The following is a 57,671-nucleotide window of genomic DNA, read 5'->3' as shown; positions in this document are numbered from 1 at the left end:
AACTAGGTGAGCAAGACTCCATGCCTTGATATCAGCCAGCGCCACAAGCGGCTGTGTTCGGAACCGGAACCCAGCCTTTCGGTAGACGTTGGTGTCCACTGCAATTCCGCCGATGCTTTCTAGAACAATCGTCGGGGATTCGCGTGAAGGTTGACTCGGCGGAGCGGACGCTGTTTTCTTGGCCATCCACTAATGATGCATCTAGTGGGCGTGCTGTTCGCGGTGCGGTTCAAAGCATCACCTGAAATCCCTGCTGCTCGTCGCCAGCCCGCCCCAACATCGGGGTCAGGTCTTCCAGATGGCCCGCGATGACGTTGCACACGCCGTCCTCGCGCTGCCACCGCCCTTTCACCGCCAGCAGTCTCGAATGCAGCACGACGGGCCGCTGATGTGGCTTCTCCCAGATGCCCTTGTAGACGATCACCTGGATCTCGCCCTCTTCGTCCTCAAGCGAGATGAAGATGACGCCGTTCGCTGTTTCCGGCTGCTGCTTGGTCGTCACCACGCCACACGTATGGATCTCCTTGCGGTCGGGTACGTCCTGCAGTTCCTTCGACGTCAGCAGCTTGAGATGCTGCAACGCCTTCAACTGCGGCCGCAGCAGCGCAAGCGGATGCCGATTTGCCGGCTATTCATGCCGTTGGTCACTGGCCAAGCTGTCTGAGCTGACGATTGCGCAGATCCAGACTCCGCTCTCCAGCATCCTGCGGTCTGCGCTGGGCACCCGAAACACCACCCTATTTTGAAAGACCCGCCAGACCACCTCTGGCCATGCCGTGCTCATGCATCCAGCCAACCGGCGGACCACTACGTTGAAGCGGCCGCAGGAGCTTTTGCACGAATACGCGTCCACGCGTAATTGGCTAGGCGCGAACCACGCGCCCGAGTCACCACGATCCGCCGCCCAAGAGGTTGTGGAAGCCGGCGTCGGCGCTCCTGGATCATTTCCCAGCTGCTGCTGCAGCGCGCGCCGCGTCTTCGCTGAGCCTATGGGCATCGTGCCACTGCGCCATTCGCCGCCGCGGTGCCGGCGCGTTGTCCAAGTCGATGCGCCGGGTGCACTGCAGCTCGTGCCGCGAACTCGGGTTGTTGAGGCCAGAGCGATGAGCGCGCAATCCAGTCACTATGAGCACCGGCGGCAGCAAGGATGTGAACGTAGCGGTGAGCCGGCTATGCGGCGGTTGCTGACGGCCGGGGCCGGCGCCCCTGCGACAGCAAAGTACCCGAAGCGGGCGCTCACCGAGGTCTGCTTTGCGGAAAGCTCCGCGCTGCGCCATCACTATCGAGGGTCATCGCCAATGTCGGCGGCCCAGCGCTGTACTCATCTCGCGCTGCAAGGCCCGCCAATCAACCCGGAATGATGTGCAACGTGCGGCTGGCGTCCAGCAGGGCGAGCATGTTGGGATCGCGCTCGCGTGTACGAAGAAAGCTCAGCGAGATGGTCTGGCGGATCCTGAAACGCGGCTCGAGGGGGATCAGCCGCACCGTCGGCGGTAGCGAGGCTCGGACTCGTCCTGGCAACAAGGAACAGCCCATCCCTCCGCCTACCAAGTGCATCAGCGAAAAGATGTCGTTTGTGGTCATCACCACATGCGGCTCGAAGCCTGCAACGGCGAACGCATCTGCGAATCTGCTCTGGGTGACGAACCCCGGCTTCAGGCTGACGAACCGCTCGTTGACGCAGCTTGCGAGGTCTACGGATGCCTGCTGTGCATACGGCGAGTCCGCCGGCGCGGCGAAGTACAGGTTGTCCTCGAAAAGGGGTTCCGACCTGAGATCCTCGGCGCCTTCTGGCAGGCCAAACACGGCTGCATCGATGAAGCCATTGCGCAGCTTCTGCACCAGGTCCGCGTTGGAGCCGAGGATGAGCTCTGCCTGGAGGTCTGGCTGGCGCGTGTTGAGCGCCATGATGAGTGAAGGCACCGTGCCACTGGTCAGCGAATACAGCGAGCCAATGCGGATGCTCTGGGCCGCGCCGGTTGCACGAGCGTGCGTCTCGAGAGCACCTGGCTCCTTGGACGGGAGCACGGCGGCGCGATCGCGTCCGCCTTGCTTGGCTCTGTAGAGCGCTTGGTCGGCCCTCTGGAGCAAAGACCTCGGATCCTGACCGACGACCGGGTGAGCCTCGGCAATGCCGATGCTGCAGGTCAGTGAATGAGTGTCTTCACCTCTGTCGACGTGCATCGCCCTGATTTGAGCCAGCAGTCGCTCGGCCATCACCTGCGCGCCATGCAGGTTCGTCCTCGGCAGCAGGACGGCAAACTCCTCACCGCCGTACCGGAAAACCGCGTCGCCAGACGTCCGCATGGAGCCGTTCAAGGTCTGCGCCACCGCCTTAAGGCACTGGTCTCCAAAGGGATGCCCGTGGGTGTCGTTGATCGATTTGAAATGGTCGATATCAACCATCAGCAGCGACAACGCGCTGCCAGCGCTGGCAGCCTGTTCCCATTCGCTGACGAGGCGCCATTCGAAACTCCGCCTGTTCTGCACCTGGGTCAGTGCATCGGTCTTGCTCACCGCCTCCATCGCCTGGGCCTTTTCCTCTGCGCCGACACGACTCATCACAGTCGCCCAGTAGTCATTGCTGACGACCGCGGAGGAGCGCACGAGGTAGAGGTAGACGATGGGAGCTAGACCCACCATCAACTGATGGTGGAGCTGGTCGCCCAAGAATCCCGCAACAAACATGGGCAGCAGGGCGATCGCCGGGTAGGTCAGGCGAAGTGCTGGATTGATCGCCATCACCATGGCTCCGGTGGTCGCAGCGGCAACCGCAGCCGTGACCAGTACCCACCAGACTTGGCCGCCCCAGTCTGCGAGCACACCATGCGCGCCGATGCTGCCCCAGTAGCCACCGTTCAACAGAATGGCGAGCACCAGATACACATTGGCCTTGATGGGGTCGTCAGCCATCAATCGGGGAAGTCGGCGCACCAGCACCACCCGCATCGCCGCGATGGCTGAAAGCAGCAGCGTGTGTCCAAGCACAACGGTTGTGGCTTTGGGCCATAGGCCGCCAATGAGGCAGATCACCAGCCACACCGCGACAAAGATCACGATGCCGGCATTGGTCCGGCTGCACGTGTCTTGCACGCACTGAACAGCCAGTGCTCGGTGGAGCGCGGCGCTCTTCAACACATGGTCGCGAGGTACCGGATCGAACATCCGCGAGCACGCCGCAGAAATCTTCAAGCCAACTCCTCCGCTAGGCATACCAACACGCTGCGCTGCTGATTCTGCGACGGTAACCGCTGCGCGACATGGCGATAGACGCCCTTCTCGTGCATTCCGGTACGCGTAGGGAGCGCCTCGCGCCCTTAGCGCACCCCCAAGCCTCGGCGCAGGTGGTAACCCTATCTCGCCACGCACAAAGTTGCGCAACAATCCAATCGTTTATTAAACGCAATGCGCGTTTGAAATCTTGCTGAGCCCCTGCAGCACCAGTTCAGGTGCAGCACCGGCGCGAAACGAAACAACTAGAGGAGCAACGATGCAGCTGTCCGCCATCGATCTCACCATCATTTTTGGCTACATCGTGCTGACCATCGTCCTCGGCATGTGGGTTTCCAAGCTCGCCTCCAAGAGCCTGCGCAGCTACTTCCTGGCCGGCAATACGCTGCCCTGGTGGGTGTTGGGACTGTCGAACGCTTCGGGCATGTTCGATGTCGCCGGCACCATGTGGATGGTTGGCCTGATGGTGGTCTATGGGGTCAAGAGCCTGTTCATCCCTTGGGTCTGGCCCGTGTTCAATCAGATCTTCCTGATGATGTTTCTGGCCGTCTGGCTGCGGCGTTCCGCCAAGCTCACCGGGGCCGAATGGATCAACTTTAGATTCGGCGAAGACGGCGGCGCAAAGGCATCCCATTTCGTGAACGTCGCCTTTGCGCTGATTGCCGTGGTCGGCATGATTGCCTACGGCTTTCTCGGCATCGGCAAGCTGGCCGCGGAGTTCATTCCCTATCAGTTCAGCGCCGATCCGCTGCTGAACGACAAGATCTATGGCGTCATCATCGTGGCGCTGACGACCCTCTATTCGGTCAAGGGCGGCATGTATGCCGTTGTGGTCACGGAGATCCTGCAGTTCTTCGTCAAGTTCGTGGTTTGTATCGGCGTCGCCATCCTCGCCATGCAACTGGTCACACCGGACATGCTCAAGGCGGTGGTACCGGACGGGTGGCACAGCCTCGCGTTCGGTACACACCTGAATCTGGACTGGGTCGGCCAGGCGAACTCCGGCGCCGCGGCCAACCAGGTCGTCGCGCAGTCGGCGGCCAAGGCGGTCGAAACCGAGGGCTACGCCCTCTTCGCGGCCTTCCTGGGCCTGGTTTTCTTCCAGGGCTTCTTCAAGTCGCTGGCCGGCCCGGTGCCCAACTACGACATGCAGCGGCTGCTGTCGGCCAAGTCGCCGTCGGATGCAGCCAAGATCAGCGCCTTCGTCAATGTCACGTTGCTCTTCCCGCGCTACCTGATGATTGCAGGCCTGGCGGTACTGGCCCTCGTCTTCATCGGCCCCGAGTGGACGCGCCTGAAGGCCGAAGCCGCAGCGCAAGGCGTGGCCTTTAAGGGCGACTTCGACACCATCCTGCCCTTTGTCATCAGCCACCTGATGCCACCGGGCTTCCTCGGGCTGGTGCTGGCCGGCATGCTGTCCGCCTTCATGGCGAGCTATTCCGCCTCGCTGAATGCCGCACCGGCCTATATCGTCAACGACATCTACAAAAAGTATCTGAGGCCGGACGCCGAACAGAAGGTCTATGTGCGCCTCAGCTACGTCGTGTCGACCGCATTCGCGGTGATCGGCACGGCCATCGGCTGGCAGCTGACCTCCATCAACGAGATCGTGGCCTGGATCGCCACCGGGCTGTTCGGCGGCTACACGGCGGCCAACGTCATCAAGTGGTACTGGTGGCGGTTCAACGGCACCGGCTACTTCGTCAGCATGGCCCTGGGTGTCGGTATCGCGCTGCTGCTGCCTGTCTTCAAGATCAACGAGCTGCAGGCCTTCCCGATCGCATTCGCGCTGTGCTGCGCCGCGGCCATTGGTGCCTCGCTGCTGACACCGGCCACGCCCATGCCGGTGCTGAAGGAGTTCTATCTCAAGACCAGGCCCTGGGGCTTCTGGGGGCCGGTCCATGAAGCGCTGAAGGCCGACCAACCCGATGTCCAGGCCAACCGCGACTTCAAGCGCGACATGCTGAACGTCGCCATCGGCCTGGTTTGGCAATCGGCCATCACCGCTGCGGGCATGTTCGTGATCTTGCGCGAGTGGACGCCGCTGGCGGTTGCCACCGCGATCACCCTGGTGGCCTCCATCGTCCTGAAGTTCACCTGGTGGGACAGGCTCCGTGACGAGCCCTGACATCCAGCCGCCGCCACCCGTATTCGCCGCACCATGAAGCAGACCTTTCTCCGCCTACTTCCCTTGTTCCTGCTGAGCGCCGCCCTGAGCGGCCATGTCCAGGCCGCCACCGCGACGCTGTCCTCCCAGGAGGTCAAGCAATATCAGCGGCTGGATTTCTCGTTCGAGCTGGTCGCCGAATGGCGCAGTCCCTACGCGTCGGACGACATCAGCGTCGACCTGGCGATCACGACGCCGAGCGGCCGCCAGCTCGTGCTGCCGGCCTATTTCGTCGCCGGCGCCAGCCATCAGAAGTCGACGTGGCGTGCCACGCTGGCACCGAAGGAGGCCGGGGACTATCGCTACAAGGTCGTCGTGCAGGACGACGGCAAGGCGCGTCGTGCCGACATCGCGGGCCGCTTCACCGTCGGCAAGGGTCCGGGCAAGGGCTTCCTGCGCGTGCGCGACCCCTGGCTGCTGCAGTTCGACAATGGTGAGCTGTTCCGCGGTGTCGGCGAGAACCTCGCCTGGGAGAACCGCGATACCGACGATTCGAAGTTCTTCAAATCACTGCACGAGGATCGCCGCTTCAGCTACGACCAGATGCTGGAGAAGCTCGCGAGGCATGGCGGCAACTTCGCGCGAGTCTGGATGATCTACTGGAACCTGCCGCTGGACTGGCAATGGGTGGACAACAACGCCCGCTATCAGCCGAGTTCATCGCGCTTCAACGAAAGCGGCATCCGGCGCATGGACGAACTGCTGCGCATTGCCGAGGCTCAGGGCGTCTATCTGATGGTGGCCATGGACAGCCATGTGGGCCTGATGGAGACCGGCTGGGAGCGCAGCAGCTACAACCGCAAGAACGGTGGCGCGGCCGCGACCCCGGCTGAGTTCTTCAGCTCTCCAGAGGCGAAGAAGCGCTACAAGGACAAGTTGCGATTCCTGGTGGCCAAGTGGAGCCACAGCCCACACATCGCCGCCTGGGAGTTCTTCAACGAGGTCGACAACGCGATATATGCCGACAAGGCAAACCCCATCCCAGATCGGCTCGTCACGGAGTGGCACCGCGAGATGAGCGACTACCTCGCCAAGATCGACCCGCACGGCCACATCATCACCACCAGCATCTCGCACCGCGAGGTGGTGGGCCTGAACGACCTGCCGCACGTCGACATCAACCAGAAGCATATCTACAAAGGCCTGGAGTCCATTCCAGCCACGTTGCAGCAGCTCAGCGCCCGCCACGGCAAGCCATTCGTCATCGGCGAGGCGGGCTATGAATGGGACTGGAAGAAGAACTTCGACGACTTCGCCGACGGCATGAAGGGCGACTTCAAGCGCCAGCTCTGGTATGGCCTGTTCAATCCGACCCCCATCCTGCCGATGACCTGGTGGTGGGAGTATTTCGACGAGAGAGGCCTGGTGCCTTACTTCCGAGGCGTGCAGGAGATCAACCAGCTCATGCTGAAGGCGAGCGGCGGCACGCTGAAATCCGTCGCCATGACCGCGAGCGGCGCCGGCGTTAGGCACTTCGCCGTCGCCGCCGGCAAATCGACCTTCGTCTATCTCTACAACCCAGGCCACACTGCGGTGACGACTGCGCTGACCTTTACCGGCCACATGCCCGCAAAGGGGCCGGTGACGGCCTACGACCCGGAGCGCCAAATCGCGCGACTTTTCGCGGGCAACCTCGACGCCGTCGAACTGCAGGCTCACCAAGACCTGATCCTGATCCTCGATGCACAGCCCTGACGCCGACAGCGCTCGGCGATTGCTGCTGGCGGGCCTTTGGATCTATCCCGTCAAATCCTGCGGCGGCTACGACGTGTCGTCGGCGCAGGTGTCGCCACGAACAGGGCTGATTGGCGACAGAGAGTGGGTCATGCTCACCCCGGACGGGCGTCAAGCCTGGATGGGGGAGTTCCATCGCATGGCACTCATCCGAGTTCGCAACGACTGCGATGGCCTGGTGCTCAGCGCCCGAAGCATGGAAGACTTTCTAGTGCCCTTCGACAGTCCCAGACAGGCCTGCACGGTCAAGATGTGGAACGACATCGACAAGCGGACCGAAACGTTTGCCGCCGACGACGCTGGTACGGCAGTCAGCGAGTGGATTCAGACTGCCATCGGTCAGCCTTTCCGCCTGGCCCGACTCGGCCGCGAGGCTCTCGAGCGGCAAGCTCTGCTGCCTTTGCACGTCGTCTCGATGGCGTCATGGCGCGAGTTGAACCGGCGCCTGGCGTTGATCGGGCAGCCGCCGGTGGAGATCGAAAGGTTTCGCGCCAACCTCATCGTCGATGAGGTTGGCGAGCAATTGCCGCCGTTCGCTGAAGAGGCATTTGAAAGCATCCGCTGGCAGCGCAGCCAGTTGGGCCAGCCGGTGGTGACGACGCATGAAAGCCTATGCGTCCGCTGCGTCATACCCAATATCGAGCTGACTACCGCCAATGTGGAGAGGGAACCGCTGGCGCTGATTGCTGCCATGAGTCGTGAACGCGGCCTGCGCGAACCGACCTTCGGCTTCAACGGCGCCGCGCGAGCAGCCGGGCAGCTTGAGCGCGGGATGCTCGGCTTCGCGACCTTCTAGGACCGGCGAAGCGGCCGGTGGGAGTGGACCGCGCTCGGCCACCACCCGGTGGTCGGGGCCTTAGCCGACGCCACGGAGCTTCAGTACGCGAATGACGGCACTCGGCAAGATCAGTGAGTCGCGCTATCCAGGCGGAACTGCTCCACCGCCCCCGTCAGCAACTGCAGCTGCTCGCGCAGGCTGTCGGCCGCGGCGGCGGACTCTTCCACCAGGGCGGCGTTCTGCTGCGTCATGTGGTCCAACTGCGTGACGGCCCCGTTGATTTGGCCAATGCGCGCGCTCTGGTCGGAAGCGCCAGCGGCAACCTCGCCGATCATGTCGCTGACCTTCTGCACCTGCTGGACGATCTCCTGCATGGTTGCGCCGGCATGCTGCACGAGGCGGGAACCGGCTTCGGCGCGTTCCGTGCTGGCGCCAATCAGAGACTTGATCTCGCGCGCCGCGCCAGCAGAACGCTGTGCAAGGGCCCGCACCTCGCTGGCGACGACGGCGAAGCCGCGGCCCTGCTCACCGGCACGCGCAGCCTCGACAGCCGCATTCAGCGCCAGGATATTGGTCTGGAAGGCGATGCTGTCGATGAGGCCAACGATGTCGCCAATGCGGCGTGAGCTGTCGTTGATCTGATCCATGGTTGCGACGACCTCGGACACTTCTTGACCACCGCGGCGGGCCACTTCGGCGGCGCCCTCGGCCAACTGGCGAGCCTTGCCGGCCGCATCGGCGCCCAGTCGCACCCCGTTGGTCAGGTCCTCCATCGAACTCGTTGTCTCCTCCAGGCTGGCCGCGGCCTGCTCCGTGCGGTGGCTCAAGTCCTGATTGCCCGAGGCCACCTCGCTGCTTGCCGTCTCGATGCTCTGGGCCGAGGTCTTCACCTGGCGCACGAGTTCGCGTAGGCTGGTCTGCATTGCGTCGAGCCCCCGCAACAGCTCCGAGGCCTCGTCGGCGCCCTCGACACGGATGGCGTTGTTCAGGTCGCCACTGGCAATGGACTGGGCCACCGTGCCGGCATAGCGCATGGGGCTGATGATGGTGGACGAGTTGATGAAGGTCAGCGGCACGACCAGCAGGATGATGATGACAAGCACCGCCAGCGAGCGCCAAGCGATGCGGCCCATCTCCGCGGCGAACTCGGCCTCGCTGGCCTTGGCCTGCTGTTCGATCAGACCGGCGATGGTCTCGACGCGCTCCTCCATCTCACGCATTGCGGCCTTGGGCCGGTTGAGCATGCGGTCGGCCACGCGGGCCGTGTCGAAGCCGCCGCCCTCGATCTGTTTGAGCACGGGCTCGGCACCCGTACGGTAGTCCTGCAGGAACTTGGTCGCCTCCATGGCCGCGGCCTTGTTGTCCTCCTTGGCCTGCTGCAGTCCTTGCAACGCAGTGGCCAGGCGCTGAGCCGCGGCATCCCAGCCCTGGCGGCGCTGCTTGACCTGATCGGACTCCTCGTAGGCGATGACCATCTCTTTCTCGAGCAGCCGCACCTCGGCAAGGGCCTGGCGGATGGTGCTGAGGAGTTGCAGATCGTGCATCGCATGAGTCGTCACGTCGGTGTTCAACGCCATCAACTGGCGTCCGCCGAGCAGGCCCATCAGGCCGATGGCTACGAACGCAAGCAGAACCAGCACGATCGTGCCGTGCATACGCGCGCGGATCGTGAAGCCACGCATCCAGGTCGTTAGGATCATGCTGTTTTCTCCGGGCCGTGTCCGAAAACCATGCTAATTGAGCGCTCGCCAATGGCACGAGACCTCTATCACAGCGAAGCTGAATTGGAGGGACTCTTCAGGGCACGGACACCTTTTGCCTGCAAGCCGGTGCGCGCGCGTCATCCTTCGGTCGTAGCGACCACCTGGCCCGCATCGCCTTTTCACGTGCCGCTCAACACGCGCTTCGTCTCGCTGGAACGCTGAAAGAAGCTTGGCGCCGCATTGGAGCAGCCAAGCGAAAACCACTCCGGCAGTCAGCCGGCGGCGACGGCCTCAGACGGCTTCACCGAGTCACGCACTGCACGCGACTGCTCAGGCGCCGAACTGCTGCGCACCACTAGCTCCACCGGCAGCAGCGTGTCGCCGGGTTCCGTGTCACCTTCAATCAAGGCCATCGCGGCGGTATAACCCAGCGCTTCCTTGTCCAGCTTGACCGTCGTGAGGCTGGGCTCGCTGTGGGAAGCGGCCTCGATATCGTCGTAACCAACGAAACGGATGTCTTCCGGCACGCAAATGCCGGCCTCGCGGCACGTTTCCATCGCGTGCAGAGCCGTCAAGTCGTTGTAGCAAAAGACTGCGTCAGGGCGCTCAGGCAAGGCCAGCAGACGACGCATCGCGTCGCGCGCGGCTTCGTCATACGGCAACTCGGGGTCGAGCGTGATCTCGAGCTCGGGATCCGCCAGGATGCGGGCTTCAAACAAGGCGCGTCGGAATCCCTTGGCTCGCAGTGCGATGGAGTGGTGCACCGGCGGACCGAAGATGGCGGCCACGCGCTTGGCGCCGCCGTCGATCAGGTGGCGCGTCGCTTGCAGCGCACCCTGGAGGTTATCGTCGTTGACGCACCGCAGCCCTGGCACGAAATGATCGGCCAACACCAAAGGAAGCTCGCAGGCTCGCAGTGCGTCCAGGCAGTCCGTGTCGAAGTAGCCCAAGCTGAGCAGTCCGTCAGGTTCGTGGCGCTTGATGCGAGTCACGATGTCATCGCTTGGCGCCACCGAAAGCACGCTCAACACCACCTCATCGCCTTCACGGCAGGCCGTTTCGATGCCGTGCAACACATAGGAATAAAAGAGATTGGCGGCCAGCGAGCCCAGCAGGCTGCGGTTGTAGACCAGCACGATGCGGCGCGGCCGGCCGCTGCGCAGCCGACCGAGGTCGTATCCATGCTCCTCGGCCATCCGCAGGACCTCGGCCCGCGTGCTGGCCGATGGCCCCGGCTGCCCTTTGAGTGCCCGCGACACCGTGCCAATCGAGACGCCCACAAGACGCGCCAATTCGCGGATCGTCAAATTGGGCTTCACAGTCATGCCTACATCCCTGCTTGTTTGATAAACATCAGACAAGCATTGTGACATCGCAGAGTACCTTCATGGGGGAAAGCTCCAGATCATTTGCGGGATGTTTATATGATTACTAAAACAATTGCCGCCGACTGTCAGCTCAACGCAGCGTCCAATTCGGCACGGGTGGGGGCTGCGGCCCCCGCGCGGCTGCACGCCAGACTGGCCGCAGCGAGAGCGTGGGCGAGTTGCTGCGCTGGAGGCAGCTGCAGATCCAGCGCCAGCAATAAGCCCGCCATGCTGGCATCGCCTGCACCCACGGTGTCGACCAAATGGACCGGCAGCGGCGGGCGGCTGATGGGCTCCTGCCCGGGAGCTAAGAGAGTCATGCCGCCGGCGCCCTGGGTGTAGAGCCAGGTGGCGTGCGGATTGGCCTCGCGCAGCAAGGTCAGCGACGCTTGCGGCGGTCGCCCAGGGAAGTAGCCGGACAGGTCCTCATCGCTGAGCTTGACCACCGAGGCGCGTCGCACGAAGCGCTCAAGGCGTGGCAGGTCCTGAGGCTTCATGAGCACCCGGTGATTGGGGTCGAAGGCCAGGCGCACAGAAGGTGGCAAGGACTTTGCGACATCTTCCAGCAACCCACCCAACGGCTCGCGCACCAGGCTGATGCCGCCAAACAAAGCCCAGCGCGCCTGCGCCGCCCAGTCGAGCGGCAGCAGAGCCGGATCGAAAGCAAGGTCGGCGCTGCGCTCGCCGATGAAGAAGTAGTTTGGCGGATCGATCCGGTCGACGACGGCCAGCAGCGGCGGGAGGCCCGTAATGCGCTGGATGAACCGGGTATCGAGACCCGCGGCTCGGCTCGCCTCATAAAGGGCATCGCCAAAGCTGTCCGAGCTGATCGCGCCCGCCCAAGCGGAAGGTAGCCCCAAGGCGCTGCAGGCCCGCGCGACATTCCACGGTGCTCCTCCACACAGTGCGCGGAAGCGGCCCGCACCGTCGGTCACGAGGTCGGTCAGCGCCTCGCCAAAGCTGATGAGGACAGGGGCCGTCATGCGGCAACTCGCAAGATGGTGTCGGGCGACACGCCGAGGGCGGCCAGCACATCCTGGCAGGCACCCATGGTGTGATAGTCGGTCTTGCCGGCCGGGCTCTTCTCGTCGGTGACCTTGGCGTTGTCAGGCGCGAGGATGCGGTACCAGGCGCCGTGCTCGTGGTCGACGAAGTGCTGCCAGGCATAGGCCCAGAGTCGGTCGTACCACTGCCAATAGGTGTTGTCGTGCGTGCGCACGGCCAACCAGGCCGCCGCAGCAAGGCTTTCGGCCTGGACCCAGAAGTACTTATCGCCGTCACAGACCTCTCCACCGGGAGCGAAGCCGTAGACCAGGCCGCCATGCGCCGCGTCCCAACCGTGTCGCATGGCCGTATCGAAGAAGTGCCGAGCCGTGGAGACGAGCCATGCCGGCGCCGAATCGCCGAGGCGCCGCTCCAGCATCAGCAGCAGCTTGGCCCATTCGGTCAGGTGGCCGGTCTGGAAGCCCCAGGGGCGAAAGATGTTGGTCTTGTCGTCGCGGTTGTAGTCCCAGTCGGGCGACCAGTCGACTTTGTAGTGCTCCCAGACCAGGCCGCCGGCGAGCGACGCCTGGCGCTGCGCGATGGAGGTCGCGAGTGTCAACGCACGGTTGAGGTAGCGTGCTTCGCCCGTAGCGGCATGGGCGGCCAGCATGGCTTCGCAGGCGTGCATGTTGGCGTTCTGGCCGCGGTAAGTGCCAACCTGCCAATCGGGAGTCGCTTCGTCTGCATAGAGCCCGTGGGCCGGCTCCCAAAAGCGTCGCTCCATCAGGTCGAACGTCGTGGCGATGCCGTCCAGAGCGCCGGCCGCGCCGGCCTCCGCAGCATGGGCGTTGGAAAGCAACACGAACGCCAGGCCATAGCAGTGGTGAGTACCGTCGGTCACCGTGGCCTGGCCGTCATGCCAGTCCAGCGTCCAGGCATAGCCCCCGTGCGGTTGGGCATGGGCGGCGTTGACGAAGGCCAATGCATGGGCCACGTCTGTCCGCAAGCCGCCGAACCAACGCCAAGCCAGCGCATGGTTGAAAACAAAACGCGTGCTGCTGACGAGGTGGCGGGTGCGCCGGTCATACACGGTGCCGTCGTCCTTGAAGAACTGGAAGCAGCCGCCGCTGGGGTCCTTCGCGCGAGGCGCGTAGAACGCCAGGGTGTGGCGCATGTGGGCTTGCAGGAACTGAGGATCACGGAAGTTGGGCAGATGCGAATTCATGCGTGCTTCTGTATAGGATCAGGGCTTGACGGTGCTGCTGACAGAAAGCCCTCGGCCGATGCGAAACCGGACGAAGGCCACTTGAGCAAAATACCGATCAGCACGTCGCTTGCGTGCCGATCAGTTCGGTTCACTCACTTCCAACCCGGCATCTGGTCCAGCGTCAATGCGTTCGGCGAGCTGTAGAGCACAGGCAGCGCCGTCTTGTTGCGCGGGTCGTCGATGAAGTCGGGCCAAAGCATCTGGAACACCCACTTCGGCTGAGCAGCGAGCTGTTCGGCCGTCGGCACGTATTGGTTCTCGCCGATGGCGATCGGCTTGCCGGCCGCGGCGCGCAGCATGGTCTGGTAGTTGAAGTCGGTGTAGCCCTTCATGTAGATGTCCAGTGACGCGATGTCGAAGTACTCGGCACCTGGGTTGTAGGTGTCGACGTCCGTACCCAGCGAATCAAAGTCCTGGACGTTCCAGACCCAGATGATGTTGTCCAGCCCCTTGGTCTTCGTGAGGTAGTCGTGCGTCATGCGGTACAGCGCCGGCGTGCTGTACGTGCCGGTGTGGCAGGCCCACCAGAAAACGCATTGGTTCATCTCATGGAAGGGGCGGAACATGACGACGACGCCGGCATCTTCCAGCTGCTGGAAGTAGCTGGCCAACGTATCCAGGCGGCCGATCCAGTTCTTGTGCAGCGTTGTCCCGGGCGTCAGCAGGTCCTTGAACTGCGCATCGGTGAGCTTCTCGGGGTTGGCGCCGCCGATGTCGTCCCAACTGCACATCTCGTCGCGAGTGGGGGCGCAGGCGTGATAGAGAAGATTGACCAGCGCGCCCTTCTCAAACTGCTTCTTAGCTTCGGCGATCATCGTGCCGCGCGCGTTGACGTAGGTGCTCCCAAAAAGAAAGTCTCCGCTCCACAGGGCAGACGGTTTCCCGGTGATGGCTTCCACACGGGCGGAGTCGCTGAAAGGCGTGGGCGAGTTCTTGTTATGCGCGCCCATCAGCGTCTTCGTGCCGGAGATGCTGGTAATGAAATCAAGGATCTTTTTCTTGACCGGGGCTGCGGCGGATGGACCGGGTGCGGGTGCAGGGGCGGGTGTGGGGGCCGGTGCTGGCGCTGCCACGAAGGGGGCTGGTGGCGCTGTCGGGTTGTTGTCCAGATCACTGCCGCCGCCACCGCAGGCCGCAAGTGATGCTGCTACCGCAAAAGCTGCGGCGAGTGCTGGGAGTCTCTCGGTCTTCATTTTTGTCCTCAAGGAGTTGGGATGCGAGAAGGCGAGTCCGGCCAGAGCCGCTTCACCAGCGGCCCGGGTCCTGCTCTATTTGTCTCGCGGATCGCCCTCAGCCGGCTTCACTCGCGGCTGAGGGCTGCCGGCACGGGTGTCAGAACTTGGCGCGTACACCGACCACGTACTTGCGCTCGTAGACGTTGTTCCAGGCCTTCTGGTCGTCCCAGGTCACGTAAAAGCGGTCGTACTCATTGGTCAGGTTGGACACCTGGCCATAGACCGTGAACTTCGAATTGACGTCATACGACACCGATGCGTCCACATAGTTGGTGGCCGCCTGGTACAGCGTCAGGCCCGTCCAGCCCTGGTAGTTGTTTTGGTCTGCTCGCTTAGAGCGGTGGTTGTGTGCCAGGCGCACCTGCAGGCCATTGCGCTCGTACCAGAGCACCAGGTTGGTTTGGATTCGCGAGTTGTCACCGAACAGGACTTTGTTGCCCGCGAGGTCGTTGCCCTGCGTGTCTGCCAGCGACAGCGTGGCAGTGGCCTCGACACCCAGGCCAGACAGCAAGCCCGGCAGGAAGTCCAGCCGTTGTTTGGTGCTCACCTCCATGCCCTTGAGCTTGGAGCCCTTCTGCTGAATCACGCTCTGCACCGTGGCGCCACGACGCACGACGCCGTCCAGGTCCGGCAGGTCGGGCCGGTTGATTGATCCCGTGCCGATGGAGGTGGCAATGTCGATCTTGTAGAAAGCAAGGCTGACAAGGCCACCCGGGCGGTTGTACCACTCGAAGGACAGGTCCAGGTTCTTGGAGCGCCACGGGTCGAGGTCGGGGTTGCCGTCCTGGTTGCCGCTGAGCACGCGGAAGATGTTGGGCGTGACCGAGGTGTCGATGCCGTAGTTCAGGCGCAGGCCACCGCCCCAGTTTTGAAGGTCCAGCAGCGACATGTTCTTGGCATAGGCCAAGCGCACTTTGACGTCCTTCACCGGGTCGATGACGAAGTTCAACGCCGGCAAGGTGTCGGAGAAGCTGCGCGACTTTACGTTCACGCCGAGGTCGGCGGCGGGAGCACCGTAAGGCCGGCTGGCGCCCACCTCGTGCTGTTGGACATCGAACTTTGTCTTGATGTGCTTCACGCCCAGGTTCGCGCTCCAGGGCATGTCGCCCAGATAGCCCTTGGTGTTGCCCTGCACGTAGAAGGAATCCTGCTTGAACTCAATCTTGTAGGACTGGCCCGGGTTGATGGCCTCGACCTCGCCCGGATAGAGCCGCTCATGGAAGGCCGCGGGGTTGTCCATTGCCTTGGCGCTCAGGCCGTACACGGCGGGGGTGTTGCCCGGCATGTTCTGCAGCAGGCCATACTGGCCGAGCAACGTCGGGTCATTCATCTTGCGCGTCAGGCCGGCCGTGAAAGCGCCCGCGGCATTGCCTGCCGTGCAGGCGCTGTTATCCAGGCGCACGTCAAAGGCCTTCCACTTGACCAGGCAGCCATTTGGATCGCTGGCGCTCTGGCCCTTGTAGACCGGCGCAAGGCGGTCAAAGGCAAAGTTGTCGACCTCGCGGTTGCCATGGCGCATTCCGAAGTCCACGCTGGTGTTGGCGGTGAACTCATAGCTGCCATCGAGGCGCAGCGCCTGGCTCTTCACGTTCGCGTGATTGTTGTTCTCCGAGGAGATGGTCTTGAGGGCGTAGTTGGCCGGGTCGCTGAACCGGCTGGTGACCGAAGCCGGCAGGGCCCACTGCGGATGCTCGCCCGTGTAGTCCACCGAAGCAGGCACGGTCAGGGAGCGGATGCCGCCCGTGTTGAAGGCCAGCGTGCCTTGCGGGTAGTAGCCGATGCCGTTGGACCACTGGTTGCCATCGGTCAGCGAGAACTGGGCGTAGGAGTTGTCAAGGTTTCGGTGGGCCTTGCCATACAGCGCCCTGGCCTTAAGCTTGAGCGCGCCACCGTTGTCCCAGTCCAGTTCGACGTTGGCGTTGGTGGACTTGGCCTTGGTGACGGCTGTTTCGCTCAGGCTGTCGAGGTTGGCAATCAGCACGTCGTATCGCTGCACAGTGTTGAGCGTGTAGCCGCCGTTGCCGCCGCCATAGCCGGCGGGAAGCTGCACCTTCGGCGAGGACTTGCCCGGCGTGAACTGGGCGCCCGACCAGGAGGTGTTGCTCATCTCGAGGCCCGCGCCGCGGTCGTACTGGTCCTGCTTGGTGAAGAAGGCCTCGGCCGTCAGGCGCAGTGCGTCGGTGACGTCGGCCTGGAAGGCAGCATTTACACCCGCACGCTTGCGCTGGATGTTCCGCTTGAAAGAGCGGTGCGCGTCATCGTTGATGTAGGCGTCGGTGGCCGTGCCGTTGCCGTTCACGTCATACCCGACGACGGTGCCGCCGGCATTGGTGACGGGCGTGCCGCGCGGCACGCCGTCGGCACGGAAGGTGTCGCCAGCCAGGCCTTCATTTCGCACGCTGAAGGCGCCGCCGAACTTGCCTTCGCGAGCGGTGTAGCCGTTGCTGTCGCTGACTGCAGCGCCGAGCAGGAAACCCATGCCGTTGCCGGTGTAGGCCACCAGTCCGTTCACGGATGGGCTGGCGGCGTCGACCTTGTCGCCGTTACCGTACTCGGTTGCGACGGAGGTCACCCAGCCCTTGCGCAGATCCAGCGGCCGGATGGTGCGCAAGTTGACGGTGCCCGAGATGCCGGCGCCGAGCAGTTTGCCGGTGGACGACTTGTATACGTCGGCGCCCGCGAAGAGCTGGGACGGAATGTCCGAGTAGTTGGGCCGCACGCTGGTGATGCTGCCGGCGGTGATGAACTCCTCACCGTTGAGCAGCGTGCCCACCTGGGGCAGGCCGCGGATGTTGACCGCGGTGCCTTCGCCGGCCTCGCGGCGGATCTGCACGCCGCTGATGCGCTGCAGTGAGTCGGTGATCGTGGCGTCGGGCAGCTTCCCGATGTCCTGGGCCGTGATCGAGTCGACGATGGTCGCTGCAGCGCGCTTGAGGTCGATGTCGCGCTCCTGCGACTTGCGCAGGCCCGTGACGATCACGGTTTCCAGCTGTTCAGACTTTGCTTCGGCGGATGCCGGCGCTTGTTGGGCATGGGCGCTCATCAGGCAGCAGGCCAGGGAGCTGGCCACGGCGGTGGCGGTCAGCGCGTGGGAAGTACGCAACCGGTGTTTATTCATCTCTGTGTCTCCTCGTGTTATCGGTGGGTGGGAACGAAATGCGGGTGATGCGGGAAGGCGTGGATCAGCCCAGTTGCAGCGCCGGGTGGGCCAGCGCGACGGCGCTCGTCAGTGCGCTGGCATCGCCACGGATGCCGACGCGAACAGGCGCGCCGGGAATCAGGTCGATGAAGTTGTCTGCGAACTGCACGCCCGGCGCGCTGAGCCACAGCCCCTTGAGCGGGCGCTGCACGCTGAACAGCCAAGCGTTGCCGTCGCGCTGTGCCAGCAGGCCTGCGTCGGGCAGGTCGCGAAAGCGGAAGGGCTCGGGCCAGGCGCTGTCCCGCGCCAGCACGTCATCGCCGTTGCGCAGCTGGGCCGTCACGACGACATGGGTCGGAGGAAGGTCAAGCTTTAGCAGCGCCTCGGTCGTGCCGTTGGGCCTGACGATCAATTCCGTCTGCGTTTGCCCTTGCAACTGGCCTTGCAGGTCGTGCAGTTGCACTGTCAGGGCGGCCGGCAGTTCATCGGGCAAGGACGACATGACCCAGACGCGCAATCCGTCGGATGTCTGGCGGGCGGCGACCGCGATGGGTGCGAGCGCGCGCCGCACGGCATGCCAGGCGGGCTTGGCCGTGCCGCTGGAATCGATCAGTGCCCAGCTGGTGCTAGGCCAGCAGTCATTGAGCTGCCATACCAGCGCGCCGCCCACCGCCCGGGCGCCCTGGCGTTGCCAGCGGCGGCGGTAGTCCTGGTAGGCATAGCGCATCGCCTCGGCCTGCACGAACTGCGTGCCGTAGACCTGGTCGGCCAGCGTGGGGCCGACGCGCAAGGTGTCGGCCAAGTAGACCGCCAGCCGCCGGTGGCCGTCCATCATCTGCAAGCCGGCCTTGTTGTGCCAGGCCAGGCTCTCGCTGTGCGGGTGCTGGTCGGCGGCGGCGAGCGTCTGCTGCAGCAAAGGCAGAGACGGGTGGGACTGCATGCCGAACTCGCTGACGAAGCGTCCCTCGAACTTGTGATAGTCCGCATACGGCGCCATCTGCCCGTGCCAGACCTCCCAGGTGTGCCGGTCGCCCACCGTCGCGTCGCTGGACACGATCACTTCGCCTTGGGCCGGCGAGTAGGGGCTGCCGGGCCAGTAAGGACGGTCCGGATCCAGCGCAGCGCACAGCTCGGGCAGCAGCTTCTCGTAGATGCGCCGGGCCGGCATGTCGTCCGGCTTGTCGGGCCCGTAGCGGCCGCAGGTCTCGGCGATCGCATAGTCCTCGTTGTTGCCGCACCAGAGGGCTAGGCTGGCCCGGTGGCGCAGTCGCTTGATGGCGGCCACCGCCTCCTGTTTCACGCTCTCGACAAAGGCGTCGTGCGCGGGGTAGACGCCGCATGCGAACAAGAAGTCCTGCCAGACGAGCAGGCCGAGTTCGTCGCAGGCGTCGTAGAAGGCTTCGTCTTCATAGATACCACCGGCCCATACCCGCAGCATCACCATGTTGGCGTCGCGCGCCTGCTGCACGCGTTCGCGGTAGCGCTCGGGCGTGATGCGGTTGAGCAGGTTGTCGTCTGGGATCCAGTTGGCGCCCCCGGTGAAGAACTCCCGGCCGTTCACGCTGAAATGAAATGACGAGCCGGCCTCTGCCTCGATGGGTTGCTGCAACAGCGCCAGGCGCCGCAGGCCAAGCTTGCGTTCGCAGCGGTCCAGCACAGCGCCGCTGGCGTCGCGCAGCTCGGTCACCAGCCGGTAGAGCGGCTGCCCGCCCATCCCGGCCGGCCACCAGAGCTGAGGGTCGACGACCTGGAAGTCGGCATCGCCGCCCGCGCGATTCGCCAACTGACGGCCATCGGGCGCGTAGAGGGCGTGGAGGACATGGCCTTCGAGCTGCGCTTCAGAACCGCTGAGCTCGGCGCTGACGGCGACGGTGACGGCACTCGCGTCAGGCGCCCAACGCAGACGCGTCTGCACGTCGGCGATACGCCGCGAGTAAGCCTGCAGGCGCACAGGCTTCCAGGGGCCGCTCGTCAGCAGCACCGGGCCCCAGTCCCAGCCGTAGTGATAGGGCGCCTTGCGCACATAAAGCCGGCTGCTGTCGCCATTCCAGAGCGGCTGCTTGCCATGCTCGGCCTCGACAGCTTGGCCGCGCCGCAGCGCCGACTCGAACACCAGCACCAGGCGGTTGGCCCCGGTCTTGAGCCACTGCCGAACCGGCAGGCGGTGCGGCACGAACATGTTGTCGCTGCGCAGAATGCAGTGGCCGTTCAACCAGACCTGTGCAAACGTGTCGAGGCCGTCGCAGACGAGGTCCAGTTCTCCGTCAACTGGCAGGGCGGTCAAGTCGAAGTCCAGCCGGTAGACCCAGTCCCGCTGAGCGACCCATTGCACGTCTCGCTCGTTCATCGCGAGGTGGGGATCCGGAATCAGGCCTTCCCGCAAAAGATCCTGGTAAACATTGCCAGGCACCTCGGCGTGGTGCCAGCCGTCGGTCTCGGCCAGCACGGCGTCCAACGTTTGGGGATCGTCGAGCGCGCGGCAGACCCAGTGGCTGGGCAGGGGAAGGTCAGTCAGGGCAAGGATCGTCATGGCAAGGCGGGCAGCAGCGGTCGCGCAGGTGTCTGTGAAGCTTTTGCCGAGTGCTGGCATGGCACCTCAGCTCGGCTGAAACGATATAAACAAGGTCTTTTGTTTATGTTGTTGCCAGTTTGTTCCGACAGCTCCGCATTGGCAAATAGGTAGAAACTCTGAATCATGTTGTTTGTGCAACATTGTTATGTTGCGTAAACATCTGCTGCAAAGTTGGTTGCCTCATTGCGATCTGAAATGGGCCGGCATCGCCCGCGTCCGTGCCGGCTCGCGGTGGATCCACGAGCCTCGTCGGCCCGCCCTTCAAAAGATCAGCAGATCGTCCAGGTAGCCCCGGAATGCACCTGCGGCATCGGCGCGGTCATAGCCGACGTTGATCTCGACGATGGTCTTGCCTGCCGCCACGGCACCGACGTTGCTGCTGATGAGGTTCCATGCACCCTGCACGAGGCGGCGGCCGGCGCCTTGTTGCGACGGGCTGAGCCGGACGCCGTTTTGGTCCACCGCGGCCGTGTTGCGAAGCCAAGTGCCATCGGAGAACAGCAGGTCGATGGCGACATATGTGCCGCTGGTTCCGCTGCCTGCTTCCGACGCAGGAAAGAGCCAGTAGGACAGGTTCGTCGCGGGTGTCACCGGGATGTTGACGGCCAAGACGCGGTTGTAGGAGTAGCTTTGCGTCGCGCTGGCGTCGCGACCCTGGACCAGCAATGAACCCGAGCCCGTATGTGCTGTCGCACCGATCCGAGTTGACGATTCCATCGTGCTCTTGCCGCAGCAGTAGCCTCCGACGTTGGCGCTGGCGCGCACGGTGTCGCTCCAGGTGAGCGGCGAATCGGTGGTTTCGAAGCTGGTGGCAAAGGGCGCCTGGGCGATGGACAGCTCGTCGACGGATGCGCTGAACGGTCCGGTTGCGCCGGGCTGGTCATAGCCGATAGCAACGCGCTGGATGGTCTTGCCGGCAGCCACCGCGCCGATCTTCGAACTCACCAGGTTCCATTGGCCAACCTGCAGCTGGCCGCCGGAGCCTTGCGCATTGGGGTGCAGCGTGATGCCACGCTGATCCACCGCGCCCAGGTTGCGAAGCCAGCTGCCGTCTGTGAACAGCACATCTACGGCGGTGGAGCGGCCGTTGAGGTTGTCCGGCCGTATCCAGTACGACAGCACGGTGTTGGCCGCTACCGGCAGCGCCAGGTCATAGAGGCGGTTGTACGAGAACGACTGCGTGGCGCTCAGGTCGTTGCCGGCAATGCGTAGGGCGCGTGCGCCGGCATGAGCCGCAGCTGTCGTCGTGCCAGTGTCCATACCTGCGGCGACGCCGGCGCCATTGGCGACGTTGGCGCTGCCTTCGACCGTATTGGCGCGCGCCACTGGCTCGCCCGCCTCGAAGCTGGTGAAGAAGCCGCTCACATGAGGCTTCAGAAGGGGTCCGAGTAGTTTGGCCAGCTTGGCGTGCCCCGCATCGTTGGGGTGGGTGCCGTCCGTGAAGTCGGCCGCCACCAGCCAGTTGCTGGTGTCAATGAACCGCACCCGCGTATCGCCCGAGGCTATGCGTGCCTGTACGGCGGCACGGGTCTGGTCAGCGTAGGCGCCGTTGAACAGACGCAGGGCAAGGATTTCGGCCGAAGGGTACTTGGCGCGAATGCCCTGCAGGAAGCTCGCGTATGCAGCCTGGAACGTGGTTGCGGGCACGTTGAAGCTGCTGTCATTGGTGCCAAGGTTGATGACGACAGCGCGTGGCTGGTAGGCCCCGAAGTCCCAGTCAGGTGCTGACGGATAGTCCACCGTCTTCTGCTTGAAGAACTGACGGCTCATGCCGATGGCATTGGGCGAGTAGCACTGGACCTGGTCCACCAGGCAGATGCCGGTGTAGGCCACCTGGGTGTGGTCGGCGCCCAGTTGCTCGCCAATCAGCCAGGCGTGGTCCGACAAGGCCTGCTTGGAGTTCAGATAGCCCGCGACGATGGAGCCGCCGACGAACTCGATGATGTTGTGGCGAACGGCTGGCAGGGATGTCCATGCGCCGCTGTCCAGCGCCAGGCCCTGGAACTTCAGCACGTCGCTCTGGTACTTGGCCGCGATGCGCAGGCTGTGGGACCCGTTGGCGAGTGGGCTGGGCGTCAGGTTGACTGTGCCGGACCGGCCCTCGTAGAGCACGTCGGGCCCGCCATTGATCGATGCGTAGAAGTTGGCCGGCGCGGCGAGCTTCACTGACACGCGCGTGCCGTTGAAATTGACTCGCAAGTACGAGCCGCCGTAGTAGCTGACGGCCTGGCTGGGCGAGGAGCGGTCCCAGCGCCCGACGTAGACGATGTTGGTGTCTGCCGGTGCGCCGTCGCCGGTACTGGCGGCGGCAGGCATTGGCGACAGGCCCTGGGCTGCAGCCACGCCAGCGGCCAGCAGCAATTTTGCGAACGAATTCATTGCGGTGTCTCGATGATTGTTTTTGGGGTGCGCGCCGGTCGCCGCGTTGCGGTCGGCCGGCGCACTCAAGCGGCGTCGGTGCGGCAGCGCGCTGCCACGCCGACCCGGGCTCAGCGCCAGCCCGGCATCTCGTCCAGCGTCAGCACGTTGCTGGCGCCGTACAGACCCGGCAGCGCGGCGCGGTTGCGCGGGTCGTCGATGAAGTCGGGCCACAGCATCTGAAAGATCCACTTCGGCTGGGCGGCCAGCTGCGAGGGCGTCATGACGAACTGGTTCTCGGCAATGGCGATGGGCTTGCCGGCCGAGATGCGCTGCATGATGGTGTAGTTGGCCTCGGTGTAGCCATTGATGTAGATGTCCAGCGAGGCGATGTCGAAGTAGTCGGGGCCCGGCGTGTAGGCGTCGACATCGGTGGCCAGGCTGTTGAAGTCCTGCACGTTCCAGACCCAGATGATGTTGTCCAGTCCTTTGGTGTTCGCGAGGTAGTTGCGCGTCAGGCGGAACAGCGCGGCGCTGCCGTACTGGCCGGTGTGGCAGGCCCACCAGAACACGCACTGGTTCATCTCGTGCAACGGTCGGAACATCACGACGACGCCAGCGTCCTTGAGCTGCTGCAGGTAGCCAGCCAGCGTGTTGAGGCGACCGATCCAGGTGTTGTAGAGGGCCGTGCCGGGCGTCAGCAGTTGCTGGAACTGCGCGGGGGTCAGCTTGGCCGGGCGGGAGCCGCCGATGTCATCCCAGCTGCAGTACTCATCCCGCGTCGGCGCGCAGGCGTGGTACGTCAGGCTGACGGCCGCGCCCTTGCGGAACTGGTTCGCCGCCTCGGCAATCATCACGCTGCGGTAGTTCAGGAACTCATTGCCGAAGCCGAAATCGCCGCCCCAGAACGATGACGGCCGCGCGGTAATGGCGTCCACACGCCGCGTGTCGCTGGTAGGCGTGGCCGAGTTCTTGTTGTGGACACCGACGAGCGTCTGCCGACCGGAGATGCCGTAGAAGAAGTTCATCATGTTCTGCTTCAGCCGCGCTGTCGGCGAGCCCGCCGACACAGTGGTCGGGGTGAAGGTCCAGCGCTGGTTAGCCTGGCTGTTGCAGGCCCACTGCTGGACGTTGACGCCGTCGGTCGTGTACTGGGCGGCGACATCCAGGCATTTGCCGGAGTGCCGGGCCACGACCTGGTAGCGGCCCGAGCCGACGTCGTTGAGCGTGAAGCGCTGGTTGTCGGTGCTCGTCGCGCTCCAAAGCTGGACATTGGCACCATCGGCCGTCGAGTTTGCGGCGACGTCGGCGAGCTTGCCGCTCAGGATGTTGGCGAACTGGTAGTAGCCATTGGCATCGCGCGTGACGTCGAAGGCCTGGGCGGCGCCGCCATTGCAGGCGTACTGCTGCAGGTTGCTTCCGTTGGCCGTTCCCGAGGCAGCGGTGTCGAGGCATTTGCCGCTGTGCTGGGCCGTCAGCGTGTAGCGGCCGGGCGAGATCGTGGCGCCGATGGACTTGGCCACGAAGCGAAAGCGCTGCTGCGGATTGTTGTTGCAGGCCCATTGCTGGACGTTGGCGCCGTCGGCCGTGGAGCCACTGGCGACATCAACGCACTTGCCGCTGTTGCGGTTGATGACGGTCCACTCGGTCGTGCTGCCGCTGACCTGTTGCACCGTCCAGCGCTGGGCCGTGGTGCCGTTGTCGGTCCAGATCTGCACATTGCCGGCGTCGTTGCGAGAGGCGCCGGCAACGTCCAGCGCCTTGCCGTTGATGGCCGTCAGCAGCTTGTGCTCGCCCGCGGCGGTCTGCGCCAGGTCCCAGGCCTGGGCCAGTCCACCGTTGCAGGTGTACTGCTGGACATTGGTGCCGTCGGTCGTGCCGGCGGCGGCCACGTCCACGCATTTGCCGCTGTGCACCGACACGAGTTGGTAGCGCCCCTGGGCAGGCGGCGCGGCCACAGCGGCCTGGGCAGCAGCCGATAAGAGGATGGCGAGCGGTATGACTCTGGGAGGGGCGAATGAAAGAGTTGGCATGGTTGTCTCCGTGTTTTGGCCTGCGGCAAGCGCTCCACCCTTGGATGGCGGGACGTTTAACTTCGGCGTTCGATCTTTACTAAGAATGTAAACATTGATGAACAAAATTATGTTTACATCCAATTCCAGTGTGCGAGTCACCAAGAACTCCAGCAAATAGGTGTAAACGCGGGCGAATATGGACAAACTTGTGAATATTTGTTGTGGCAACATTTGCATGTTCCATAAACAAACTCACTGGTCGGGGTGCTGCCAAGCTGGGCGCCGCGCGCCTCACCACTAGCAAACTCGCTTGAGTGCACGATGACTGAACGGGTATTGATCCTTGGAGGCGGCACCGCCGGCTGGATGACGGCGCTGGCCCTGACCAAGCGCGCTCGCCCCGGGCGGCCGCTGGCCGTCACGCTGGTGGACTCCGCAGCCATCGGCAGCATTGGCGTCGGCGAGGCCACGGTGCCGGCCATCCTTGACTACCTCACCAGCGTGCAGGCCGACGTACCGGCGCTGATCCGCGACAGCCGGGCCACTCTGAAGGCCGGCATTGCCTTTCAGGACTGGCGCGCCATCGGCCAGCGCTATTTCCACGGCTTCGGCCTGTATGGCGCCAGCGCCGGCGGCGTCGGCTTCCACCAGGTCCTGGCCTGGCTGCAGGCCCAGGACGGCGGGCAGGACCTGCGGCTGGAGGACTTCAACCTGTGCGCGCAGATGGCGCTGCGCGGCCGGTTCGCGGCGCCGCCCGCCCAACCGGAGGCCGACCACGACATCTATCGCTGGGCCCTGCACCTGGACGCCGGCCTGTTCGCCCAGCACCTGCGTCGGCAAGCGCTGGGCAGCGGCGTGCAGCACCTGGACGGCGTGTTCGAACATGCCGACATCGGCCCGGACAGCGGCGCCATCACGGCCATCACGCTGACCGACGGCCGTCGCCTGGAGGCCGACCTCTTCATCGACTGCTCGGGCTTTCGCGGTCTGCTGATTCGTCAGGCGTTGCGGCAGCCCTGGGTCAGCTGGCGCCACTGGCTGCCCTGCGACCGCGCAGTGGCCCAGCCCACGGCGGGCAGCGGGCCGGCCACGCCATATACGCTGGCCCAGGCACTGCCCGCCGGCTGGCGCTGGCGCATCCCGCTGCAGCATCGCATCGGCAACGGCCACGTCTATGCCTCGGCCTTTATGAGCGACGAGCAGGCCCTGCAACTGCTGCAGGCCCATCAGGACGGCGAGGCGCTGGCCGAGCCAAACTGGATTCGCTTCGACCCCGGCCACATCGCCCAGCCCTGGGTCAGGAACGTCGTCGCCATCGGCCTGTCGGCGGGCTTCCTTGAGCCGCTGGAGTCCACCGGCATCACCCTCATCCACTCCGCCATCGACAAGCTGCTCGCGCTCTGGCCCGACGACCCCCAAGCACCTGCGCTGGCGGCCGAGTTCAACCGCGCCTCGCTGTTGGAAATGGAGCGCATCCGCGACTTCCTGGTGCTGCACTACGCGCTGAGCGAGCGCCGCGACAGCGAGTTCTGGCGCCACATCACCGCGGCACCGCTGCCCGACACGCTGGTCCACAAGCTGGCGGTCTACCGCGCCAATGGCCACTTCGTGCGCCATGAATGGGAGACCTTCCAGGATCACAGCTGGCTGGCGGTCTATGACGGCCTGGGCGTGCGGCCACAGCAATTGGACGCGCGTTTGGCGCGCTTCCAGGCTGCCGACGTGCGCCAGGGCTGTGAGGCCATGCAGGCCGCCATCCTGCGCCGCGCAGAACAAGCCCCTCTCTCCGATGCCGAGGTCCTCGCCAGGGCCCTTCAAGTCGCCCCATGAACCCAACGCCCGCACAACCTATCCAGCGCATCGTCATCCTCGGCGGCGGCAGTGCCGGATGGATGGCCGCCGCCGCCCTGTCCCACGCCTTCCATAGCAAGCGCAGCATCCACGTCGTCGAGAGCGAAGCCATCGGCACCGTCGGCGTGGGCGAGGCCACCATCCCGCAGATGCGCGCCTTCAATCACGCGCTTGGACTGGACGAGAGCGAGTTCCTGCGCCGCACGCAGGGCACCTTCAAGCTGGGCATCGAGTTCGTCGATTGGGGACAGCGGGGTGAGCGGTATATGCACACCTTCGGCGGCGTCGGCCGTGATTTGGGCCTGGCCTCGTTTCACCATTTCTGGGTACGCATGCGCAACGAAGGCAAGGCGCTGCCTCTCGACGCCTATGCACTCAACAGCCTGATGGGTGAGGCCAACCGTTTCTCCCGCGAGGCCAGGCCCGTGCAGGGTGACGGTCCAGGCTCGCCCGTGTCGTACGCCTATCACTTCGACGCCGGGCTGTACGCCGCCACTCTGCGCCAGATCAGCGAGGCCCGGGGGGTGCGCCGCACGGAAGGCAAGGTCGTGCGAGCACTGCAACGACCTGCGGACGGCTTCGTCACGGCGCTGCTGATGGAGAACGGCGAGCAGATCGAGGGCGACCTGTTCATCGACTGCAGCGGTTTCCGGGGCATGCTCATCGAGGACACCCTGCACACCGGCTACGAGGACTGGACGCACTGGTTGCCATGCGACCGCGCGGTAGCCGTGCCCTGCGGAAGCGTCGCGCCTCTCACCCCGTTCACGCGCGCCACTGCGCGCACGGCAGGGTGGCAGTGGCGCATCCCGCTACAGCACCGCATTGGCAACGGCCATGTCTTCAGCAGCGCGCACATCAGTGAAGACGAGGCCACCGCACAGTTGCTTGCCAATCTCGATGGGCCCGCACTGGCTGATGCTCGCACGCTGCGCTTCAGAACCGGCAAGCGCAAGAAGATGTGGCACAAGAACGTGGTGGCCATGGGCTTGGCCAGCGGCTTCCTGGAGCCACTGGAATCGACCAGCCTTTATCTGATCCAGTCCAGCCTGTCGCGCCTGATCCAGTTCTTTCCAGATACAGACTTCCATCAGCCTGACATCGACGAGCACAACGCTCAGGCAGACGAGGAGTTCGAGCGCATCCGTGACTTCATCATCTTGCACTACCACCTGACCCGCCGCGAAGACTCGGCCTTCTGGCGGCAGGTGCGGACGATGGCGATACCCGAGTCCTTGAGCCGCAAGGTGCAGGCCTTTGCTCACGCGGGACGCCTCCATCCCGCGCAGCGCGATCTCTTCTCGGACCCTAGCTGGTTGCAAGTGATGGTGGGTCAGGGGCTTGTTCCGCAGCGCAACCATCCCCTGGCCGACCATCTGAGCGGCGCGGAATGTGAGTTCTTCCTCCAGCATGTGGGCAGGCAGCTTCAAGCCATCGCCATGAAGTTGCCCGACCATGCTGATTACGTTCGGAACTACTGCACAGCCTAGCGAACTTGCTGCGATTGCCTTCACGGATGTGCCCTTGATCCAGTTCGGACACTGACGTACGGTGACACCGCGCTTGACACCGTTAGGTGCCGGATGCCACTTCAAACGACGTGCTTGGCCACTTGGGCTTTGGAGCCATGATCGCTAAGCGACAGGAGAATCAACCATGAGACGCCGTACCCTTTTGCCCGCGATGCTAGCCACGCCTTGGTTGGCTCAAGCCCAGGCAAACAAACCTGTGACCTGGATCGTGCCTTTCCCTGTGGGAGGCGGCACGGACGCGTTCGCGCGCCCGCTGACGGCAGCCTTGACAAAGCAGATGGGCCGTCAGGTGCTGATCGATAACAAGGGCGGCGCCGGAGGAACTGTGGGAGCCGGCATCGCCGCAAAGCTCGCACCCGACGGCAGCAACTTCTTCATGGGGGCCGTCCACCACACGATCGCGCCCTCGATGTACCCGCGACTCGACTATCGCCTTGAAGAGGATTTCATTCCTGTCGCGCTGCTCGCCAGCGTGCCCCAAGTCATCGTCGTTCATCCTGGCCAATTGCCAGTTAGCGACTTGAAGGGACTGCTCGCGGCCGTGCGTGCGAAGCCTGGCAAGCTCAATTACGCCTCTGCTGGCAACGGCACGTCCCATCACCTGGCAGGTGAACTGTTCAAGCTGAACACCAAGACATTCATCACCCACATCCCGTACCGTGGCGCAGGCCCGGCATTGCAAGACTTGGTTGCCGGACAGGCAGAGCTGATGTTTGACGGCCTCGGCTCTTCGGCGACGCATATCAAGTCCGGCCGCATCAAGGCGCTCGCGGTAGCTGCAAGCAAACGCGCCGTCGGCTTCCCAGACGTGCCAACCGCCGCTGAGGCCGGCGTGCCGGACTATGAAATCTCGACGTGGTATGGGCTGTGGGCTCCAAAAGGCACGCCACGTGAAGCAATCACGGCGATGCAGGCTGAGTTGCGCACCGCCTTCGCGACCGACGAGGTTCGCAAGGTTTGGAATGGACTCGGCGCTGACGTGCCCAACCTGTATGGCGATGCCTTTGGTCGATTGGTCAGCAGCGAAACCAAGCGTTGGGCGGAGGTGGTGAAACGGTCTGGAGCCAAGCTGGACTAATTGTTCTGCTGACTAGCGCTCGCCGATACCGCCAATTCCCGTTCTCGGACCTCGGCAGACCGCAGTTGATTGGGCGCAAGGGATGGTTGGCTGCCGGCGCGCGCATTTTTCAGCAACCAACTGGCGGCGGGCTCTGACTCTCGCTCAGGTCTTGACAGAAAGCCCGCCCCGGTTCGGACAGACGTTGCTTGGCACGGGCAATCTGACAGGCAACCGGCCACATGTTTTCTGGTCTCATGACGATGCTTTCTAACCGGTCATTGCAGCCGACCTGCGCCTGCTTTGCTGGCTAGACGGCTGAACTTCAACGTTGAGCGACCGCTTGCTGGATCCCCTGATGAGCCCATGCGAGCTTCCGCTTTGGGCACTTTGCTGACCCTCGCACCATTGGCTGACCCACATCGCCACTCCCGTCGCCCGCCACATCCAAAGGCAGGCCGCGCCGATGTCCATCAGTCGGCAGCTCGAACCTCGTGAAGCTTATGGCAGCGACCCCGACAGCGATATGGGGGGCGACACGACCATCGCCCAGTCGCCATGCAGACGCCCACCGTGCAAGAACAGACGCGCCACCTGTAGCTGCCGCCAGCGATCCAAGTTTCTCGCCCATTTTTCGCATTCTTCTCGCGAATTTTCCGGGTTTTTGGCGCGAACTTTTCGCCTGTTTTTCATCCGTCGATGCTCGGCTCCCTTGAGAAGAATTCGCAGGGGCTTGAGGACTTCGCTATCGGCTTACGGACGGCTCAGCGCCGCCTCTGCGGCCCGTGAGAGTCCGATCTCCTGCAGACCCCGGTTTCGACCCGCTTTCGACCCGCTGCTGACCCACTTGCGGTCCACTGCCTGTTCGCTGGCACTTGGTCGAGCGCACCTACCGCCGTCTTTGACGGGCGTAGAGCAAACTCGTAGGGCTAGTGCAGGATAGGCTGCGCGCCAGCAAGTGGATGCATGAGCAGACGCGAGCGAGTGTTCTGCTTCAGAACTCGTGGGCGTCTTTCTAACGGGCTATATAGTGGGCGTCACGTCGCTGGCCTGCCCGATTCGCGGGCGTCAGAAGAACGCCAAGCGTTCGCGACTCCGCTCCATTGATGTTGCAGCGCGACTAACTTCCGGCTAGCGTCCCGGCGCCAGGCGAACTGGGAGAAAGCCATGGACAACAAGAATGCAGCCGCAGCTCCGGACAAGGTAGCCGTCGTGATCATTCACGGCATGGGCGAACAACGCCCAATGGAGACACTCCGTGGGTTTGTGGAGACCTTGTGGGAAAGGGATTCAAGCCTTTTCAAGGGGCTGGCCAAGCCACCCGACCACGAGAACTGGGATACCTGGAGCAAGCCAGATCCCCTGACCGGCTCCTCCGAGTTGCGACGCATCACGACCGCCCGAGCACGAAATCCCCACATCTCTGACCGGCCGGGCATCCGTGCGGACTTCTTTGAGCTCCACTGGGCCGACATCACAGCCGACTCCACGTGGGGAGACTTCACGCTGTGGTTCAAGCGTCTGCTGTGGCGAAACCCGTTCGGCTGCGAGGTGCCCAAGCGCGTCATGTTCGTTTGGTGCCTTCTCTGGCTCACGTCAATTGCGGTCCTTATAAGCGGGCTTTCCACGGCATTGACAAAGGTTCCTGTCCTCAAGGACACAGACTTGGCCGGTTTTCTGAACTGGGGCGGCTGGGGCTGGATGACCGTCGCTCTTCTGGTGTTCGGTGCCACCGTAAAAGCCTTCCTGACGGCGTACTTTGGTGACGTCGCTCGGTACGTGAGCGCCTCACCGCGAAACATCAAGGTCCGGCAAGCCGCGCGCGACCGCGGGCTGAAGCTTCTTCGTGACCTTCATGCGAGTGGCGCATATGGCAGGGTCATCATTGTTGGTCACAGTCTTGGCTCAATCCTCGCGCATGACCTTCTTGCGCTGGCGTGGGCTGAAGCCGCGGGGAATATCCAGATAGCGGACGACGACGACATTCTTGAGGCCATCACCGAATGCGAAAACGCTGGCATTGAGCTGCTCAAACTTTGTCGTGAGAAGCCCACTCCTGCGGCCACAGTCAGCCGACATGACCACGGATGCATCTGCGCAAAGCCTGCGGATGCGCCACGGTCCCCCGAGGACGTTCGGACGCTGGCTCAGAAGCTAGGAACGTATCGCGAAGCTCAGCGAAACCTGTTCCGGCTGCTCAGCGAGGTCGAGGTTGGCCCTTCAGGCCAGGAGCGCAGCGCTTGGCTAGTCTCTGACCTCGTTACGCTTGGCAGCCCGCTGACACACGCAAACTTCCTTGTGGCTCAGAACGGCTGCGAGCTGCACGAGATGATGCAGTCGCGCGAGATTCTCCGTGCCCCGCCCGTGTACGAGGCCAAGAAGGGCTCCCATGAGCCGACGTTCACATTCCGCTCATCTAAGGCGCCGGAGTTCACTCAGATGCATCACGCTGCGGCTTTTGCGCCTGTGAGGTGGACGAATTTGCACGACATCACCAGCCCTGGGATGTTCTTGCGGGGCGACATGATCTCCGGACCGGTTGCCAGTGACTACGGTCCGGGGGCGCTTGACCTGAACGTGAGGCCGCTGCGCCAAGGTTTCTTGGGAGGCCTGTTTCCCCGCCTCTTCACTCACACCCTGTACTGGAGCTATCCCCGCGATGGCAAGGGCCAGGCTCCGGGCTACATAGAAGCACTGCGCCTTGCGGTGAATGTGCTGGACGACCCTACCATCGAGCAGCAGCTCATACAGATGTTTGAGGCGGACCTGTCCAAAGCTTCTGCCGATGCTGCCGCGACCGGCGCCGAAGAAGGCTCGAGCGCCCAGGGCTGAACGCCGGCACGCTCACGTAACATCCGGCGACCATGGGCCTATGGCTCGCACAAAGCAAGTCTCGAGGGACGCATGTATCTCGTTGATCTAGAGCTGACGAACGTCCGAGCGATCCGGCACATGTCGGTGGACTTTCGCAGCACCAAGCCAAATGAGAAGACCCGGCGGTGGACCGTCCTGCTGGGTGAGAACGGGTGCGGAAAGAGCACGGTCCTCAAATCCATCGCGCTCCTGCTCGCCGGCTCTGAGGCCTTACCAGACCTCCTCGGCGCACCTGACCAGTGGATCCACAACGACGCAAAACAGGCCACCATCAGCGCGACCATCTGCACGGCAGAAGGTGAAGAGCGCACGCTCACCCTGAGCCTCAATCGTGGGGATGGGCGCGATACGGTCATCAAGAGGAACTCCAACGGCCTACGGCAACTAGACGCGGCCCTGCGCAAGGCGGACCGCAACTACTTCATCGCTGGCTACGGCGCATTCCGCCGGCCTCCGGACACTACCCGTCGGAGCAGCATTGGCAGCAGCCTCGAACAAGGCAGGGCTGCTCAGCTCGGGAGCATGTTCTCGTTGGGGCATGAACTGGTCAGCCTGGAACAGTGGGCCATGGACCTCGACTACGTCGTAGGTACTGAGGGCAGCAGCATCATCACGGAAGCGCTCGGCAAGCTTTTGCCGGGTATGCACTTCAAGGGAATCGACAAGCGCAAGAGAGCCGTCGTGATGGGTACGGCCGATGGCGACGTACCGCTAGGGCAGCTCTCGGAGGGCTATCAAGCGATGGCTGCTTGGGCCGGAGACCTGTTGTTCCGGATGACAGAGACCTTCAAGGACCGGAAGGACCCTCTTGCGGCCCGCGGCGTCATGCTCATCGACGAGATGGATATGCACCTTCACCCCGTGTGGAAGCGCAATCTCGTCGACTTCCTCGACAACGCATTTCCCAACCTTCAGATCATCGCGACCACGCACTCTCCCCTGTCCATTCAGCAGTGCGGGGAAGGTGAACTCTTCGTGGTGCGACGTGAGACCGCCGGCCCAACGCTCGTGCCCTTCGCTGGCGATCCAAGCCGACTGCGGTTGTCAGAGCTGTTCCTGTCACCGCTCATCGGGCTGCAGACGCTTGACTCGCCGAAGGTCGCGGCTTTACGGGAGGAAGCCCGCAGCATCGAGCTCAAGCCCGGCTCCAAGTCCGCGCTAGAAGTCGCCAAGCTCCGCTCCATCCAAGAGCAGCTTGAAGGTACTACGCCCATGACCACAGAAGAGGCTCCAGCGTTCGCCAAGCTGATCGAGTATCAGAAGTCCCAACCGAACCTGGACGCTGCAGCCCGAATGATGGAGGCTGAGGAGCTTTTCGGAACCGCACGGGTGACCGTTGAGCCCGTGGCGCCTGCCGTAAAAAGCAGCCGAACAGTTCGCAAATCCGCGGTACCGCCCTCTTCCGCTCGTCCTCGAAGCGTCAGCGGGGCCAAAGCGACATCGTCATCGAGTAGTCCGGCTGTGAAGAAGGCTGCGGCGCCCAAAAAGCCCCCCGCCAAGAAACCAGTTGCACCGAAGCCGCTACCGAAGAAGCCTGCTGCGGAGGTTATTCCTCCGAGGGTTGCTCCAGCAAAGCCTCGCGCTGTCGTGAGGCCTGCGGCTAAGCCTGCTGCGAAGGGCAAGCCGTGAAGAGGCTCTGATACAGGGCAACAAGCCATCTGCCGTCACTAGGGAGGTAGCGGTGATCCATCTCAAGCGCGCTCGAGACCTGGCAAGCCTAAACACTGGCTTCACGGGCGAGGGCCTCTTCACCAAGCTGATCGCACTCACTGAGGCGCGCCTGGCTAATCCGGCCAAGATTGACTGGGAGGGCATCCTTGGCGACTGGAAGAAGATGAAGCCCTTCTTGCAGCGGGACAGTTCCGAAAAGTGCGCTTACTGCGAAGCTCCAACGTCGGATGTCGCCTATGGGGATGTGGAGCATTTCCGCCCCAAATCCGTCTACTGGTGGCTCGCGGTATGCGTCGACAACTACGTTTTCTCGTGCCAGCTGTGCAATCAAAAATATAAGGGCGACCGCTTCCCCATCGCGGGCGCACAGCTGACAGGCCCCAAGCTTCCGGCCACACTTCCCAAGACCAAAGCTGCCCTCAAGCGCCTGATGGCTACACTCTGCCCTGACCCAGCGACGGCGGATGAGGCAACCCTCCTTGCCGACTGGTTGGCCGAAGATCCTGACCTGCCCCATCCGTACCTCGAGGACCCGGAGCCGTTGTTCGCTTGGGCGGCAGTCGAAACGAACGAAGAGGTACGGGTCATGCCGCCCGACAACGCCTCGCCTCGCGCAAAGCGCGCTGTCAAGGCTGCGGTGGACTATCTAGGACTGAACCGAGAGACGCTGGCTCGTCAGCGGTACATCGTCTATCGGTCGCTGGTGTCAGCTGTGCGCACCTGGAAGCTGGGCGATGCGCCGAGCTTGGATCAGATCAAGTACATGTGCCAGCCCAAGCACCCGTTTGCTGGCATGTGTCGCTACTACGCCCATCTCGCCGGCGCGCCCATCACGCGCTGAAAGCCTTCAGAAGTTCGTCGGGAAACCTCTTTGGGGAGTCTGCAATGGCGCTTTCGCTTCCGCATCCCTACTCCGTCATCGGGAGCCTGCACTCGGCATTGGCGAACGAGGCTAAGCAGGTTCTGCATGACGCCTACGTGGCAGCCCATGCTTCCGCTGCCGCGCAAACGCCAATTGCACTGGTGCCGCAGGAACCTGACTACGTCGCAGAGCTGATCAAGACGGGCGTTCCAGCACTCGCAGCAGCGTGGAAGCAGCATCTCGCCGGTCACGGCCTGACCATCGATATCCTCGGGGTGTTCGTTCATCAGTCTCCGATGGTCGACTTCCCCGATGCGGCCGGCACACCGAAACGTTGCGAGCTAGGTGACCTCTTGCTGGCGGTTCGCTTCCCCAGCGTTCCAGCACCTTCGGGTGTCGCCTCCCTCACGCAAGCCAAGATGTCGCCAGGCACTGTCAGCACCTTGGCCGGCACTGACCAGCACCACCTCTACTCGATCTGGCCGGACTTCGACCTCGCACGGACCTCTCACGCCGGCATCGCCATAGGTCCTGCAGCGGACCAAGGTTTGCTGGGCGAGATCTCCAGCTTTGGGCCGACTACTGCTGGACTACCAGCCGCCGACACCTGGACGACGGAGGATTTCCAGAGTCCGGGCACCACGGGCAACCTTCAAGACATCTTGGCTGACCTCGCGGCAGGCGTCGCGGGGCGGCCCTTCTCCCCGTTCTATGGGCCTCGTACCCCACCTACGGTGGGATCCCCATCTGCGGGCGCAGAGTGGGACTTCTTAATCGACTACCTGCTCAGCGTGACATTCGCCAAGGCGTTCACGCGAACGCGCATCGGCGTGTCTGGACAGACTCGCGGCATCGTTGTCAATGCGTTCTCGGATGGGCAAGTGCTGCGTTGGGAGGATGACCGGCTCTGGTCCGCCGCCCTGCACCAGTCGACGCCGGTCAACGCCGAACATGTGCTGCAGCTCGTGCGCACTGCCCTTGAGTTCAGCCTGCTAGGTCGAACTGGCGGTCAGCTGCCGCTCAAGGACGACGAGGGTCCTTTCGAACAAGGTAAGGGATTTGGCGTCATCCTGATCACCATCCGATAGCTGATCCATATAGCCGCGGGAGCTACTCGCCGGGATGGTCGAGGTCTTTGCCCTGCGCAACCGTCGCCGGAATGACTGATGCCACGTCAACCGTGGAGTGGCCTAGCGCCGTAAGCGCACGGGGAACACATCCTTCTCAGAACAGTCGTTGGCAACTGCCCCGCAGCATTGATCGTGAGCCGTTCCATCGTAAGCGTCCGGGGAACGCCTCTGCCTAGCTTTGCGATTCGGCTTCGACCCAGACGGTTTGACCGGGGTGATGCTCTTCGATGGTCCCGATGGCGTCGGGAATCAGTTCGCGGTCTCCGAGCTCGTAGATGANCGATTCGGCTTCGACCCAGACGGTTTGACCGGGGTGATGCTCTTCGATGGTCCCGATGGCGTCGGGAATCAGTTCGCGGTCTCCGAGCTCGTAGATGAACCGACTGACGTTCGGGCGGTCCAGTGCCTCGTAATCTGCCTCCGCAATCGCGTCGCTGCCGCACCAGATGGCTTCATCGGCCTTGGCGGTGCGAAGCACATCAGCCAGGCCAGCGGGCGTGATTGCAAGGAAGACCATAAGACGTACCTATGCGTTGGTGGCGCGAGCTAGACAGTCTGCCACTGGTGAGGCAGAAGTTGCTCTATGCAGCTGCGGGCTCGGTGTCCTTGCGTTTGGCGGCCATCAACTCCGCCAGCTGTGCTTCCAGCGCGGCGAGGTCAGCATCGACCGCCTCGTCGAAGAGCGCCTTCTGCTCTGCGTCGAGCTGCTCGCTCTTCTTGCCGAACTTCACGCGGCGCAACTGCGCCATCTCGAAGGTCAGCTTCTCGATCTTGGCGTCGCGCCACTTGATCTCGTGGCGGTCATGCGCCTGGCGGTCCAAGAGCGCTCGCACCTTGGCGCCGATGTGCCCGAGCCCTGCGGCTTCCAGCGAGGTGATGTCTTCGGCACTGAGGGGCGCGGCGACTGCCATGACGGCAGTGTGGGGCGAGCGCGGGCCACGCGCATCGGCGCGAGCACCGATTGCGTCACAGCAAACGGATCGCGCCGTCGTCTTCCACGCGCTGCCCCGGCAGGCCCAGCACCAGGGCCTGCAACTGAGGCTGCGTCAGCGGCATCTGCTCCAACGTGACCTCGCGAGGCCAGACGAAGCGGCCCTGGTGCAGACGCCTCGCTGCCAGCCACACGCCGATGCCGTCATGCACGAGCACCTTCATGCGCGTGGCGCGCCGGTTGGCGAAGAGGTAGGCATGGTGCGGGTTGGCGCTGCCGAAGACCTGGACCACGCGGGCCAGGGCGGTCTCGGTGCCAGCGCGCATGTCCAGCGGCGTCGTCGCAAGCCACACGGCGTCAATGCGGATCAACGCAGCGGCTCGCGCATCCAGGCCGCACACGCGTCGGCAGCGCCGGCTGGCCACGTCAGCGCGATGGTCGTCGCGCCGCGGCGAATCTCTATGCGGATGGGCTCATCGCTCGGCGCAGGCTGCGCGGATGGTGCTGGCATCGGCAGCGCGATGAAGCCGACGGGCTTGTCGCTGGCGGCCACTGCGTCGACAGGCGGCTGAGCCATCTCATGGACCCAGCGCCGCAGCAAGTTGGCGTTGATGCCGTGAGCCATCGCCACGGCGGCCATCGAGACGCCTGGCTGCTGCGACGCTTGCACCGTCTGCGCCTTGAACTCGGGACTGTGAACTCGCCGCCGGCGGCCTTGCGCTGCTTGGTCCATGGTGCGTACGTATCCATCAAGTTCGTGAACTGACCCCCAGAAGTTGGACAGTTGGCGGCTAGTTGGTGGCGAAGCACTCTCGATATTCGATGGGGCTCATCCCGTTCAGACTCGACCGTATTCGGTCTTGGTTGTAGTACCGGATGTAGGCCCGCAGCCCAGTCTCAAGCTTTTCCAAGTTTCCGAACTTGTTGAGGTGGAAGTATTCAGACTTCAGCGTCCCGAAGAAGCTTTCGACCACGGCATTGTCCAGGCAGTTCCCCTTTCGAGACATGCTTTGCGTCACGGCATGCGCATCGAGACATTGGCGGTACTTGTCCATCTGATACTGCCAACCCTGGTCCGAATGCAAGACGGGTCGGTCACCCGGGCGGAGCCGAGCAAAGGCTCGATTTAGCATCGCGCCGACCATGGTGAATAAGGGAGACGGCAAGGAGCTTGTTGACCTGTTGGTTGTCTTCGGAAACGACGTCCTGCTTTTCTCGGATAAGGAGTGCGCCTACCAGTCAGACGTTGATGTGAAGATTGCTTGGCCGAGGTGGTACCGCAAGGCCATTGAGAAGTCAGCGAAGCAGCTTGCCGGGGCCGAGAGTTTCATGAAGCGCTTCCCTGAGCGCATATTCATCGACAAGGGCTGCGCGACGCGCCTTCCGATTGCGCTGCCAGCACCAGGCACAGCCCGGTATCACCTTATCGCAGTCACTCGCGGGGGACATTTTGCAACCCGTGAGTTCTTCGGGCAGGGTAGCTCTGGCAGTCTCATGTTGCTGAGCGCGCTGAAGGGTTCCAAGGCCCATCAGGAGACGCCGTTCCACGTCGGCCAGCCGCTGGAGAGCGGCCGGTTCGTCCACGTCCTCGACGAGATGACGGTGGACCTGCTGCTCGACGAGTTGGACACCGTGCCGGACTTGGTCTCCTACTTGCGCAAGAAGGAAGAGTTCCTTCAAACACGAGGCCCCATCTTCTCAGTGCCGGGGGAAGAGGAACTGCTGGCTCGGTATCTGTCGACGATGCGTGACGAGGAGCATGCGTTTCCGAAGGTGCCGAAGGATGCTGGCTTTGTCGCGCTCCCTGAAGGCGATTGGGTCACGTACTTCAACAGCCCACAACGGGCGGCAAAGAAGCAGGCTGACGAAATCAGCTACCTCTGGGACACGCTCATTGAGCATCAGAGCAAGTTCATTCGCTCGGGGACGGCCATCGGAATCCCAGGCGAGCCGCCGGCAGACCCGGCTAACCATGAACGCATCGTCCGCGCGCTAGCGGCGCAACCACGGCTCATGCGTCGTGGATTGGCCGCAGACATAAATAAAGCCATGCAGCGCAGCGACGAGGGCAGGATGTTCGCGCGCGTAAAGATGGTGGGCAGGCCTCCGGAGCAGGCGTTTGTGTTTCTCACCATTCCTCGCCCGGCAGGCGAGGACTACAACACCGTGTACCGGCCGCGCAGGATGCATGCGCTGACGGTCTACTGCCACGGGGTGAAGGAGGCCATGCCGACCCTGAAGTCCGCCATCGGCGTGGCGAGCGAGCCGTTCTCCGATGGCACAGCCAGCCAGGAATTCATGTACGTCGATCTATCCGACATGTCCGCCGAGGAAATGAAGATGTGGCGGGAGCAGGCAGATGAGCTGGAAATCTTGCGGCCCAAGACTGAGATGCAGATGTTCCGGGACACCGAACGCGAATTTCCAACCCCCTTCAAGTTCGTGGACTCACCTCAGCGGTACGTCGGTGAGGACGGAATGCCAATCAGCCGCGCCGCTCGTCGCCAGGCTGGGCGGGATGCGCGTAAAGCAGCAAAAAAGGCCGGCCGCCGCTAGACGCCACCTTGCGAACGAAGCGGAGGTCGCTGTATCCCAGCTTGCTCAATCTGACTTTCACCAGTCGACCTGGCAGCACGCAGCGCTTCTGAAACTGCTCGTTGCCAAATTCGGCCTGTGGCGCGCCGAAGTTGTCGTCGCGCCCAGTCTCATGCTCCCTACTTTGCTGCTGAAGCGGTCGGGGGTTCCGAATCCAGCTGCCAATCCGCCAGTTCAATCCAGGATTTTTCAGCTTTGGCCCACTTTTGGCCCACATGGGCTTGCAGGCATAGCCCGCTGGTGGAATCAAAAATGCAAAAAGCCCTGCAAGTCAGCAACTTGCAAGGCTTTGATCTGGTGCGCCCGGTTGGGATCGAACCAACAACCCCTGCCTTCGGAGCGCACTGCGATTGCTGTGCTTGCCAAGGCTGGACTGGCACGAATCAATCGCTTCGACTGCCGTGATCAAGCCTTCTGCTCTCGAAGCGAGACGACCGGCGCACCTTGGCGCAGCTGGTCTAGGTAGTCAGCCCACGCCTGCAGCATCTTGCGCCGCTGTTCGACGAACTCGGTCCGGTTGTATGCACGGCCGAGGTTGTCGCGGACCGAGTGCGCCAGCTGCGCCTCAATCACGTCAGGATCGAACCCGAGCCGCTCCTGAAGCATCGTCCGCGCCGTTGCGCGAAACCCGTGGCCGGTCACCTCATCAGCCGAAAAGCCCATGGCGCGGAGCGCCGCGTTGATAGTGTTCTCACTCATGGCGCGGTCGTGATGGCGCTCGCCGCGAAAAACCATCGTCGCATGCCCGGTCAGCACATGGAGCTCGCGCAGCACGGCCACCGCCTGCTTCGGGAGCGGGACGAGGTGCGGCGCACCATGCAGCTTCTGGCGCAGTTCCCGCTTCATGCGCATGGCCGGCACAGTCCACAGAGCGCCGTCCAGGTCAATTTCGGTCCACTCGCCGAAACGCAACTCTCCGGGACGCAGCAACAGCATCGGCGCCAGCTTCAGGGCCGCGCGCACGACCGGCGTCGCAGCGTAGTGGTCGATGGCGCGCAACAGCTCCCCGAGACGCTTGGGCTCCGTGATGGCCGGAAAGTGTTTGACGTGCGGCTGCCGCAGCGCGCCCTTGAGGTCTCGTGCTGCATTGCTTGATGCCTTACCGGTCGCAACGGCGTAGCGAAGGACTTGGCCAGAGTCCTGCAGCGCCCGGTGTGCCGTCTCAATCACCCCACGCGCTTCGATCCGCCTCATAACCTCGAGAAGTAGAGGTGCCGTCACCTCACCCACTGGGACCTTGCCAATCCACGGGAAGACGTCGGCCGCGAGCCGCGCGATGATCTTGTCGCTATAGCTTTTCGCCCAGCCGTCTTTCTTCACGGCAAACCATTCGCGCGCGACCGCCTCGAATGAGTCAACCGGAGGCAGGCCCTGCGCTTCCCTCTCCTGCGCGGCTCGCGCCTCCGCGTACGAGGCTTTCGCGGCCCTGCGCTTTTGGCTCGGATCGATGCCTTCGGCGAGCAGCTGCCTGATCGCGTCCGCCTTCCGCCGAGCGATGGCCAGGGTGGTGTCTGGGTACGTGCCCAGCGAGAGCATGTTGCGCTTGCCAGCGAAGCGGTAGTCGAAACGCCATCCATGCGACCCGCCCTTGACGAATAGGAGCAGGACGAGGCCGTCGCCGTCGCTGAGTCGCGTTCGCGCGTCTCCCGGCTTGATCGCCTTGATGGTCGCGTCGGAAGGGATCAGGTTGCGCGGCATGGAGTAACTTTCTGGCCTCACCCACGCTTCAGGGCTGGTTACTGCCAAAGTTACTCCTGGGATTGGAAGAACTCAAGGAATCAGATGCAACCGTCTGAGACGCAAAAAAGCCCTAGAGCGTTGATTCTCTAGGGCTTTTTAGACTTCCTGGGACCTCTTGGGATTCCCCGGAACGGCTTTCTGGTGGCCTGGGGCGGAATCGAACCACCGACACGCGGATTTTCAATCCGCTGCTCTACCAACTGAGCTACCAGGCCTTGATCTGTTTCGTGAACGGCTGGCGCCGCTCAGCGAAGTCCGCGACTGTAGCACAGGCCAAGTCGCTTGCGCTAGGTCAGCCGCCCGCTCCGCGCTTATTGCGGCTCAGGTCCACGCCGAGCTGCTTGAGCTTGCGATAGAGGTGGGTGCGCTCCAGGCCGGTCTTCTCGGCGACGCGGGTCATGGAGCCGTTTTCCTTGGCGAGGTGGAACTCGAAATAGCTCTTCTCGAAGGCGTCGCGCGCCTCGCGCAGCGGACGGTCGAGTTCGAAGCTTTGTTCGGACGCGAGCGCGTTGTTGCTCGGCATGTGGTTGGACAGCACCATGCCGTGGCCAGCGGCCGGGGGCAGCAGATTGCCGGGCTCGGCGCGGGTGTAGCTCGGCATGCCGATGACGGCTGCCGGGGCGGGGCGCGGCGGAGCGGTTTTGACCAGGGCCTGCTCGACAGCGCGCAGCAGCTTTTGCAGCGTGATGGGCTTTTCGAGGAAGGCGATGGCACCGAACTTGGTGGCCTCCACCGCCGTGTCGATGGTGCCGTGGCCGCTCATCATGATGACGGGCATGGTCAGCAGGCCGGCACCACCCCATTCCTTGAGCAGGGTGACACCGTCGACATCGGGCATCCAGATGTCCAGCAGCACGAGATCGGGACGCATGCGCTCGCGCACCGAGCGCGCCTGGGTGGCGTTCTCGGCAAGCTCAATGGTGTGCCCCTCGTCACTGAGGATTTCAGACAGCAGAGCGCGGATACCCAGCTCGTCGTCGACAACAAGAATCGTAGCCATGAATCCTTAGGTCTTGGCACCTTGCGCACCGGGTTCGGTGGCGGGTGTCAGATTCGAAAATGATAGCGAAACTTGCGCACCGACCACCGCGGCGTCCAGACCGGGCTCGGCGGCAGAGCCCGCATCGGAAGCGGGATGCACGTTGCGCAAGGTGATGCGGGCGCCGTGTTCATCGGCGATTTTCTTCACGACGGCCAGGCCCAGGCCGGTGCCTTTGGCCTTGGTCGTCACATACGGTTCAAAGGCGCGCTTGAGCACTTTCTCGGCGAAGCCGGGGCCGTTGTCAATGATGTGCAGGCGCACCGAGCGCGGCTTGCCGGCCTCGGTCACCGACAGCGAGGACCGCACGGTGACACGCCCGTCCGGGCGCTCGTGAACGGCGTCGAGCGCGTTCTGCACGAGGTTGTGGATGACCTGGCGCAGCTGACTGGCGTCGCCCTTGATGTGAGGCAGGTTGGGCGTGAGGTCGGTGGCCAGGCGGCCGCGGTCCTGGGGCTCGGCATAGAGGCTGAGCACTTCGTGGATGAGGGCGTTGAGGTCCAGCGGATGCAGTTGCGCCGAGGGCAGGCGGGCGTAGTCGCGGAACTCGTTGACCAGCTGCTTCATCGCCTGCACCTGGTTGACGATGGTGGCGACCGAGCGCACGAGCATGGCCTGGTCGGCGCCTTCGAGCTTGGCTTCGAGCTTGTGCTGCATGCGCTCGGCCGAGAGCTGGATGGGCGTGAGCGGGTTCTTGATCTCGTGGGCCAGGCGGCGAGCCACCTCGCTCCAGGCTGCCGAACGCTGGGCCGAGACCACTTCGGAGATGTCGTCGAAGACGACGAGGCGCGCGCCCTGAGGCAGCGGGGCACCGCGCACCAACAGCGTTAGCGGGTCCTGCTTGGGGTCGAGCTGGAGCTCGAAGGATTCCTGCCAGAGCTCGCGGTCCATGTCGCGCTCGTTGCTGTCGGGGCCGAGGTGCTGGTCGAAGCGCCGGTCCAGCGATGCCGAGAACTCGGCCAGTTGGGTCACGTCGGCGAGCGGCCGGCCGATGTAGGCGGACAGCGGCAGGCGCAGGATGCGCGTCGCGCCGGGGTTGACAGTCTCCAAATTGCCGTCGGCGTCGATGACGAGGACACCGGCGGTCAGGTTGTCGAGGATGGTCTGCAAGTGGGTGCGCGCGGCGTCCAGCTCGACGACGGTGCGGGACACCTGGGCGCGCGCATCGGCAAGCTGGCCCGTCATGTCGGCAAACGAACGCGTCAGGCCGCTCAGTTCATCGCGCGACGGCAGTGCGGGGCGCACGGACAAATCGCCCTGCGCGACCAGCCGCATGCCGTCGGCCAGCATCAGCAACGGCCGCGCCAGCTGGTTGCCCAGCGTGACGGCGAGCAACAGCGCCGCGAACGTGGCCAGGATGAGCACCAGGGTCAACGTGCCCAGGTACATGCGACGAAGGCCGACGCGTTCCAGCGAGCGCTGCTGGTATTCGCTGTTGGCGGTCTGCACGGCCAGGGCATTGGTCAGCATGCTGGCGGGGATGCGCTGGACGACCATCAGATAGCGCTCGCCCAGCCCCAGGCGCAACTCGGTGTTGGGCAGCAAGGCCAGCGTGCGGATCTGCGCGCCGCCCTGCAGCGCCGCCGTCTCGTCTTCCAGGCCTTCGAGTTGGCTGACGACGCCGCCGCGCGCCTGGCGCAGCATGGTGCCGCTCGGCCGGTCGGCCGTCAGGTGCCGGGTGTCGCCGCCGCTTTCCAGCAAGATCTGGCCATTGCCACCCACCAGCGCCACAGTGCTCGCGCCGAGCTTGTCGCGCAGACGCTCCAGCGCCAGCAACTGCGGGGTGTTGTTGTCGGCGAGCTGGTCGGCGGCGTCCCGCGTCTTGCTGCCCAGGTCGGCGACCATGGCGTCCAGCGTGCCGCGGCCGAGGTTGAGGCCGGCCTCCAGCGCGCTGGCCAGGCGCACGTCGAACCAGGTCTCGATGCTGCGGTTGACGAACTGGTAGGAGACGGCATAGATCATCAGGCCGGGCACCACGCCCACCAGCGCAAAGATGCCCGCCAGCTTGAGCAGCAGGCGGCTGCCGAAGCGGCCGCGCCGCACGCGCAACAAAAGCCGCACCGCCGCCGTCAGGATGACGAGGGTCAGCACCACCGCGACGCCGACGTTGACCCAGTAGAGCCAGTTGTAGTGGCGTTCGAAGAAGGCCCGTTCCGAGGTGGTGCCGACGATGAGCACGAAGGCCAGCACGCCGGCCACGCCCGTCAGGGTCAGCAGGGTGATGACCCAACCCCAGCGCGAAACCCGGGTCATTTCAGCGTGAAGTCGGGCGCGAAGTTGCGCTTTTGCTCGATGCTGAGCGCAAAGCCGGACTGCAGGCCGATTTGCATCGGGCGCGGCAGTTGGGTGACGTCGAGCTTGTAGCTGAACTCAAGGTAGTAGCCGCCGCTGTCCTCGATGTCCTTGGGCTCGGCGATGCGCCAGGCGCTCTGGCCGCGTACCGCCGTCAGCGCCTCTTCCAGCGTCGCAAAGCTCTGATGCAGGCCGCCGGTGGAGACCCGGTACTGCCGCAGCAGCGACTTCCATTCGATGCGCCAAACCCGCTCGGCGCGGGCCACCCGGGCGTCGCGCCAGTACCAGCGGTTGCGCAGCACGCTGGCCTCGGCCACGAAGTAGAGCGGCACGCCCTTGTGCAGCGCGTCCTCGGCCGCGCGGCTGAGCTCGAAACGGGTCGTGAAACTCAGTTCCAGCCCATCGTCGGCGCGGCGGGTCGCCATCTGGGCCAGCTCGATGCCCTCGGCCCGCACCGGCTCCGGCAGCAGGGCGAGCAGCACGGCAAAAAAGGCAGTGATGGCGATGCGGGCGTACAAATCAGGGCTTGGTCAGCAATGCGTAGAAGAAGCCGTCCAGAGGCGGCTGGGGTTGCTGGGCATTCTCGGCGACGGGCAGCAGGTGACCCGTGAACCCGGGCACGGCGTGGGCCTTCGCCGTAGGCTGGCGTTGCAAAAACGCGTCGAGCTGGGCCTGGCCTTCGGCGCGGAAGACCGAGCAGGTGGCATAGACCAACCGACCGCCCGGGGCCAGCAGCGGCCACAGCGCGTCCAGCAATTCGGCCTGCGTGCGTGCCAGCGCGGTGATGTCGTCAGGCCGGCGCAGCCAGCGCACATCCGGGTGGCGGCGCACGATGCCCGAGGCGCTGCAGGGCGCGTCAAGCAGGACGGCGTCAAAGGGCTGGCGGTCCCACCATGCCGCGGTCTGACGGGCGTCCGCGGCTTTCAGCGTCGCTTGCTGACCAAGGCGGTTGAGCGTGTCCTGGACACGGATCAGGCGCTGCGCATCGGCGTCCAGCGCGGTGAGCTGCAGGTCGGGTTGCAGCTCCAGCAAGTGCGCCGTCTTGCCGCCGGGCGCCGCGCAGGCGTCCAGCACCCGGGCACCCGGCTTCAGGCCAGCGCCGATGACCAGCGGTGCGGCCAGCTGGGCCGCGGCGTCCTGCACCGACACCAGGCCTTCCGCAAAACCCGGCAGCGCAGACACTGGCGCCGGCTTGTCGAGGACGAGGGCCTGGGGTGTGGCGGCCCCCAGCGGGCGCGCAGCCAGGCCGAGGGCCGCGAGGCGCTGGGCATAGTCGGCCACCGAGCCGCGCTGGGCATGCACGCGCAGCGTCATCGGCGGCGCGCGGTTGCTGGCGGCGAGGATGGCCTGCCACTGGGCCGGCCAGTCCTGGCGCAGCTTCTCGACCCACCAGGCCGGGTGGTTGTAGGCGCCCAGCGGGCTGCGCTCCGCGGCCGCCACCATGGCCGGGCGCTCGCGCAGGAAGCGGCGCAGCACGGCGTTGATGAAGGCCGCGCTGGCCGGGGCGCGCAGCTTGGCGGCATGCACGGCCTGGTCGACCAGGGTGTGATCGGCATACATGGGCGCTGCGTCGGGCTCGGTTTCGGGCCACAACAGGGCCAGCGCGGTCAGCAGCAGCGCATCGACCCGCGGCGGCGGCGCCTTGGGCGCCAGCTGCTGGCGGGCGGCTTCGGCGCCGCCCAGGCGGCGCAGCGTCGTGAAGGCCAGGGCCTGGCTGCCGGGGCGCAGGTCGGCAGGCACCTTGGCCAGCAAGTCGGTCAGCGAGCGGCCCTCGCGCACGCCCTGCACCGCATCGGCGGCCTGCGACAGCAGGCGGTGCAGCGGGGCGGACTGGGGGGTCGAGGTCATCGCGGCAGTGTAGAGAGGGTGCCGGCACGGGCGCGCTGCCGTCCGCGGCACTCGGTCTTTCGACAAGCCGGGCACGGGCTTTGCCCTTTGACCAGACAATCCGCGCCCATGAACGCCCCCGCCCACGACGCTCCCGTTTCCGAACGCATCCGCTACCGCCTCGTGTCGGCCGGCTGCCGCCACCACGCCAACGACAACATCGCCGCCTACATCGAACCGGGTGAGCTGGACGCGCTCCAGGCCGAGGTGCAGGCCAAGATGCAGGAGGTGCTCAAGAGCCTGGTCATCGACACCGACAGCGACCACAACACTCAGGACACCGCCAAGCGCGTGGCCAAGATGTTTGTGCGCGAGGTGTTCGCCGGCCGCTACGCCCAGGCGCCGACGGTGACGGAATTCCCCAACTTCAGCCGCCTCAACGAGCTGATGATCGTCGGGCCCATCACCGTGCGCAGCGCCTGCTCCCACCACCTCTGCCCCATCATGGGCAAGGTCTGGATCGGCCTGCTGCCCAACGAGCATTCCAACCTCATCGGCCTGTCCAAGTACGTGCGTCTGACCGACTGGATCATGAGCCGGCCGCAGATCCAGGAAGAGGCGGTCACCATGCTGGCCAACGAACTGCAGGAGCGTGTGCAGCCCGACGGCCTGGCGCTGGTGATGGAGGCCGACCATTTCTGCATGCACTGGCGCGGCGTCAAGGACAGCGAGTCCAAGATGACCAACAGCGTCATGCGCGGCGCCTTCCTGAAGGACGCCAACCTGCGCCGCGAGTTCCTGTCCCTCATCTCGAAAGCCTGAAAACCATGCTGGTCCGACTCATGTACGCCAGCCGTTCCACCGCGGCGACCGTCGACGGCGACCTTGCCGCCATCCTCAAGTCCTCACGCGAGCACAACCCGGCGGAGGGCATCACCGGCTTGCTTTGCTTCACCGACGGCGTCTTCGTGCAGGTGCTCGAAGGCGGCCGCAACGCGGTCAACGCCCGCTACAAGCGCATCGTCGAAGACCCACGCCACCGTGACGTCATCCTGCTGGCCTACGAGGAAATCGCCGAGCGCGCCTTCGCCGGCTGGACCATGGGCCAGGTCAACCTGCACCGCCTGAACCCGGCGCTGCTGTTGAAGTACTCCGAGACCGGCAAGCTCGACCCCTACACCATCAGCGGCGCGGCCATGGGTTCGCTGTTCAGCGAAATGTGCGCGGCCGGGGCGATTGCGGCGAGCTGACCGGCCTCGCTAAAGCGACCGCGCCTCGCCGAACCCGTAAAGGTTCGCCAGCACCCGCGTCGGGAACTGCTGCACGGCCTCGTTGTACTGCGCCACGGCCTGGTTGAAGACCTGGCGCGCGAACGCGCGCTGGCGTTCGATCAGCTTCAACTCGCTGACCAGACCGTCGATCTCGGTCTCGCTGCGCAGCTCGGCCTGGTGGTCCAGCAGAGACAGCAGCCGCGTCAATGCCGCAGCGTGCAGGGCGCTGGCCACTGCCAGCGTGCCGACCGGGTCGGGCGCCCAGGGCTTGGCACGCGAGGCCTGGGCCGCCGCCTGAGATTCGGCCTGGGCACTGGCGAGCGCGTCGAAAGTGGCCTGCTCGCTGGGCAGGCGCGGCGCGACAGCGGCCAGCAGCTTGTCGCACACCTCGCTGCGAGCCTTGAGGTGGGTGTCGAGCTGCGCGAACGCCTCGCCAATGGCATTGCGCAGCGACATCAGGCGGTTGTAGGCACCGATGCCCCAGAAGAACAGCAGCGCCGCAGCGGCCACGCCGGCCGTCTGCCAATTCAGCCAGGCCGTCATGCGGCGGCCTTGTACCGCTGGAAGCCCTTGGCCCTCAGCTCACAGGCCGGGCAATGGCCGCAGCCATGGCCCCAGTCGTGCAGCTCACCGCGCTCACCGAGGTAGCAGGTGTGCGTGTCCTCGACGATGAGCTTCACCAACGCCTCGCCGCCCAGGGATTCCGCAAGCCGCCAGGTGGCGGCCTTGTCGATGAACATCAGGGGCGTCTCCAGCGTCATCGGCGTGTCCAGGCCCAGGCTGAGCGCCACCTGCATGGCCTTCATCGTGTTGTCTCGGCAGTCCGGGTAACCCGAGAAATCCGTCTCGCACATGCCGCCCACCAGCACGCTGGCGCCGCGGCGATAGGCCAGCGTCGCAGCGAAGGTCAGGAAGAGCAGGTTGCGGCCCGGCACGAAGGTGTTGGGCAGGCCGTTGGCCTGCAGCTCGATGGCGCGCTCGTCGGTCAGCGCCGTGTCGCTGATCTGCCCGAGCAGGGACAGGTCCAGCAGATGGTCGGCGCCGAGCGTCGCCGCCCACTGCGGGAACTGACGCGTAATCTCCGCACGCACGGTGTTGCGGCAGTCCAGCTCGACGCGGTGGCGCTGGCCGTAGTCGAAGGCCAGCGTCTCGACCTCGGCGTAGCGGTCCAGCGCCCAGGCCAGGCAGGTGGTGGAGTCCTGGCCGCCGGAAAAAAGCACGAGCGCTTTGCGGGTGTCTTGCATGGGCGGGATGCTACCTTTGCCACCCCTCCGGCTCCCTGGCAACCCCCATGCGCCTCATCCCCTTTCGATGGCTCGTTCCCTGCGCCGCGGCGCTGGCATGGCCGGCCACCGCCCTGGTGCAATCGCGCATCGACGAGGTGCTGGTCTACCCCGGCGGCGCCCAGGTGACGCGGCTTGCCACGGTGGCGGCAGGGACGCGCGAGCTGGTGCTGACCTGCCTGTCGGCGCGATTCGACACCGACTCGCTGCAGATCACCGCGCCGGCCGGCGTCAACCTCGGCCCGGTGCAGGTCGAGACGCTGCCGCGTGAGCGCGCGCCCGAGTGTGCGAACAGCCCGCTGGATGACGGCATCCGCAAGCTCGAAGCCCAGCGCGACCTGCTAACGGCCGAATCGAGTGCGCTGGACACCAGCCTCGGCTACCTGAAGACACTGGGCGCGGGCGAGGCGCGCGCCACGCCGTCCACCGGTATTGCCGCCACCGCTGACAGCATTCGCAAGACCGCCCACGATGCACTGCTGCGGCAGGCGCAGATCCGCCGCCAGCTGGCCGACCTGGACAAGCAGCTCGCCCCGCTGCAGGGCCAACGCGAGCGCGTGGACGCCGCCAATCCGCAATGGCGCAGCCTGCGCCTGCGGCTGTCCACCGCGCGTGAGGCCGAGCTGAAACTGAGCTACCGCATCACGCAGGCCGGCTGGGCGCCGAGCTACCGCGCGCTGCTGGACACGGCCACGGGCGCGCTGGCCCTGGAGCGCCTGGCCCAGGTGTCGCAGCAGAGCGGCGAGGACTGGAAGAACGTCAAGCTGCGTCTGTCCACCGCACAGGCTGCGGCGCGCGTTGGCGTCAATCCGCCCCCGCCGTGGCGGCTGGACCTCTACCGCCCGCAACCGCAGGCCGAGATGCGTGCAATGGCGCCGCCCCCGGCGCCAGCGCCCATGATCCAGAGCGTGGCTGTGTCGGGATCGCGTGCCGCCGCCGAACCCGCGCTGGACCGCTTCGACCTCGGCGTCTTCCAGGGCACCCACGCCACCGAGTTCGTGCTGCCACTGCGTGTCAACATCGACAGCGGCACGCAGCGCGCCAGCCTGACGCTGGGCAGCGAGGCGCTGCAGGCCCGGGTGATCGCCCGCGTGCAGCCGCAAAGCGAGGCCGCGGCCTATCTCGTTGCCGACTTGGCCAAACCGACTGGCGCCTGGCCACGCGGCACGGTGCAGCTGATGCGCGACGGCGCGCTGGTCGGCAGCAGCACGCTCAACGTCGCCAGCGGCGAGGAGCGGCTTGAGCTGCCCTTCGGCCGTGACGAGTCGGTGCGCGTGCAGGTCGAGCCCGAACAGCGCAATGCCGGCAACGCCGGCTTCATCGGTGCGCGCGCCGAGCACCGCTACGCGCGCGCCTGGGTCGTCGAGAACCGCCACACCGCGGGCACGCTGACGCTGCAACTTGTCGAGGCGGCGCCGGTGGCGCAGCACGAGGACATCAAGGTGCAGGCCCAGTTCAGCCCGGCGCCCACCAACCAGGCCTGGCGCAAGCAGCCGGGGCTGGTGCTGTGGGAGCAGCCGCTGGCAGCGGGGCAGAACCAGCGCTTCACGGCGGACTACGTCATCAGCGCGCCGAAGGACGCACAGGTCAGCGGCCTGCGCTGAGGGGCGCCCAAGTCACGACGGCGGCGGGTTGAAGGCAGGTACATCACCTGCCCGCAGCCCGCCAGCCGCTCCCCCTACGGAAGCCTTTGCGGCATGCCTTGCAGCCGCGCCGACGCGCGCAACGGCTGCACGAACGTCGCGTTAGCAGGCACACAGCCTGCCGCGGCCGCAGCGCCGTTCAACCGAGGCCGCGCAGGCCCTACAGGAGAGTTTCCATGGCTATTTCCCACTCATCGCAGCGCGACATGACCAGTGACCGCAGCGTGTCCACCACCACCTCGTCGCTCAACGCCGTCGACTGGATCGCCTTGCTGCTGATGATCATCGGCGGCATCAACTGGGGCCTCGTCGGCCTGTTCCAGTTCGACCTGGTGGCGACGCTGTTCGGCACCATGACGCCGGTGTCGCGCATCGTCTACGGCCTGGTCGGCTTGGCGGCGCTCTACGGCATCGTCATCGTGATCAAGTGGTCGCGCCGCACCTGACCCGGGCGCTGCCGCTGATCGGGCCGCTGCTGCTGCCCTTGGCGGCGGCGTCGGCCTTGCAGGCGCTGCGCCTGTGGCGGGCGCAACGCGACGGCCGCGCCATCGCCGCCCGTACCCAGCCCTATGAGCAGCGCCATCCTCAGCCGCGGCGGCGCGTGCTGCTGGTCGGCGACAGCACCGGCCTGGGCGTCGGCGCTGGCCCGGAGCTGTCCATCGCCGGGCGCCTTGCCCGCGACTGGCCGGACGCCGAAGTCCACAACGCCTGCCGCAGCGGCGCAAGCCTGGCCGATGTCGAGTCGCAATTGCCGCCGGATGGGCCGCCGTATGACTTGCTGCTGCTGCACGCCGGCTGCAATGACATCTTGCGCGGGCACAGCCTGAGCCGCATCGAAGCGCAGGCCTGTGGCTTGCTGCCGCGACTGGTGCGCAGGGCCCGCCAGACCGTCTGGCTCGGGCCGCCCAACCTCGGCTTGGCGCCGGTCTTCGTGCCGCCGTTTTCCTGGTGGCTGTCCAGCCGCACCCAACGAGCCTGCGAGCGCTTTCGGCGCAGCGCCCAGTGCTTCGGCGTGCGCTACCTCAACTTCTATGCGGGCCGCCGCGACGACATCTTCTCGGCCGATCCGCAGCGCTACTTCGCCCGCGACCGCATCCACCCGAGCGCTGCTACCTACGGTCATTGCTACGAGCAGCTCAAGCGCTCGCTGGTGGACGACCTTGGGCGCAGCCGCCCCTGACGAGCGAATTCAGGCCGACGGGTCGCCGGCGAGCAGGCTCTCTTCATGTTCAGCGGCGTCAGGCGCCAACGTTGCGTCGGTCGATGTTCACCGATCCAGACGGCTGCCACATGTGCCGGCCGTCATCCCGCCACCCACTCACCGGGTTCGATGCCAAAGAACTGCTGTGCGGCGGCCATCGCTTCTTCAACGGTCGGGTGCCAGGTGTCCGCGCCGTAGCGCTTGTCGCCTGACTCGTACAAAAGCAAGTAGTTGGCGTTGCCGTCGCTGATGATGCGGAACGAGAACTCCACGTCGATGGCATTCAAGTCGTCGGGGTCGGCAGCCGACCAGCCGCTGTTCGGCTCTCCGGCGATGCGGACGGATCGTTTGGTGATCGACAACGGTGCTTGCATAGGGCGCGCCTCGTCAGCCCCTCACCTCACCCTGCCCCAACACCACCCACTTCATCGACGTCAGGCCCTCCAGCCCGACCGGGCCGCGGGCGTGGAACTTGTCGGTGGAGATGCCGATCTCGGCGCCCAGGCCGTACTCGAAGCCGTCCGCGAATCGTGTGCTGGCGTTGACCATGACGCTGGCGGAATCGACCTCGCGCAGGAAGCGCATGGCGTTGGGGTGATTGGTCGTCAGGATCGCGTCGGTGTGATGTGACCCGTAGCGGTTGATGTGGGCAATGGCTTCGTCCAGCGAATCGACCACCTTGATGCTGATGACGGGCGCGAGGTATTCAGTGGACCAGTCTGCCTCCGTCGCCGCCACCGCGCCGGGCACCAGCGACAGCGTGCGCAGGCAGCCGCGCATCTCCACGCCCTTGGCCCTGAAGACGGCCGCGATGCGCGGCAGGAAGGCGGGCGCCTGCGCGGCGTGCACCAGCAGCGATTCGGTCGCATTGCAGGGGCTGTACTTCTGCGTCTTGGCGTTGTCGACGACCTTGACGGCCTGGTCGAGATCCACCTCGGCATCGACATAGCTGTGGCAGTTGCCGTCCAGGTGCTTGATGACGGGCACCTTGGCTTCGGCGCTGATGCGCTCGATGAGCCCCTTGCCGCCGCGCGGGATGATGACGTCCACCCATTGCGGCTGCGAGATCAGCAGGCCGACGGCGGCGCGGTCGGTCGTGCTGACGAGCTGCACGGCGGCGCGCGGCAGTCCCGCCTCTTCGAGCGACGCGGCCACCAGCTCGGCCAGCGCGAGGTTGGAATGGATCGCCTCGGAGCCGCCGCGCAGGATGCAGGCGTTGCCGCTCTTGATGGCCAGCGACGCGGCCTCGATGGTGACGTTGGGGCGGCTCTCGTAGATCATGCCGAACACGCCCAGCGGCACGCGCATCTGGCCGACGCTGATGCCGGTGGGGCGGCGCTTCACGCCGGTGATCTCGCCGATGGGGTCGGGCATGGCGGCGATCTGCTCGCAGCCTTCGGCCACCGTCGCCAGCGTCTTGGCGTCGAGCTTGAGGCGGTCGCGCAGCGGGGCGCTGAGCTCGGCGGCGCCCGCCAGATCGCGAGCGTTCGCGTTGGCCAGCGCAGGGCCGGTCTCGCGCAGGCGGCGTGCCAGCGCCAGCAGCGCGGTGTTCTTGGCGGCCGTCGGGGCGGCGGCCATTTCGGTGGCGGCGGCGCGGGCGGCGCGGCCGAGGGCGTCCATGTAGGTGGCGAGGTCGGAGCTCATGCGCGGATTGTCCGCGGCATCCGCCCTGGCATCGCCGCCTGTGGATTTCACTTCACGACGACCGCGCCTTCGGCGTCGCGCAGTTCCACCTTGCGGCCCAGCGCTTCGAGCTGCGGCAGCACCTTGGTCTTGTCGCCCACCGCGACGACGATCAGCTGCGCCGGGTCGAGGTGGTCACGCGCGGCCTTCTGGGCCGTGGCGGCCGTGACGGCAGCGAGCTTGCGCGGTTCGTCCACCACGGCGCTGAGCGGGCGGCCCACCGTCCAGTTGGCCGCATAGGCGCCGACCACGGCGCGGTTGGTGTCGAAGGCACCCGGCAGCGACAGCAGGCGGGCATTGCGCACGCGCGTCAACTCGGCCACTGCCATGGGCTTGGCGCGCATGCCTTCGATCTCCTTCCACATGTCGGCCAGGGCCGCGCCGGTCACGTCGGTGCGCACGCTGCCACGGATGCCGAACTGGCCGCGCTCGCGGCCCATCGCATAGCCCGAGAAGATGCCGTAGGTGTAGCCCTTGACCTCGCGCAGCTGGTGGTTGATGCGCGACGTGAACAGGCCGCCGAGGGCGGCATTCATGATGCTCAGGGGCGCTGCGTCCGGCGTGGCGGCGAAGGGGCCGGGCGCAACGACGGCCAGGGCCGTCTGCGGCGCACCGGGCTTGTCGACGACGACGGTGCGTGCGGCGATGGGCCGGGCCGACGGCAGCGGTGCCGCAGCAGCGGCGCCGCCCTCGCCCTTCCAGGCACCGAACAGCGGCTCGACCAGAGCGCGCAGCTCGGCCTCGTTCAGGTCGCCGGCGACCACCAGGGCGGCGCGCTCCGGGCGGTAGTGGCCCTGCCAGAAAGCGCGCAGCGCCCCGGCGTCGACGGCCTTCAGGCTGACCTCGGTGCCGACGCTGTGCGGTGCCAGCGGATGGCCGTCGCCATAGACCACGCGGTTGCCGACCGCATCGGCCAGCAGCGGGGCCTGCTCGCGCACCTGGGCCAGCGAGGCGAGCATCTGCGCCCGCAGGCGCTCGACGTCGCTGCCGTTGAAGGCGGGGTTCATGACCACGTCGGCCATCAGCGCCAGGCCTTCCCGCGCGCTCTGCTTGAGGCCCGAGAACTGGACGCGCGCCTCCTCTGAGCCGGGGCTGGCGGTCAGCGTCGCGCCCAGCGCCGCTGCGGCCTCGGCGATTTGCTGGGCGCTGCGCGTCTTGGTGCCCTCGGGCAGCATGGCCACCGTGAAGGCGGCCAGGCCGGGCCGGTCGGGCGGGTTGGTGCCCTGGCCCGCGCGCACGACCAGGCTGGCGCTGACCAGCGGCAGACCCGGCTTGGGCGAATGGATGACGGTCAGGCCGTTGGCGAGGGTGAAGCTTTGCGCGGCCGGCACCGTCAACGCCTTGGCTTTCGTCGCACCGGGCGGCTTGTTGCGCCAGGGCTCGGCGGCGTTCAGCGATTCGCGCTCCCCCTTGGCGGCCTTCGTCGGCATGGCCGGCGTGGGCACTTCGGCCGCCAGCACCTGCTCACCCGGCTGGGCCTGCACGACGACGCGGCTGTCCTTCTTGAGCCATTGGGCGGCGACCGCGCTGACGGCGGCCGGCGTCAGACCGGCATAACGGGCCAAGTCCTTGCCGACGAAACCGGGATCGCCAGCCATCTGGTTGTAGTGGTTGAGCAGGTCAGCCAGCGTCGTGACCTTCTCCATGCGCTGCAGCAGGTCGGTCTGGATGGTGGCGCGGGCCTGGGCCAGCTCGGCGTCGGTGGGCGGTGTGCTGGCGAGCCGGGCGATCTCCGCGTCCACCACCTTCTCGATGTCGTCGAGCGACGCCCCGGGGCGGGCGACGATCTCGATGTTGAAGATCGAGCTCAGCGACTGCGAGTTCTGGCTGACCTGCACGCTCTGCGCCAGCTGCCTGTCGCGCACCAGCAGGCCGTACAGCCGGCTGGCCTTGCCGCCGCCGAGCACGTGGGCAGCCATGTCCAGCTCGGCATCGCCGGCCGCGAACATCGGCGGCGTGTGCCAGGCGATGTTCAGGCGGCTCAACTCGATGCGGTCGGTGACGACGAGGCGGCGCTCCTTCGTGATCTGCGGCATGGCCACCTTGACCTCGGGCGGCCTGGGCCCGGCTGTCAGCGTGCCGAAGTACTTCTGCACCAGGGCCTTGGCGCGCTTGGGATCGAAGTCGCCGGCCAGCACGAGCGTGGCGTTGTTGGGCCGGTAGTAGGTGCGGGCGAAAGCCTTGACGTCGGCCAGCTGGATGCCTTGGATGTCGGCATGAGATCCGATGACGGCCGCGCGGTAGGGGTGGCCCTCGGGAAAGAGCGCCTGGAACAGCGCCTCCTCGACGATGCCATAGGGCTGGTTCTCGACGCCTTGGCGGCGCTCGTTGCGCACGACGTCCTGCTGGTTGGCGAGCGCCACGGAATCGACCTCGTCGATCATGTAGCCCAGCATGTCGGCCTTCAGCCACAAGCCCATCTCCAGCTGGTTGGACGGCAGCGTGAAGTAGTAGTTGGTGCGGTCGAAGTTGGTCGAGCCGTTGCTGTCGGTGCCGCCGGCGGCGTCGATGAACTTGTCGAACTCGCCGCGCGGGATGTGCTTGCTGCCGGCGAACACGAGGTGCTCGAACAGGTGGGCGAAGCCGGTCTGGCCCTTGGCCTCGTCGCGCGGGCCGGCATGCACCCACAGGTTGAAGGCCACCAGCGGCAGGCGGCGGTCTTCGACGAGGATGACCTCGAAACCGTTGGCGAGCCTGAACTTCTCGTGGCGCACGGCCAGCTGGCCAGCCTCGGTGCTGACGGCACCCTCCATGGGCGCTGCAGGCGCGGCGGCGGCAGGCAGGGCGGCAGAGAGGGCGCCGGCCAGGGCCAGCAATGCGACGAGACGGCGGGGAGCGGGGGCGTTCATGCGGTTCAGTCCTCGGAATGCGATGCGTGGATTGGGCAGCCTGGCCGGGCCTGCCCAGAAGTGCCGGGAGTCAGCGCAGTTGCCAGGGCGACAACCAGGCCAGCAGCGCCAGCCACAGCGGCGCCGTGGCGACATAAAGAATGGTGGAGACGACCGTGGCGGCCGTGACCTCGGCCTCCAGCGCGCGGTAGCGCTGCGCAAAGATCAGCGCGTTGGAGCCGGTCGGCAGGGCCGCGATCATGACGATGACGGCCAGCGGCATGCCGTTCAGCCCCAGGCCCCAATGCGCGATGGCCAGCACGACCGCCGGCATCAACAGCAGCTTGGCGGCCAGCAGCCCGGCCAGGCCGCGCCAGGTGCGCGGCCAGCCGTAGTAGGCCAGCGACATGCCGATCAGCGTCAGGCACAGCGGCACGACGGCTGTGCCCAGCGTCTGCAGCGCCTCGTCGGCCACGGCCGGCAACGGCAGGCCCGTGGCGTTCCAGGCCAGGCCGGCCAGCACCGGCAGCACGACGGGGTGGATGACGGTGTTGCGCACCGTCTGCAGCAGCGTCGCGCCGAGGTTGCCCTGCTGCTGCTGGCGCGCCAGGTCCAGCTCGACCAGCGTGGTCAACAGCGTCAGGATGCACAGCGCATGCAGGCTGACGACGGCAATGTGGATGGCCAGGCCCTGCTCGCCGAACACGCCCGCCGCAACGGGCAGACCGACCTGCAGCGTGTTGCCGAAGCCGGCCGTGATGGCCTTGACGCTGGGCCCGACGACGCTCTCGCCCGGCTGGCGGCGCCAGCGGTACAGCACGTAGAGCAGTGCGATCAGCACCAGCACCGGCACGAAGAAGGCAAAGAGAAAAGCCCAAGGCAGAGTCTCCGTGTCCAGCCGCGCCGTGGTGCGGAACAGCAGAGCCGGCACGAAGATGTAGAAGGCCGCGTTGGCGAGCACGCGGGCCGGGTCGCCCGCTTCGCCCGGTTGGCTGCCGGCCTCGCCGCCGCCCAACCAGCGCATTCGGCCCACGGCCCAGCCAATGGCGACAGCCACGAGGATGGCCAAAAGCTTCGCTGCAATCGCCCAGGTCATGCCAACGGCAATCTCATGTCGAAGGCAAAGCTGCTGCCCTGCCCCGCCGTGCTGTGCACCAGGATCTGGCTGCCCATCAGGCGCACCAGCTGCTGACTGATGGACAGGCCCAGGCCGGTGCCGCCGAGGTGGCGGGAGGCGTCGGACACCTGCTCGAAGGCCTGGAACAGGCGCGACTGCTGGGCCGGCGTCATGCCGATGCCACTGTCGCTGACCTCGAAACGCAGCCGCGCATGCGAGGCATCCAGCTCGATGGCGCTGAGGGCCAGGCGCACGCTGCCGTGGTCGGTGAACTTGACGGCGTTTGACAGCAGGTTGAGCAGCACCTGCCGCAGGCGCTGGCCGTCGGCGATGACCTGAGCCGGCACGCGGCTGTCGATGTCGAGCACGAAGGTCAGGCCCTTCTGCTCGGCGCGCAGCCGCACGCTGTCGCAGGCCATGTCGACGAGGGCGCGCAGGTCCGCCGGCGCGGGCTTGAGCGAAACCTTGCCGGCCTCGATGCTGGCCATGTCGAGCACGTCGTTGATGAGCTCCAGAAGATGCAGGCCCGAATCGCGCATCAGCTGCAGCTTGGCCTGCTGGCCGGGCTGAATCGCCGCGTCCATCTGCAGCAGCTGGGTGAAGCCAAGGATGGCGTTCAGCGGCGTACGGAACTCGTGGCTCATCGTCGCCAGGAAGCGGCCCTTGGCCTGGTTGGCGCTTTCGGCGCGCAGCT

At 65.2% G+C, this 57,671-nt stretch carries 44 protein-coding genes, 1 tRNA gene and 1 pseudogene (2 of these 46 running past the window's edge); 16 read left to right on the top strand and 30 right to left on the bottom strand.

What is annotated here, in order from left to right:
* The 3 genes from ASC81_RS15900 to ASC81_RS27915 form a co-directional block, all read right to left on the bottom strand.
* Positions 1-186, bottom strand: the 5' end (the start) of a protein-coding gene (locus ASC81_RS15900) for a PIN domain-containing protein (protein WP_156392157.1). Its footprint begins 1,014 nt before the window's first position; the window shows 186 of its 1,200 coding nt (coding positions 1-186); the start codon lies at positions 184-186; the stop codon falls past the left edge of the window.
* A gap of 43 nt (positions 187-229) precedes the next feature.
* Positions 230-580, bottom strand: a complete 351-nt coding sequence (locus ASC81_RS15895; RefSeq protein WP_157581012.1) for an OB-fold nucleic acid binding domain-containing protein — start codon at positions 578-580, stop codon at positions 230-232.
* Between the two features lie 767 nt (positions 581-1,347).
* Positions 1,348-3,192, bottom strand: a complete 1,845-nt coding sequence (locus tag ASC81_RS27915) for a diguanylate cyclase domain-containing protein (RefSeq protein ID WP_235533672.1) — start codon at positions 3,190-3,192, stop codon at positions 1,348-1,350.
* Between the two features lie 298 nt (positions 3,193-3,490).
* On the opposite strand from ASC81_RS27915, the gene ASC81_RS15885 reads away from it, so the two are divergent.
* The 3 genes from ASC81_RS15885 to ASC81_RS15875 are packed head-to-tail and all read left to right on the top strand — an operon-like array spanning position 3,491 to position 7,928.
* The gene (locus tag ASC81_RS15885) at positions 3,491-5,359 is read left to right on the top strand and encodes a sodium:solute symporter family protein (protein ID WP_056268967.1); all 1,869 of its coding nucleotides are present in this window, start codon (positions 3,491-3,493) and stop codon (positions 5,357-5,359) included.
* 33 nt (positions 5,360-5,392) lie between these two features.
* Positions 5,393-7,093, top strand: a complete 1,701-nt coding sequence (locus ASC81_RS15880; RefSeq protein ID WP_082536554.1) for a DUF5060 domain-containing protein — start codon at positions 5,393-5,395, stop codon at positions 7,091-7,093.
* Complete coding sequence (locus tag ASC81_RS15875; protein ID WP_082536553.1) at positions 7,080-7,928, top strand: MOSC domain-containing protein; 849 nt, start codon at positions 7,080-7,082, stop codon at positions 7,926-7,928. Before ASC81_RS15880 ends, ASC81_RS15875 begins: the two co-directional genes overlap by 14 nt.
* A 110-nt stretch (positions 7,929-8,038) precedes the next feature.
* Here ASC81_RS15875 and ASC81_RS15870 read toward each other — a convergent pair whose 3' ends face one another.
* The 9 genes from ASC81_RS15870 to ASC81_RS15830 all read right to left on the bottom strand — a co-directional run bounded on the left by ASC81_RS15870 (position 8,039) and on the right by ASC81_RS15830 (position 24,568).
* On the bottom strand, positions 8,039-9,610 hold the full coding sequence (locus ASC81_RS15870) for a methyl-accepting chemotaxis protein (protein ID WP_082536552.1): 1,572 nt from the start codon (positions 9,608-9,610) through the stop codon (positions 8,039-8,041).
* A gap of 275 nt (positions 9,611-9,885) precedes the next feature.
* The gene (locus ASC81_RS15865) at positions 9,886-10,938 is read right to left on the bottom strand and encodes a LacI family DNA-binding transcriptional regulator (RefSeq protein ID WP_082536551.1); all 1,053 of its coding nucleotides are present in this window, start codon (positions 10,936-10,938) and stop codon (positions 9,886-9,888) included.
* A gap of 128 nt (positions 10,939-11,066) precedes the next feature.
* Positions 11,067-11,963: a carbohydrate kinase gene (locus tag ASC81_RS15860; RefSeq protein WP_056268959.1), complete on the bottom strand. Its 897-nt coding sequence runs from the start codon at positions 11,961-11,963 to the stop codon at positions 11,067-11,069.
* Positions 11,960-13,189, bottom strand: coding sequence for an AGE family epimerase/isomerase (locus ASC81_RS15855; RefSeq protein ID WP_056268958.1), 1,230 nt, complete (start codon positions 13,187-13,189; stop codon positions 11,960-11,962). Before ASC81_RS15855 ends, ASC81_RS15860 begins: the two co-directional genes overlap by 4 nt.
* 134 nt (positions 13,190-13,323) lie before the next feature.
* Positions 13,324-14,424, bottom strand: a complete 1,101-nt coding sequence (locus ASC81_RS15850; protein ID WP_082536550.1) for a glycoside hydrolase family 26 protein — start codon at positions 14,422-14,424, stop codon at positions 13,324-13,326.
* A gap of 139 nt (positions 14,425-14,563) precedes the next feature.
* Positions 14,564-17,584 carry a TonB-dependent receptor gene (locus ASC81_RS15845; protein ID WP_082536549.1) on the bottom strand — a complete coding sequence of 1,007 codons (3,021 nt, stop codon included), beginning with the start codon at positions 17,582-17,584 and terminating at the stop codon, positions 14,564-14,566.
* A 64-nt stretch (positions 17,585-17,648) separates the two neighbouring features.
* Positions 17,649-20,135: a glycoside hydrolase family 2 protein gene (locus ASC81_RS15840; protein ID WP_056268952.1), complete on the bottom strand. Its 2,487-nt coding sequence runs from the start codon at positions 20,133-20,135 to the stop codon at positions 17,649-17,651.
* A gap of 303 nt (positions 20,136-20,438) precedes the next feature.
* Complete coding sequence (locus tag ASC81_RS15835) at positions 20,439-22,556, bottom strand: GDSL-type esterase/lipase family protein (RefSeq protein WP_056268950.1); 2,118 nt, start codon at positions 22,554-22,556, stop codon at positions 20,439-20,441.
* A gap of 110 nt (positions 22,557-22,666) precedes the next feature.
* Positions 22,667-24,568, bottom strand: a complete 1,902-nt coding sequence (locus tag ASC81_RS15830) for an RICIN domain-containing protein (protein ID WP_162245907.1) — start codon at positions 24,566-24,568, stop codon at positions 22,667-22,669.
* A gap of 303 nt (positions 24,569-24,871) precedes the next feature.
* Here ASC81_RS15830 and ASC81_RS15825 point away from each other — a divergent pair, with 303 nt between their 5' ends.
* The 7 genes from ASC81_RS15825 (at position 24,872) to ASC81_RS15795 (ending at position 35,485) form a co-directional block, all read left to right on the top strand.
* Positions 24,872-26,380, top strand: a complete 1,509-nt coding sequence (locus tag ASC81_RS15825) for a tryptophan halogenase family protein (protein WP_082536547.1) — start codon at positions 24,872-24,874, stop codon at positions 26,378-26,380.
* Entirely contained in the window at positions 26,377-27,891 is a 1,515-nt protein-coding gene (locus tag ASC81_RS15820) for a tryptophan halogenase family protein (RefSeq protein ID WP_056268945.1), read from the top strand. The genes ASC81_RS15825 and ASC81_RS15820 overlap by 4 nt, the downstream gene beginning before the upstream one ends.
* A 166-nt stretch (positions 27,892-28,057) precedes the next feature.
* Positions 28,058-29,011 (top strand): tripartite tricarboxylate transporter substrate binding protein, encoded by a 954-nt coding sequence (locus ASC81_RS15815; protein WP_056268943.1) that lies wholly within the window; start codon positions 28,058-28,060, stop codon positions 29,009-29,011.
* A gap of 1,146 nt (positions 29,012-30,157) precedes the next feature.
* Positions 30,158-31,822, top strand: a complete 1,665-nt coding sequence (locus ASC81_RS15810) for a hypothetical protein (protein ID WP_156392155.1) — start codon at positions 30,158-30,160, stop codon at positions 31,820-31,822.
* A 72-nt stretch (positions 31,823-31,894) separates the two neighbouring features.
* On the top strand, positions 31,895-33,493 hold the full coding sequence (locus ASC81_RS15805; protein WP_056268939.1) for an AAA family ATPase: 1,599 nt from the start codon (positions 31,895-31,897) through the stop codon (positions 33,491-33,493).
* A gap of 52 nt (positions 33,494-33,545) precedes the next feature.
* Positions 33,546-34,376, top strand: coding sequence for a hypothetical protein (locus ASC81_RS15800; RefSeq protein WP_056268938.1), 831 nt, complete (start codon positions 33,546-33,548; stop codon positions 34,374-34,376).
* Between the two features lie 44 nt (positions 34,377-34,420).
* The gene (locus tag ASC81_RS15795) at positions 34,421-35,485 is read left to right on the top strand and encodes a hypothetical protein (RefSeq protein WP_056268935.1); all 1,065 of its coding nucleotides are present in this window, start codon (positions 34,421-34,423) and stop codon (positions 35,483-35,485) included.
* Positions 35,486-35,807: 322 nt separating this feature from the next.
* On the opposite strand, the gene ASC81_RS15790 is transcribed toward ASC81_RS15795, so the two are convergent.
* The 5 genes and pseudogenes from ASC81_RS15790 to ASC81_RS15770 all read right to left on the bottom strand — a co-directional run.
* A partial coding sequence (locus ASC81_RS15790) for a hypothetical protein (RefSeq protein ID WP_056269096.1) occupies positions 35,808-36,044 on the bottom strand: 237 nt, incomplete at its 3' end.
* 64 nt (positions 36,045-36,108) lie between these two features.
* Complete coding sequence (locus tag ASC81_RS27910) at positions 36,109-36,438, bottom strand: hypothetical protein (RefSeq protein WP_056268933.1); 330 nt, start codon at positions 36,436-36,438, stop codon at positions 36,109-36,111.
* 55 nt (positions 36,439-36,493) lie between these two features.
* Positions 36,494-36,829: an IS66 family insertion sequence element accessory protein TnpB gene (gene tnpB, locus ASC81_RS15780; RefSeq protein WP_056268932.1), complete on the bottom strand. Its 336-nt coding sequence runs from the start codon at positions 36,827-36,829 to the stop codon at positions 36,494-36,496.
* The gene (locus tag ASC81_RS15775; RefSeq protein WP_056268930.1) at positions 36,826-37,191 is read right to left on the bottom strand and encodes a transposase; all 366 of its coding nucleotides are present in this window, start codon (positions 37,189-37,191) and stop codon (positions 36,826-36,828) included. Before ASC81_RS15775 ends, tnpB begins: the two co-directional genes overlap by 4 nt.
* Positions 37,192-37,249: 58 nt before the next feature.
* Positions 37,250-37,615 (bottom strand): annotated as a pseudogene (locus ASC81_RS15770) (IS3 family transposase); the annotation flags it as partial.
* On the opposite strand from ASC81_RS15770, the gene ASC81_RS15765 reads away from it, so the two are divergent.
* Complete coding sequence (locus tag ASC81_RS15765) at positions 37,602-39,014, top strand: hypothetical protein (protein ID WP_056268927.1); 1,413 nt, start codon at positions 37,602-37,604, stop codon at positions 39,012-39,014. The pseudogene ASC81_RS15770 and the gene ASC81_RS15765 sit on opposite strands and share 14 nt — an antisense overlap.
* Before the next feature lie 444 nt (positions 39,015-39,458).
* Here ASC81_RS15765 and ASC81_RS15755 read toward each other — a convergent pair whose 3' ends face one another.
* The 6 genes from ASC81_RS15755 to rsmB all read right to left on the bottom strand — a co-directional run bounded on the left by ASC81_RS15755 (position 39,459) and on the right by rsmB (position 45,972).
* Positions 39,459-40,751: an integrase arm-type DNA-binding domain-containing protein gene (locus tag ASC81_RS15755; protein WP_056268924.1), complete on the bottom strand. Its 1,293-nt coding sequence runs from the start codon at positions 40,749-40,751 to the stop codon at positions 39,459-39,461.
* A gap of 181 nt (positions 40,752-40,932) precedes the next feature.
* Positions 40,933-41,008: transfer RNA gene (locus tag ASC81_RS15750), tRNA-Phe, on the bottom strand.
* Between the two features lie 77 nt (positions 41,009-41,085).
* A complete protein-coding gene (locus tag ASC81_RS15745) occupies positions 41,086-41,793 on the bottom strand; it encodes a response regulator (RefSeq protein WP_056268922.1) in 708 nt (235 codons plus the stop codon).
* Positions 41,794-41,799: 6 nt separating this feature from the next.
* Positions 41,800-44,085 carry an ATP-binding protein gene (locus ASC81_RS15740; RefSeq protein WP_056268920.1) on the bottom strand — a complete coding sequence of 762 codons (2,286 nt, stop codon included), beginning with the start codon at positions 44,083-44,085 and terminating at the stop codon, positions 41,800-41,802.
* On the bottom strand, positions 44,082-44,642 hold the full coding sequence (locus tag ASC81_RS15735) for a DUF4390 domain-containing protein (RefSeq protein WP_056268918.1): 561 nt from the start codon (positions 44,640-44,642) through the stop codon (positions 44,082-44,084). Before ASC81_RS15735 ends, ASC81_RS15740 begins: the two co-directional genes overlap by 4 nt.
* Position 44,643: 1 nt before the next feature.
* Complete coding sequence (gene rsmB / locus ASC81_RS15730) at positions 44,644-45,972, bottom strand: 16S rRNA (cytosine(967)-C(5))-methyltransferase RsmB (RefSeq protein WP_056268916.1); 1,329 nt, start codon at positions 45,970-45,972, stop codon at positions 44,644-44,646.
* A gap of 108 nt (positions 45,973-46,080) precedes the next feature.
* Here rsmB and folE point away from each other — a divergent pair, with 108 nt between their 5' ends.
* Together folE and ASC81_RS15720 are read left to right on the top strand one after the other, a co-directional pair.
* Positions 46,081-46,773, top strand: coding sequence for a GTP cyclohydrolase I (folE, locus tag ASC81_RS15725; RefSeq protein WP_056268914.1), 693 nt, complete (start codon positions 46,081-46,083; stop codon positions 46,771-46,773).
* Between the two features lie 5 nt (positions 46,774-46,778).
* Positions 46,779-47,201, top strand: coding sequence for a BLUF domain-containing protein (locus ASC81_RS15720; protein WP_056268911.1), 423 nt, complete (start codon positions 46,779-46,781; stop codon positions 47,199-47,201).
* A 9-nt stretch (positions 47,202-47,210) separates the two neighbouring features.
* On the opposite strand, the gene ASC81_RS15715 is transcribed toward ASC81_RS15720, so the two are convergent.
* Both ASC81_RS15715 and queC read right to left on the bottom strand, forming a co-directional pair.
* Positions 47,211-47,765 (bottom strand): LemA family protein, encoded by a 555-nt coding sequence (locus ASC81_RS15715; protein ID WP_056268908.1) that lies wholly within the window; start codon positions 47,763-47,765, stop codon positions 47,211-47,213.
* Complete coding sequence (gene queC / locus ASC81_RS15710; protein ID WP_056268906.1) at positions 47,762-48,466, bottom strand: 7-cyano-7-deazaguanine synthase QueC; 705 nt, start codon at positions 48,464-48,466, stop codon at positions 47,762-47,764. The genes ASC81_RS15715 and queC overlap by 4 nt, the downstream gene beginning before the upstream one ends.
* A 47-nt stretch (positions 48,467-48,513) precedes the next feature.
* Here queC and ASC81_RS15705 point away from each other — a divergent pair, with 47 nt between their 5' ends.
* The 3 genes from ASC81_RS15705 to ASC81_RS15695 all read left to right on the top strand — a co-directional run bounded on the left by ASC81_RS15705 (position 48,514) and on the right by ASC81_RS15695 (position 51,328).
* Positions 48,514-50,109, top strand: a complete 1,596-nt coding sequence (locus ASC81_RS15705; protein ID WP_056268902.1) for a DUF4139 domain-containing protein — start codon at positions 48,514-48,516, stop codon at positions 50,107-50,109.
* Between the two features lie 215 nt (positions 50,110-50,324).
* Positions 50,325-50,594, top strand: coding sequence for a DUF378 domain-containing protein (locus tag ASC81_RS15700; protein ID WP_082536546.1), 270 nt, complete (start codon positions 50,325-50,327; stop codon positions 50,592-50,594).
* Positions 50,576-51,328 carry a GDSL-type esterase/lipase family protein gene (locus ASC81_RS15695; protein ID WP_056268899.1) on the top strand — a complete coding sequence of 251 codons (753 nt, stop codon included), beginning with the start codon at positions 50,576-50,578 and terminating at the stop codon, positions 51,326-51,328. Before ASC81_RS15700 ends, ASC81_RS15695 begins: the two co-directional genes overlap by 19 nt.
* Positions 51,329-51,450: 122 nt before the next feature.
* Here ASC81_RS15695 and ASC81_RS15690 read toward each other — a convergent pair whose 3' ends face one another.
* From ASC81_RS15690 to ASC81_RS15670, 5 genes are all read right to left on the bottom strand, one after another.
* Positions 51,451-51,723, bottom strand: coding sequence for a hypothetical protein (locus tag ASC81_RS15690; protein WP_156392153.1), 273 nt, complete (start codon positions 51,721-51,723; stop codon positions 51,451-51,453).
* Between the two features lie 13 nt (positions 51,724-51,736).
* Complete coding sequence (locus ASC81_RS15685; protein WP_056268896.1) at positions 51,737-52,993, bottom strand: glutamate-5-semialdehyde dehydrogenase; 1,257 nt, start codon at positions 52,991-52,993, stop codon at positions 51,737-51,739.
* Positions 52,994-53,040: 47 nt separating this feature from the next.
* A complete protein-coding gene (locus ASC81_RS15680) occupies positions 53,041-55,881 on the bottom strand; it encodes a pitrilysin family protein (protein WP_056268893.1) in 2,841 nt (946 codons plus the stop codon).
* 70 nt (positions 55,882-55,951) lie between these two features.
* Positions 55,952-56,956: an AEC family transporter gene (locus ASC81_RS15675; protein WP_056268891.1), complete on the bottom strand. Its 1,005-nt coding sequence runs from the start codon at positions 56,954-56,956 to the stop codon at positions 55,952-55,954.
* Positions 56,953-57,671: the end of an ATP-binding protein gene (locus ASC81_RS15670; protein ID WP_056268889.1), read on the bottom strand. The gene runs 1,129 nt beyond the window's last position; the window shows 719 of its 1,848 coding nt (coding positions 1,130-1,848); its start codon lies beyond the right edge, outside the window — the gene reads right to left on this strand; the stop codon is at positions 56,953-56,955. Before ASC81_RS15670 ends, ASC81_RS15675 begins: the two co-directional genes overlap by 4 nt.

It is taken from the genome of Pelomonas sp. Root405 (assembly GCF_001425165.1).
Taxonomy (GTDB): domain Bacteria; phylum Pseudomonadota; class Gammaproteobacteria; order Burkholderiales; family Burkholderiaceae_C; genus Pelomonas.
Note: the sequence above shows the minus strand (reverse complement) of the source record. Positions and strands in the feature narration are given on the sequence as shown.

Coding starts and splice junctions, on each gene's coding strand:
- ASC81_RS15885 (WP_056268967.1), top strand. CDS start 3,491: ATGCAGCTGTCCGCCATCGATCTCACCATCATTTTTGGCTACATCGTG.
- ASC81_RS15880 (WP_082536554.1), top strand. CDS start 5,393: ATGAAGCAGACCTTTCTCCGCCTACTTCCCTTGTTCCTGCTGAGCGCC.
- ASC81_RS15875 (WP_082536553.1), top strand. CDS start 7,080: ATGCACAGCCCTGACGCCGACAGCGCTCGGCGATTGCTGCTGGCGGGC.
- ASC81_RS15870 (WP_082536552.1), bottom strand. CDS start 9,610: ATGATCCTAACGACCTGGATGCGTGGCTTCACGATCCGCGCGCGTATG.
- ASC81_RS15865 (WP_082536551.1), bottom strand. CDS start 10,938: ATGACTGTGAAGCCCAATTTGACGATCCGCGAATTGGCGCGTCTTGTG.
- ASC81_RS15860 (WP_056268959.1), bottom strand. CDS start 11,963: ATGACGGCCCCTGTCCTCATCAGCTTTGGCGAGGCGCTGACCGACCTC.
- ASC81_RS15855 (WP_056268958.1), bottom strand. CDS start 13,189: ATGAATTCGCATCTGCCCAACTTCCGTGATCCTCAGTTCCTGCAAGCC.
- ASC81_RS15850 (WP_082536550.1), bottom strand. CDS start 14,424: ATGAAGACCGAGAGACTCCCAGCACTCGCCGCAGCTTTTGCGGTAGCA.
- ASC81_RS15845 (WP_082536549.1), bottom strand. CDS start 17,584: ATGAATAAACACCGGTTGCGTACTTCCCACGCGCTGACCGCCACCGCC.
- ASC81_RS15840 (WP_056268952.1), bottom strand. CDS start 20,135: ATGACGATCCTTGCCCTGACTGACCTTCCCCTGCCCAGCCACTGGGTC.
- ASC81_RS15835 (WP_056268950.1), bottom strand. CDS start 22,556: ATGAATTCGTTCGCAAAATTGCTGCTGGCCGCTGGCGTGGCTGCAGCC.
- ASC81_RS15830 (WP_162245907.1), bottom strand. CDS start 24,568: ATGCCAACTCTTTCATTCGCCCCTCCCAGAGTCATACCGCTCGCCATC.
- ASC81_RS15825 (WP_082536547.1), top strand. CDS start 24,872: ATGACTGAACGGGTATTGATCCTTGGAGGCGGCACCGCCGGCTGGATG.
- ASC81_RS15820 (WP_056268945.1), top strand. CDS start 26,377: ATGAACCCAACGCCCGCACAACCTATCCAGCGCATCGTCATCCTCGGC.
- ASC81_RS15815 (WP_056268943.1), top strand. CDS start 28,058: ATGAGACGCCGTACCCTTTTGCCCGCGATGCTAGCCACGCCTTGGTTG.
- ASC81_RS15810 (WP_156392155.1), top strand. CDS start 30,158: ATGGACAACAAGAATGCAGCCGCAGCTCCGGACAAGGTAGCCGTCGTG.
- ASC81_RS15805 (WP_056268939.1), top strand. CDS start 31,895: ATGTATCTCGTTGATCTAGAGCTGACGAACGTCCGAGCGATCCGGCAC.
- ASC81_RS15795 (WP_056268935.1), top strand. CDS start 34,421: ATGGCGCTTTCGCTTCCGCATCCCTACTCCGTCATCGGGAGCCTGCAC.
- ASC81_RS27910 (WP_056268933.1), bottom strand. CDS start 36,438: ATGGCAGTCGCCGCGCCCCTCAGTGCCGAAGACATCACCTCGCTGGAA.
- ASC81_RS15775 (WP_056268930.1), bottom strand. CDS start 37,191: ATGGACCAAGCAGCGCAAGGCCGCCGGCGGCGAGTTCACAGTCCCGAG.
- ASC81_RS15765 (WP_056268927.1), top strand. CDS start 37,602: ATGGTGAATAAGGGAGACGGCAAGGAGCTTGTTGACCTGTTGGTTGTC.
- ASC81_RS15755 (WP_056268924.1), bottom strand. CDS start 40,751: ATGCCGCGCAACCTGATCCCTTCCGACGCGACCATCAAGGCGATCAAG.
- ASC81_RS15745 (WP_056268922.1), bottom strand. CDS start 41,793: ATGGCTACGATTCTTGTTGTCGACGACGAGCTGGGTATCCGCGCTCTG.
- ASC81_RS15740 (WP_056268920.1), bottom strand. CDS start 44,085: ATGACCCGGGTTTCGCGCTGGGGTTGGGTCATCACCCTGCTGACCCTG.
- rsmB (WP_056268916.1), bottom strand. CDS start 45,972: ATGACCTCGACCCCCCAGTCCGCCCCGCTGCACCGCCTGCTGTCGCAG.
- folE (WP_056268914.1), top strand. CDS start 46,081: ATGAACGCCCCCGCCCACGACGCTCCCGTTTCCGAACGCATCCGCTAC.
- ASC81_RS15720 (WP_056268911.1), top strand. CDS start 46,779: ATGCTGGTCCGACTCATGTACGCCAGCCGTTCCACCGCGGCGACCGTC.
- ASC81_RS15715 (WP_056268908.1), bottom strand. CDS start 47,765: ATGACGGCCTGGCTGAATTGGCAGACGGCCGGCGTGGCCGCTGCGGCG.
- queC (WP_056268906.1), bottom strand. CDS start 48,466: ATGCAAGACACCCGCAAAGCGCTCGTGCTTTTTTCCGGCGGCCAGGAC.
- ASC81_RS15705 (WP_056268902.1), top strand. CDS start 48,514: ATGCGCCTCATCCCCTTTCGATGGCTCGTTCCCTGCGCCGCGGCGCTG.
- ASC81_RS15700 (WP_082536546.1), top strand. CDS start 50,325: ATGGCTATTTCCCACTCATCGCAGCGCGACATGACCAGTGACCGCAGC.
- ASC81_RS15690 (WP_156392153.1), bottom strand. CDS start 51,723: ATGCAAGCACCGTTGTCGATCACCAAACGATCCGTCCGCATCGCCGGA.
- ASC81_RS15685 (WP_056268896.1), bottom strand. CDS start 52,993: ATGAGCTCCGACCTCGCCACCTACATGGACGCCCTCGGCCGCGCCGCC.
- ASC81_RS15680 (WP_056268893.1), bottom strand. CDS start 55,881: ATGAACGCCCCCGCTCCCCGCCGTCTCGTCGCATTGCTGGCCCTGGCC.
- ASC81_RS15675 (WP_056268891.1), bottom strand. CDS start 56,956: ATGACCTGGGCGATTGCAGCGAAGCTTTTGGCCATCCTCGTGGCTGTC.